Origin of the sequence: Mumia flava (assembly GCF_002797495.1) — a bacterium.
Lineage (GTDB): Bacteria > Actinomycetota > Actinomycetes > Propionibacteriales > Nocardioidaceae > Mumia > Mumia flava.
The window spans coordinates 112703-170373 of sequence record NZ_PGEZ01000001.1 but is presented as its reverse complement, the minus strand read 5'-3'; the positions used below and the strand labels follow the sequence as shown (position 1 = coordinate 170373).

General features: G+C 72.0%; 49 protein-coding genes (2 of these 49 running past the window's edge). 28 read left to right on the top strand and 21 right to left on the bottom strand.

Translation table 11 applies throughout. From position 1 onward, the window contains the following. The 3 genes from CLV56_RS00835 to CLV56_RS00825 all read right to left on the bottom strand — a co-directional run. On the bottom strand, nt 1-740 hold the 5' portion of the coding sequence (locus tag CLV56_RS00835) for an acyltransferase family protein (RefSeq protein WP_100414237.1). It extends 517 nt beyond the left edge of the window; 740 of the gene's 1257 nt are visible here — the first part of the coding sequence; its start codon is at nt 738-740; its stop codon lies off the left edge, out of view. After that, nucleotides 737-2575, bottom strand: a complete 1839-nt coding sequence (locus CLV56_RS00830) for a hypothetical protein (RefSeq protein ID WP_039340260.1) — start codon at nt 2573-2575, stop codon at nt 737-739. The genes CLV56_RS00835 and CLV56_RS00830 overlap by 4 nt, the downstream gene beginning before the upstream one ends. Before the next feature lie 69 nt (nt 2576-2644). Next, the gene (locus CLV56_RS00825) at nt 2645-4807 is read right to left on the bottom strand and encodes an aryl-sulfate sulfotransferase (protein ID WP_157805025.1); all 2163 of its coding nucleotides are present in this window, start codon (nt 4805-4807) and stop codon (nt 2645-2647) included. Between the two features lie 155 nt (nt 4808-4962). Between CLV56_RS00825 and pgfA the strand changes: the two genes are divergently transcribed. The 5 genes from pgfA (at nt 4963) to coaE (ending at nt 10593) form a co-directional block, all read left to right on the top strand. Next, on the top strand, nt 4963-6018 hold the full coding sequence (gene pgfA, locus CLV56_RS00820) for a cell envelope lipid trafficking protein PgfA (protein WP_039352524.1): 1056 nt from the start codon (nt 4963-4965) through the stop codon (nt 6016-6018). 93 nt (nt 6019-6111) lie between these two features. Beyond that, complete coding sequence (locus tag CLV56_RS00815) at nt 6112-7395, top strand: M18 family aminopeptidase (RefSeq protein ID WP_039352528.1); 1284 nt, start codon at nt 6112-6114, stop codon at nt 7393-7395. Nucleotides 7396-7668: 273 nt separating this feature from the next. Beyond that, nucleotides 7669-9150, top strand: coding sequence for a 30S ribosomal protein S1 (gene rpsA, locus CLV56_RS00810; RefSeq protein WP_039352531.1), 1482 nt, complete (start codon nt 7669-7671; stop codon nt 9148-9150). Nucleotides 9151-9238: 88 nt separating this feature from the next. Further along, a complete protein-coding gene (locus tag CLV56_RS00805; protein WP_039352534.1) occupies nt 9239-10012 on the top strand; it encodes a lipoate--protein ligase family protein in 774 nt (257 codons plus the stop codon). Continuing rightward, nucleotides 10009-10593, top strand: a complete 585-nt coding sequence (coaE, locus tag CLV56_RS00800; protein ID WP_039352537.1) for a dephospho-CoA kinase — start codon at nt 10009-10011, stop codon at nt 10591-10593. The genes CLV56_RS00805 and coaE overlap by 4 nt, the downstream gene beginning before the upstream one ends. 36 nt (nt 10594-10629) lie before the next feature. On the opposite strand, the gene CLV56_RS00795 is transcribed toward coaE, so the two are convergent. From CLV56_RS00795 to CLV56_RS00785, 3 genes are all read right to left on the bottom strand, one after another. Further along, entirely contained in the window at nt 10630-11526 is an 897-nt protein-coding gene (locus CLV56_RS00795) for a sigma-70 family RNA polymerase sigma factor (RefSeq protein ID WP_100414999.1), read from the bottom strand. 329 nt (nt 11527-11855) lie between these two features. Further along, entirely contained in the window at nt 11856-14003 is a 2148-nt protein-coding gene (locus tag CLV56_RS00790) for a S9 family peptidase (protein ID WP_039352543.1), read from the bottom strand. Then, nucleotides 14000-15343 (bottom strand): DNA polymerase IV, encoded by a 1344-nt coding sequence (locus tag CLV56_RS00785; RefSeq protein WP_039352546.1) that lies wholly within the window; start codon nt 15341-15343, stop codon nt 14000-14002. The genes CLV56_RS00790 and CLV56_RS00785 overlap by 4 nt, the downstream gene beginning before the upstream one ends. A gap of 116 nt (nt 15344-15459) precedes the next feature. Between CLV56_RS00785 and CLV56_RS00780 the strand changes: the two genes are divergently transcribed. Both CLV56_RS00780 and CLV56_RS00775 read left to right on the top strand, forming a co-directional pair. Continuing rightward, the gene (locus CLV56_RS00780; RefSeq protein WP_039352548.1) at nt 15460-16506 is read left to right on the top strand and encodes a DUF4192 domain-containing protein; all 1047 of its coding nucleotides are present in this window, start codon (nt 15460-15462) and stop codon (nt 16504-16506) included. 33 nt (nt 16507-16539) lie between these two features. Then, the gene (locus CLV56_RS00775) at nt 16540-18018 is read left to right on the top strand and encodes a glutamate-cysteine ligase family protein (protein ID WP_039352551.1); all 1479 of its coding nucleotides are present in this window, start codon (nt 16540-16542) and stop codon (nt 18016-18018) included. 16 nt (nt 18019-18034) lie between these two features. On the opposite strand, the gene CLV56_RS00770 is transcribed toward CLV56_RS00775, so the two are convergent. Beyond that, a complete protein-coding gene (locus tag CLV56_RS00770) occupies nt 18035-18496 on the bottom strand; it encodes a hypothetical protein (protein WP_039352555.1) in 462 nt (153 codons plus the stop codon). Nucleotides 18497-18594: 98 nt separating this feature from the next. Between CLV56_RS00770 and CLV56_RS00765 the strand changes: the two genes are divergently transcribed. From CLV56_RS00765 to CLV56_RS00750, 4 genes are all read left to right on the top strand, one after another. Continuing rightward, complete coding sequence (locus CLV56_RS00765; protein WP_039352558.1) at nt 18595-18999, top strand: universal stress protein; 405 nt, start codon at nt 18595-18597, stop codon at nt 18997-18999. A 203-nt stretch (nt 19000-19202) separates the two neighbouring features. Continuing rightward, entirely contained in the window at nt 19203-20489 is a 1287-nt protein-coding gene (locus tag CLV56_RS00760) for an RNA polymerase sigma factor (protein WP_211287949.1), read from the top strand. Between the two features lie 139 nt (nt 20490-20628). Next, nucleotides 20629-21234 (top strand): rhomboid family intramembrane serine protease, encoded by a 606-nt coding sequence (locus CLV56_RS00755; protein ID WP_039352560.1) that lies wholly within the window; start codon nt 20629-20631, stop codon nt 21232-21234. Between the two features lie 129 nt (nt 21235-21363). Next, complete coding sequence (locus CLV56_RS00750) at nt 21364-21729, top strand: hypothetical protein (protein WP_157805024.1); 366 nt, start codon at nt 21364-21366, stop codon at nt 21727-21729. A gap of 18 nt (nt 21730-21747) precedes the next feature. On the opposite strand, the gene CLV56_RS00745 is transcribed toward CLV56_RS00750, so the two are convergent. Further along, nucleotides 21748-22230 carry a DUF456 domain-containing protein gene (locus tag CLV56_RS00745; protein ID WP_039352565.1) on the bottom strand — a complete coding sequence of 161 codons (483 nt, stop codon included), beginning with the start codon at nt 22228-22230 and terminating at the stop codon, nt 21748-21750. Between the two features lie 145 nt (nt 22231-22375). Here CLV56_RS00745 and CLV56_RS00740 point away from each other — a divergent pair, with 145 nt between their 5' ends. The 4 genes from CLV56_RS00740 (at nt 22376) to CLV56_RS00725 (ending at nt 28178) form a co-directional block, all read left to right on the top strand. Then, nucleotides 22376-23545, top strand: a complete 1170-nt coding sequence (locus CLV56_RS00740) for a hypothetical protein (protein WP_157805023.1) — start codon at nt 22376-22378, stop codon at nt 23543-23545. Nucleotides 23546-23659: 114 nt separating this feature from the next. After that, entirely contained in the window at nt 23660-24745 is a 1086-nt protein-coding gene (locus tag CLV56_RS00735; RefSeq protein ID WP_100414233.1) for a hypothetical protein, read from the top strand. 158 nt (nt 24746-24903) lie between these two features. Continuing rightward, a complete protein-coding gene (locus CLV56_RS00730; protein ID WP_039352574.1) occupies nt 24904-26004 on the top strand; it encodes a hypothetical protein in 1101 nt (366 codons plus the stop codon). 110 nt (nt 26005-26114) lie between these two features. Further along, nucleotides 26115-28178 carry a hypothetical protein gene (locus CLV56_RS00725; protein WP_039352577.1) on the top strand — a complete coding sequence of 688 codons (2064 nt, stop codon included), beginning with the start codon at nt 26115-26117 and terminating at the stop codon, nt 28176-28178. 91 nt (nt 28179-28269) lie between these two features. On the opposite strand, the gene CLV56_RS00720 is transcribed toward CLV56_RS00725, so the two are convergent. Beyond that, nucleotides 28270-28500 (bottom strand): DUF7455 domain-containing protein, encoded by a 231-nt coding sequence (locus CLV56_RS00720; RefSeq protein WP_039352581.1) that lies wholly within the window; start codon nt 28498-28500, stop codon nt 28270-28272. Nucleotides 28501-28781: 281 nt separating this feature from the next. On the opposite strand from CLV56_RS00720, the gene CLV56_RS00715 reads away from it, so the two are divergent. Next, on the top strand, nt 28782-30872 hold the full coding sequence (locus tag CLV56_RS00715; protein ID WP_100414232.1) for a DNA gyrase/topoisomerase IV subunit B: 2091 nt from the start codon (nt 28782-28784) through the stop codon (nt 30870-30872). Between the two features lie 309 nt (nt 30873-31181). Here the strand turns inward: CLV56_RS00715 and CLV56_RS00710 are convergent, their stop codons facing one another. The 3 genes from CLV56_RS00710 to CLV56_RS00700 are packed head-to-tail and all read right to left on the bottom strand — an operon-like array spanning nt 31182 to nt 34194. Further along, a complete protein-coding gene (locus CLV56_RS00710) occupies nt 31182-31685 on the bottom strand; it encodes a beta-class carbonic anhydrase (protein ID WP_039357550.1) in 504 nt (167 codons plus the stop codon). 35 nt (nt 31686-31720) lie between these two features. After that, nucleotides 31721-33493, bottom strand: coding sequence for an MFS transporter (locus CLV56_RS00705; RefSeq protein WP_039357548.1), 1773 nt, complete (start codon nt 33491-33493; stop codon nt 31721-31723). Next, nucleotides 33493-34194, bottom strand: a complete 702-nt coding sequence (locus tag CLV56_RS00700; RefSeq protein ID WP_100414231.1) for an LppX_LprAFG lipoprotein — start codon at nt 34192-34194, stop codon at nt 33493-33495. Before CLV56_RS00700 ends, CLV56_RS00705 begins: the two co-directional genes overlap by 1 nt. 137 nt (nt 34195-34331) lie before the next feature. Here CLV56_RS00700 and CLV56_RS00695 point away from each other — a divergent pair, with 137 nt between their 5' ends. Then, nucleotides 34332-34748: a VOC family protein gene (locus CLV56_RS00695; RefSeq protein WP_039357545.1), complete on the top strand. Its 417-nt coding sequence runs from the start codon at nt 34332-34334 to the stop codon at nt 34746-34748. Between the two features lie 46 nt (nt 34749-34794). Here the strand turns inward: CLV56_RS00695 and CLV56_RS00690 are convergent, their stop codons facing one another. Then, nucleotides 34795-37254 carry a DNA gyrase/topoisomerase IV subunit A gene (locus CLV56_RS00690; RefSeq protein WP_039357543.1) on the bottom strand — a complete coding sequence of 820 codons (2460 nt, stop codon included), beginning with the start codon at nt 37252-37254 and terminating at the stop codon, nt 34795-34797. Between the two features lie 100 nt (nt 37255-37354). Here CLV56_RS00690 and CLV56_RS00685 point away from each other — a divergent pair, with 100 nt between their 5' ends. The 3 genes from CLV56_RS00685 (at nt 37355) to CLV56_RS00675 (ending at nt 41888) form a co-directional block, all read left to right on the top strand. After that, nucleotides 37355-40066 carry a bifunctional acetate--CoA ligase family protein/GNAT family N-acetyltransferase gene (locus tag CLV56_RS00685; RefSeq protein ID WP_039357540.1) on the top strand — a complete coding sequence of 904 codons (2712 nt, stop codon included), beginning with the start codon at nt 37355-37357 and terminating at the stop codon, nt 40064-40066. A gap of 65 nt (nt 40067-40131) precedes the next feature. After that, a complete protein-coding gene (locus CLV56_RS00680) occupies nt 40132-40764 on the top strand; it encodes a DUF5998 family protein (protein WP_039357538.1) in 633 nt (210 codons plus the stop codon). Beyond that, nucleotides 40761-41888 (top strand): alkaline phosphatase family protein, encoded by a 1128-nt coding sequence (locus CLV56_RS00675; protein WP_100414230.1) that lies wholly within the window; start codon nt 40761-40763, stop codon nt 41886-41888. The genes CLV56_RS00680 and CLV56_RS00675 overlap by 4 nt, the downstream gene beginning before the upstream one ends. A 150-nt stretch (nt 41889-42038) precedes the next feature. Here the strand turns inward: CLV56_RS00675 and CLV56_RS00670 are convergent, their stop codons facing one another. Next, on the bottom strand, nt 42039-42692 hold the full coding sequence (locus tag CLV56_RS00670) for a thymidine kinase (RefSeq protein ID WP_039357535.1): 654 nt from the start codon (nt 42690-42692) through the stop codon (nt 42039-42041). Nucleotides 42693-42716: 24 nt separating this feature from the next. Here CLV56_RS00670 and CLV56_RS00665 point away from each other — a divergent pair, with 24 nt between their 5' ends. Together CLV56_RS00665 and CLV56_RS00660 are read left to right on the top strand one after the other, a co-directional pair. Then, nucleotides 42717-43637: a sulfurtransferase gene (locus tag CLV56_RS00665; RefSeq protein ID WP_039357533.1), complete on the top strand. Its 921-nt coding sequence runs from the start codon at nt 42717-42719 to the stop codon at nt 43635-43637. Next, nucleotides 43634-44113 (top strand): nitroreductase family deazaflavin-dependent oxidoreductase, encoded by a 480-nt coding sequence (locus CLV56_RS00660; RefSeq protein ID WP_039357530.1) that lies wholly within the window; start codon nt 43634-43636, stop codon nt 44111-44113. The genes CLV56_RS00665 and CLV56_RS00660 overlap by 4 nt, the downstream gene beginning before the upstream one ends. Before the next feature lie 152 nt (nt 44114-44265). Here CLV56_RS00660 and CLV56_RS00655 read toward each other — a convergent pair whose 3' ends face one another. Together CLV56_RS00655 and CLV56_RS00650 are read right to left on the bottom strand one after the other, a co-directional pair. Beyond that, on the bottom strand, nt 44266-44682 hold the full coding sequence (locus tag CLV56_RS00655) for an MmcQ/YjbR family DNA-binding protein (RefSeq protein ID WP_100414229.1): 417 nt from the start codon (nt 44680-44682) through the stop codon (nt 44266-44268). A 50-nt stretch (nt 44683-44732) separates the two neighbouring features. Continuing rightward, nucleotides 44733-46271, bottom strand: a complete 1539-nt coding sequence (locus CLV56_RS00650; RefSeq protein WP_039357527.1) for an ATP-dependent DNA ligase — start codon at nt 46269-46271, stop codon at nt 44733-44735. Nucleotides 46272-46345: 74 nt separating this feature from the next. Between CLV56_RS00650 and CLV56_RS00645 the strand changes: the two genes are divergently transcribed. Together CLV56_RS00645 and CLV56_RS00640 are read left to right on the top strand one after the other, a co-directional pair. Beyond that, complete coding sequence (locus CLV56_RS00645) at nt 46346-47644, top strand: geranylgeranyl reductase family protein (protein ID WP_281254170.1); 1299 nt, start codon at nt 46346-46348, stop codon at nt 47642-47644. A 20-nt stretch (nt 47645-47664) separates the two neighbouring features. After that, nucleotides 47665-48447 carry a queuosine precursor transporter gene (locus CLV56_RS00640; protein ID WP_100414228.1) on the top strand — a complete coding sequence of 261 codons (783 nt, stop codon included), beginning with the start codon at nt 47665-47667 and terminating at the stop codon, nt 48445-48447. Here CLV56_RS00640 and tgt read toward each other — a convergent pair. Next, complete coding sequence (tgt, locus tag CLV56_RS00635) at nt 48429-49637, bottom strand: tRNA guanosine(34) transglycosylase Tgt (RefSeq protein WP_245857476.1); 1209 nt, start codon at nt 49635-49637, stop codon at nt 48429-48431. The genes CLV56_RS00640 and tgt overlap by 19 nt on opposite strands. Before the next feature lie 46 nt (nt 49638-49683). Continuing rightward, complete coding sequence (locus tag CLV56_RS00630) at nt 49684-50679, bottom strand: hypothetical protein (protein WP_157805022.1); 996 nt, start codon at nt 50677-50679, stop codon at nt 49684-49686. A gap of 137 nt (nt 50680-50816) precedes the next feature. Here CLV56_RS00630 and CLV56_RS00625 point away from each other — a divergent pair, with 137 nt between their 5' ends. The 4 genes from CLV56_RS00625 to CLV56_RS00610 all read left to right on the top strand — a co-directional run bounded on the left by CLV56_RS00625 (nt 50817) and on the right by CLV56_RS00610 (nt 53838). Continuing rightward, nucleotides 50817-51857 carry a nucleoside hydrolase gene (locus tag CLV56_RS00625; protein WP_100414226.1) on the top strand — a complete coding sequence of 347 codons (1041 nt, stop codon included), beginning with the start codon at nt 50817-50819 and terminating at the stop codon, nt 51855-51857. A gap of 26 nt (nt 51858-51883) precedes the next feature. After that, nucleotides 51884-52696 (top strand): PfkB family carbohydrate kinase, encoded by an 813-nt coding sequence (locus tag CLV56_RS00620; RefSeq protein ID WP_039357593.1) that lies wholly within the window; start codon nt 51884-51886, stop codon nt 52694-52696. 58 nt (nt 52697-52754) lie between these two features. Continuing rightward, nucleotides 52755-53216: an SRPBCC family protein gene (locus CLV56_RS00615; RefSeq protein ID WP_039357519.1), complete on the top strand. Its 462-nt coding sequence runs from the start codon at nt 52755-52757 to the stop codon at nt 53214-53216. 106 nt (nt 53217-53322) lie between these two features. Beyond that, the gene (locus tag CLV56_RS00610) at nt 53323-53838 is read left to right on the top strand and encodes a DUF6636 domain-containing protein (RefSeq protein ID WP_100414224.1); all 516 of its coding nucleotides are present in this window, start codon (nt 53323-53325) and stop codon (nt 53836-53838) included. A 117-nt stretch (nt 53839-53955) separates the two neighbouring features. Here CLV56_RS00610 and secD read toward each other — a convergent pair whose 3' ends face one another. The 3 genes from secD to CLV56_RS00595 form a co-directional block, all read right to left on the bottom strand. Then, nucleotides 53956-56265 carry a protein translocase subunit SecD gene (gene secD, locus CLV56_RS00605; protein ID WP_245857473.1) on the bottom strand — a complete coding sequence of 770 codons (2310 nt, stop codon included), beginning with the start codon at nt 56263-56265 and terminating at the stop codon, nt 53956-53958. A 65-nt stretch (nt 56266-56330) separates the two neighbouring features. Continuing rightward, the gene (locus tag CLV56_RS00600) at nt 56331-56723 is read right to left on the bottom strand and encodes a hypothetical protein (protein ID WP_039357516.1); all 393 of its coding nucleotides are present in this window, start codon (nt 56721-56723) and stop codon (nt 56331-56333) included. Nucleotides 56724-56773: 50 nt separating this feature from the next. Continuing rightward, nucleotides 56774-57671, bottom strand: the 3' portion of a protein-coding gene (locus CLV56_RS00595; RefSeq protein WP_039357515.1) for a dihydrolipoyl dehydrogenase family protein. It continues 464 nt past the right edge of the window; the window shows 898 of its 1362 coding nt (coding positions 465-1362); its start codon lies beyond the right edge, outside the window — the gene reads right to left on this strand; it ends in the stop codon at nt 56774-56776.

Sequence of the window (57671 nt, the reverse complement as noted above, 5' to 3'; positions counted from 1 at the left end):
GGCGCCGACACGCCTGCCCCGGTCGTCACGACGGCGAGGGACAGCCCGACCCCGAACCAGCCGAGGTACGCCGGCAGCCACTGCGGGGCCAGGAACAGGCTGTCCGGCGCGAGTCCGGCCAGGCCGAGGTCCCACGCGACGCTGATCAGGACCATCGCCGCTGCGACACCGTGGAGCGCGCGGGGATGCCATCCTCGACGGCAGACGACCTTGACGGCGAACCACCCCAGCAGCGGCAGGATCAGGTAGAACGTCACCTCGACGCCGAGGCTCCACATCTGCCCGAGCCCGAGCGGGAACGGCTCCTGCCCGTACAGCGTGGTCAGCGTCAGGTTGTGCCACCACGTCGAGGCCGTGAGCGGTTCGGGCTGCTCGACCAGGAGCAGTGCGGCGACGACGCTCACCCAGTAGACCGGCAGGATGCGGATCGCCCGCTTCCAGAGGTAGTGCCGCGTCGAGGGGAACCCTGACGGCGCCGCCGCCTCCTTCAGGTACGGCTGGCTCAGCAGGAATCCCGACAGCACGAAGAAGATCGCCACCCCGACCTCGAGGCGCGCCGTGAGCGTCCCCCACCCCTCGGTCGAGGAGTAGCCGCTGAGGAAGGCGACATGGGTCGCGACGACCGCGATCGCGGCCACGGCCCGCAACGAGTCGAGGACGGGGTAGACGCTCTGCGGGTCGGGTCGGCCGTCGCGCTCGGGCACGAGCGGGTCGGCGGCGGCATCAGCCGTGGTGCTCATGAGAAACCGGCCAGGAGGTCACCGACGACGACGCGGCTCACGCACATCCGCACGCCCTCGGGCGGCGTCAGGGTGATCGCGTCGAGGTTGCCGACGGTGTCGACGTACATCGTGTGGGCTCCCTTGCGCGCTGCGGCCTCGAACGACTCGCGTGGAGTCTCGACCGTCACGGTGCCGGGCCCGAAGGCGAGGTAGGAGATCGCGAGCCACTGCTCAGGGTAGTCGTAGGCCGTCGTCGGGAACGCGATCTCGGTCGGTCCCTCGACGAGCGTGCCGCACTCGGAGCCGGTGTCCGTGACCGCGTCGACGCCCTCGGGGACCCAGGCGGGCGCGAGCTCGCCGAGCTCGTTCAGCACCTGGAGGTCCTCACCGATGCGCGGGGTCGTGAAGAGGTCGTCGACGGGGGCGAGCAGGTGGGAGGGCGTGTTGTACGGGTAGGTGTTGGACCACATCACGTCGTCCGGCACGGAGACGTCGGCGAGTGCCGGGACGATCGGCTGGTCGGCGAGCTCCTCCACCGCCTGCTCGACGAAGGCCCGGGTCGGGTAGTCGCGGTGCCACGGCGCGACGTAGGTCACGGTCGAGACCGCGGCGCCGACGACGAGCGCGGCGCAGGCCGCGACCGGGACCCACCGCGGGGGAGTCCACGCGAGCAGCGGAGGCTCGCGCCGTCGGCTCGGCTCGATCGCACCGAGGACGGGCATGCACATCGCGGCGCCGGCCAGCACGACGACGGGGGCGAGGTCCGAGACGTAGCGCGGCTCGAGCCCGACGAGCGCGCCGAGCCCCTGCGCGCGGCTGGTCGCGAGCAGCGCGAAGCTGGCCGCGAGGGAGAGCACGCAGAGCAGGAGCGACCGTGCAGCGCGGGAGCGCGTGAGCAGGACGTACGCGAGCGCGAGGATCACGGCCACGGCGGCCGCCGCGGCCGCCCAGCCCTGCGGCGCCGCGACCTGGAGCGGGTCGTTGAACACCTGCCACCTCCAGGGTCCTCCGACCAGGCTGGGGACGACGGTCTCGCGGACCATCGCGTCCAGCAGGCCGTCGATCTCGGAGCGCCCGGGGAGCCGGTTGATCGACTCCACCACGGCGACGTACACGGCCGCGTACACGGCGGTCACCGCCCCGTAGAGCAGCCACGCCGGCCAGAACCGCCGCAGCGGGCCGAGGATGCGCCGGCGCGGCCCGCCCGAGGAGAACCACAGGACGGTCAGGAGGGCGAGCAGCAACGGCACGACGGCCGTCTTCGCGTAGGCGAGGTAGCCCACGACGAGGACGGCGGTGGTCGCGACCGCGTACCGCACGCGTCGGGTGCGCAGGTAGACGACGTGCGCCGAGACCGCCAGGAAGAGGACGATCTGCAGCGGCAGCTGGTTGAGCGCGACCGCCCACCACATGGTCGACGGGACGACGAGGGTCGACGTGAGGTACCAGCCGAGCGCCAGCAGGATGCCCGGGCGTGGGCCGAACAGCGTCCGCAGCATCACGAGGCAGGAGACCGACGCGGCCGCCTGGAGCGCCACGATCTCGACCGCGGCCCACTCCCACGCGAACCCGCCCGCGGAGCCGACCGCTGCAGCGAGCAGCAGGCCGAGCGGCATGACCTGGGCGTCGTGCGGGGCCAGCACGTGCTCGAGGGAGAACCCGTCGCGGGCGAGGTCGGACAGGAAGATGAAGTCGTCGGTGTAGAACCAGCCGCCGGCTGTCGCCCAGGCACGGAGCGCGACCTGGGCGAGGATCATCGCGACCGCGACGGCCGTGACCACCTGGCCGCGCGTGGTGCCTGCGGGGATCAGGCTCCGGATCGCGCGACTCGTGTCCGCAGCCAGGGTGCTCACCGCAGGGAGTGTAGTGCCGGGCGCTCCGGGCCCTGGGGCGCCGGTGCCTCAGCGACCCGCGGACCGTCGCTAACGGCGGCGGGCGACGACGCGGGCGCCCACCGTGTCACGGCGGGGACCGTGCGTCGACGTCGCTCGGAGGGTGAAGCGCCGCTCCGCTCCGGCGGGTGCCGAACGTGCCCGGCGGACCGCGACCTTGACCAGCGTCGACCTCCCCGGAGCGAGCCGTACGGTCCGGAACCGTCCCCGCACGACGGCGCGGGTCCGGTCCCGGCCTCCGACGCGGTACGTCACGGCGAACCTGCGGTTTCCCGCCTTCCCGCGCAGCCGGAACCGCTCGGGACGGTTGCCGGTGTTGCGGATCCGGACGACGAAGACCCGGCGGCCGCGGCGCTCGATCCCCGCCTTCACGGTCTGGCGGCCGGCCGCACCGACCACGCCGTCGCCACGGTAGGTGCGCCGGTCGGCTCGCCGTACGGACGCGTCCGGCCGGTAGCGGGGCGGCGGCGCCGCGGCGGCCACGCGGTAGGAGCGGGTCAGCACGGTCCGGTGGCCGGCGCCGTCGGTGGCGGAGACGCGCACCTGGGCCTGCCCGGGCGAGGAGGTGTCGAGCCGGCCGTTCCTCAGGCCGCTGACCCGGCACGTGCGCAGGCTCGAACCGCCGCGGTCGGTGCAGGCGTAGCGCGGCGTCACCCGTGCGCCCTCGGTGTACGTGCTTCCCGCAGGCAGCCCGGTCAGGCTCACCCGTGGCGCGACGGCGTCGGGGACCGGCGTGCGGAACGCCCGGTAGCTCGCACGCCGCTGGTTCAGGTCGCTGGGAGAGGCGGGGTCGACGAGCTCCCACACCGGGTCGCCCGCGGCATCCACCTCGGTGACGAGCGCCTTGCGCTCCGAGGCCCAGGACACGAGCGTGTTGCCGTTGTCGAGGCGCTCGGCCGAGCCGGCGAAGATCGCGTACCGGTCCGGGACCTCGTAGTTCCAGACCGGCGTCGCCGTCCCGGCGGCGGTGTCGAGGGCGTACTCGGTGACGCGGGTCGGGGTCCGGGCGACCACCGGCCCGGTCGGATCCGCCGGGTCGATGCAGAGCGGGCCCGGGGCCCATGCGCCGTTGTCGAAGAGCAGGATCCGGTCGTCGCCGACCACGGTCGCGGTGTGCTGGGCGCACGGTCCGCCGTCGCCGGGGATGGGAGCACCGAGCTCGTCGACGAAGGCGAAGGTGCTGTCGCGGCCCCCCAGCTTCCAGACGACCTCACCCTCGGCGTACCCGTCGTGGGCGGTCCGCGCGATCTTGAAGACGGAGCTGAGGTGGCGGAACGACGCGAGGACGTCGCCGTCGGGCATCAGGGCGATCGAGTTGATGTGCGCGTAGTCGCCGGCGGCGTCGATCACCGCCTCGGCATCGGGATCGACGTGATCGGCCGAGCTCCACTCCCACAGCACATCGCGTGATGCGGAGAGGTGCTGGATCACCGCGTCGGTCCGCCCGGTGGCGGGATCGGGCTCGTACGCGATGAGGTACAGGGTGCCGTCCGGGAGCACCAGGGAGTCATGGGGGTCGGTGTTGACGAGGCCGACCGTCTCGTACCGCGCGACCTCGTCCATGCGGTCGTCCAGCACGGCCATCGCGGACCCGGTCCGCCCCGCCGTCTCGGTCGCTCGAAAGACGGTGAGTCTGCCGTCGGGCTGCCGCTTGAAGTCCGTCGAGCTCGGGGTCCGACGGGCGTAGACCGGGACGCCGTTCGCGTCCACGGCGGCCTCGTACGTCCGTCCGTCGAAGAACGTGGTCAGCGTGAGCAACGTGTGGCCTGGCTGCATCCCGGCGCCGTCGCCGCCGACATCGACCCGCTCGAGGGTCGGGAACCCGGCCGGGGTGACGAACAGCGCGTGCACGGCCGTCCCGCCGCTGTCGGAGAAGATCACCGAGACCTCGTCGCCGGGCCTCAGGCCCGAGATCGTACGGGCGCCGGTGGCGGGACGGCCGTTGATCCGCACCGTGCCGTCCGGGTCGCTCGTCGTCGCCGTGATCGTCAGTGCGGTGATCTCGTCGGTCGCCGACGTCACCGCGTAGCGCTCGACGGCCGGGTCGAACGCGGGGAACATCCCGACTCCGGCTCCCGCGACGGCGAGCGTACGGGTGGGTGCGGCGTCGGCGTGCGCGTCGGGCGCGGACGGTGCGAGAGCGACCGTCGCGCCGACGAGCCCGAGCACCAGCGCGACGAGGATCGGACGCATGGAACCGCACGCTACCCGGTGCAGTCGACCCGTTCCTGACGACTTCGGGGGCACCGTGACCGAACTGAGACGTGCCGCTGCCCCCATCGACCGAGACCGCGGAGGCTACTCCTTGGTAGTGTGCCGCAGATCATCATCACCTGAAGGGAGTTTCGGTGGGGAAGAAGACAGGGTTCGTCGCCCTCCTCCTCGGCGTGTTCTTGCTGGGCATCGCGGTGCTGGCCAAGTTCTACGCCTACGACGAGCTTGCTGTCGTTCCGCTCGACCAGGACACGGAGACGGTCTCGAAGACCGCTCCGGGCGACGACGCCACGTACCTGAACGTCGGCGCGACCGGTGGGCCTGCTGTCGAGACGGGGCCGCTGGAGTCGCGGCGCACCGTCGTCGGGAAGGTCGAGCTGAGCGAAGAAGCCAGCGAGGACCTCGACGAGGACGTCGCCGTCTGGGACACGTTCTCCTACACCGCGCCCCCGGGGACGGCGGCCGAGGACGCGCTCAGTGCGACCCGTGACCTGGTGCCGTTCGACCGTCACACCGCGGAGACCGTCCGCTGGTCGGGTGCGATGACCGAGAGCGGCGGACAGACGATCCAGCCGTTCTCCTTCTCGGGCAACTACTTCAAGTTCCCGTTCAACACCCAGAAGGAGTCCGTCGAGTTCTGGGACGGCTCGGTGCGCAAGGCGGTCCCCGCCGAGTACGAGGCGACCGAGGAGATCGAGGGCCTGACGGTCTACCGGTTCGTGCAGACGATCGAGCCGGTCCAGATCGCCACCCAGGAGGTCCCGGGCAGCCTCGTCGGCGAGGACGTCGCCTCCTTGAACGCCGAGCGGATCTACTCCAACACCCGGACCCTGTGGGTCGAGCCCGAGACCGGCGTCATCATCAAGGGCCAGGAGGAGCAGTTCGCCACGCTGGAGGTCGACGGCTCTCCGCGCCTGACGATCACGGACGCGACTCTCGGGTACGACGAGGAGACCGTCAGCGCCACCGTCGACGAGTACGAGTCGAAGGCGATGCTGCTCGGTCTGGTCCGCACCGAGATCCCGGTGGTCGCCACCGTGCTCGGTGTCCTGCTGGTGCTGCTCGGCGGTTTCCTGCTGCTGCGCGCGAACCGGTCCGGGTCGACGCCGTCCGACGACGACACGCCCGCGGAGCCGGGCCCTGCCGACGGCGAGACCGCCGCCGGCGGCCGGCGCAAGGCCACGGCCTGACGCCACGGACGCTCGTCCGGCCGAGCCCGCCGCCGACCCCTCCCCGGGGTCGGCGGCGGGCTCGTTGTCGTCGGTGCGGCAGACTGGCTCCCGATGACTGAGTCCAGTGCTGCCGCTCACGACCTCTGTGCCTTCGTCGACGCCTCGCCGTCGCCGTTCCACGTCTGCGGGACCGTCGCCGCTCGCCTGCGGGCGGCCGGGTTCGCCGAGGTGGACGAGACCCTGGCCTGGCCGGCGGAGCCCGGCCGGCACTTCCTCGTCCGGGGCGGTTCGCTCGTCGCCTGGTCGACCGAGTCCGCGACCGGCCCCGCGAGCTCGTTCCGCGTCGTCGGCGGACACACCGACTCACCGAACCTGCGGGTCAAGCAGCACCACGACCGCACCAGCGCGGGCTGGGAGACGATCGCGCTCCAGCCGTACGGCGGGGCGTGGCTGAACTCCTGGCTGGATCGCGACCTGGGTCTGTCGGGCCGCGTCAGCGTCCGCGACGGCGATGCGGTCGCGACGCGGCTCGTGCTGCTGGACGAGCCGGTGCTGACCGTTCCGCAGCTGGCGATCCACCTGTCGGAGGAGCGCAAGGGCGTCCAGCTCGACCCGCAGCGTCACCTCGACGCCGTCTACGGCACGGGGGACGGCTCCGACCTGCTCTCCGACGTCGCGCGGCGGCTCGAGGTCGCGCGCGACGACGTCCTCGCCTTCGAGCTCATGACCCACGACCTGACCGCGAGCCGGCTCCTCGGCCCGCGCAGCGACCTGCTCGCCGCTCCGCGCCTGGACAACCAGGTGACCTGCTGGGCCGGCATGCAGGCGCTGCTCGCCGCGGTCGAGCAGCCCGCTGCCGGGGTCGTGCCGCTCCTGGTCCTCTTCGACCACGAGGAGGTCGGGTCGATGTCGGACCGCGGTGCGTTCTCGGACCTGCTGACCACGGTGATCGAGCGGGTCGTCGTGGCCGCCGGAGGAGGGCGCGACGAGTACCACCGTGCGATCGCCGGCTCGGTGTGCGCGTCGGGCGACATGGCGCACGCCACCCACCCGAACTACCCCGACCGTCACGAGCCCGGGCACCGGATCGTCGCGAACGGCGGCCCGGTGCTGAAGGTCCACCCGAATCTCCGCTACGCCACCGACGCGACCGGCACGGCGGCGTTCGCGCTGGCCTGCGAGGTCGCGGGGGTGCCGCTCCAGCGCTACGAGCACCGCGCGGACCTGCCGTGCGGCTCCACGGTGGGCCCGATCACCGCGTCACGGACCGGCATGCCGACCGTCGACGTGGGGGCTCCTCAGCTGGCGATGCACGCTGCGCGGGAGCTGATGGGGGCGCACGACCCGCACCAGTACGCCGCGGCGCTCACGGCGTTCCTGGCGCCGGCGGCCTGACCGGGTCCGCCCGAGCGGGTCCGCCTGGCCGGGACCGCGCGGCGCGTCGCCTGTCGTTCCGGGCGATCGGCGGACGCCCCGCGTTGACCCTCCTGGGCGCCACCCCGTACCCTGGATGGTGCGTTGTGGACTCGCATGACCTCAGACGGAGCGGGTTCATGCTCGCGCCACGTCGGGCGCACTGCTTCTCATGCAATCACTCGGCACGTCGCGACTCAGGGTCTGCCGCGCGCACGACGACGACTCTATCCATTCATCGGAGCCCATTCCTCTATGACGAGCAGCATCCAGACAGCCCCCGCAACTCCGCAGGTTGCGGTCAACGACATCGGATCCGAGGAAGACTTCCTCGCCGAGGTCGACAAGACCATCAAGTACTTCAACGACGGTGACATCGTCGACGGCACCATCGTCAAGGTCGATCGGGACGAGGTTCTCCTCGACATCGGCTACAAGACCGAAGGTGTCATTCCCTCGCGGGAGCTGTCCATCAAGCACGACGTGGATCCGAACGAGGTCGTCTCGGTCGGTGACGCCGTGGAGGCGCTCGTCCTTCAGAAGGAGGACAAGGAGGGCCGCCTGATCCTCTCGAAGAAGCGGGCGCAGTACGAGCGCGCCTGGGGCGACATCGAGAAGATCAAGGACGAGGACGGCGTCGTCGAGGGCACCGTCATCGAGGTCGTCAAGGGTGGCCTCATCCTGGACATCGGTCTGCGCGGCTTCCTGCCCGCCTCGCTCGTCGAGATGCGGCGTGTCCGCGACCTCGCCCCGTACGTCGGCCAGAAGCTCGAGGCGAAGATCATCGAGCTCGACAAGAACCGCAACAACGTGGTGCTGTCGCGTCGCGCGTGGCTGGAGCAGACCCAGTCGGAGGTTCGCCAGAACTTCCTCACCCAGCTGGCGAAGGGGCAGATCCGCAAGGGTGTCGTCTCCTCGATCGTCAACTTCGGTGCGTTCGTCGATCTCGGCGGCGTCGACGGCCTGGTCCACGTCTCCGAGCTGTCGTGGAAGCACATCGACCACCCGAGCGAGGTCGTCGCCGTGGGCGACGAGGTCACCGTCGAGGTGCTCGAGGTCGACATGGACCGCGAGCGCGTCTCGCTGTCGCTGAAGGCGACGCAGGAGGATCCGTGGCAGCACTTCGCCCGGACCCACCAGATCGGTCAGATCGTCCCGGGCAAGGTCACCAAGCTCGTCCCGTTCGGTGCGTTCGTGCGCGTCGAGGAGGGCATCGAGGGCCTGGTCCACATCTCGGAGCTGGCCGAGCGCCACGTCGAGATCCCGGAGCAGGTCGTCCAGGTCGGCGACGCGGTGATGGTCAAGATCATCGACATCGACCTCGAGCGTCGTCGGATCTCGCTCTCGCTGAAGCAGGCGAACGAGACCGAGGTCGCGCAGGACGCCGACGAGTTCGACCCCACGCTGTACGGCATGGCGTCGTCCTACGACGAGCAGGGCAACTACATCTACCCCGAGGGCTTCGACCCGGAGACCGGCGAGTGGCGCGAGGGGTACGACGAGCAGCGCGAGACCTGGGAGCGGCAGTACGCCGAGGCCCACGCGCGCTGGGAGGCCCACAAGAAGCAGGTCGCCGAGGCCGAGACGGCCGCGCGCGACGCCGGCCAGCCGAGCGGTGGCTCCTACTCGTCGGCGGCGCCGGCGCAGGAGTCGCAGCCCAGCAGCGGCGGCGGCGGCGGCTCGCTCGCCTCGGACGAGGCGCTGCAGGCGCTGCGCGACAAGCTGACCGGCGGCTGACCGGTTCGCTGAGCTGACGACGAAGCCCCCACCCGATCGGGTGGGGGCTTCGTCATGCCCGGCACTCGGCGGTCGGTAGCCTGTCCGCGTGCGCATTCTCCTCGACCCGGCTCCGGCCGATCCGGATCCGACCGTCGACATCGCGGTCGCGACGGCGTTGCTGCGCCAGGCCTCGGAGGGTGTGATCGGGCCGACCGTCCGGATCAGCTCGCCGCCGGGGCCGGTCGCTGCCTTCGGCAGGACCGATCTGCGCAGGCCGGGCTTCGGATCGGCCGCGGCCGCGTGCAGGGCCCTCGGGTTCGCGCCGGTCGTCCGCGGCGCCGGGGGGCGGCTCGCGATGTACACGGAGCAGACCCTGGTGATCGACCACGTCAGCCCGGACCCGGATCCGGGCTCGGGGATGCGGGACCGGTTCCGCGACTACGGCATGCTGCTGGGGGACGTCCTGGGGCGCCTGGGGATCGACGCGCGCGTCGGCCCGGTCCCCGGCGAGTACTGCCCGGGCGAGTACAGCCTGAACGCGCGCGGGACCACCAAGCTGGTCGGCACCGCGCAGCGGATCGTCCGCGGGGCGTGGTTGTTCTCCGCGATCGTGGTGGTCGGCGACGGCCCTGCGCTGCGTGCGGCGATGCCGGTCGCGCACCACCGCCTCGACGTCCCGATGCGCCGGCGCTCGATCGGCTCGGTCCTCGAGGAGGCGCCGTGGCTGGACCAGCGGCACGTCCTCGATGCGCTGCTCGAGGGGTACCGCTCGATGACCGACGTGGAGGTCGCGTCGCTGGACTCGTCGACGCTGAACCGCGCGTACGACCTGGCCGACGACCACCGGATCGGTCGGACGTCCGTGCGGCCGTCGGCATGAGGGTCGGGCTCACCGGTGGGATCGGCTCCGGCAAGAGCACGGTGAGCGCGCTCCTCGCTGAGCGCGGTGCGGTCGTGATCGACTCGGACCTGCTCTCGCGCGAGGTGGTCGAGCCCGGGACCGAGGGGCTGGCCGCGGTCGTCGCGCGCTTCGGCGACGGGGTCCTCGACGCGGACGGGCGCCTCGACCGGCCGGCGCTGGGTGCGATCGTGTTCGCTGACGACGCCGCGCGGCGGGACCTCGAGGCGATCGTGCACCCCCTCGTGCGTGCGCGGGCGGCCGAGCTGGAGCGCGCCGCCGGCGAGGACGCGGTCGTGGTCCACGACGTCCCGCTGCTGGTCGAGACGGGACAGACCGACGCGTACGACGTGGTGGTCGTCGTCGACGTCCCGACCGAGACGCAGGTCGAGCGTCTGGTGCAGCAGCGGGGGATGGCGGAGGTCGACGCGCGGGCGAGGATCACCGCCCAGGCCACCCGGGAACGACGAACCGGTGCTGCCGACCACGTGGTCGACAACACCGGTTCGCTGGAGGAGCTCACGCAGTCCGTCGACTCCCTGTGGGAGACGCTGACGTCGTGAGCCACGCCCCGCGCCGTTGCGGGACGTGGGTCTTCGTCAGGCCGCCAGGTCGGGGTCCGCGATCTTGCGGAGCCGCTGGATGGCCTCCCGCTCGAGCTGGCGCACCCGCTCCGCCGAGATGCCGTGCCGCTTGCCGATGTCGGCCAGCTTGTGCTGACGGCCGTCGAGGAGGCCGTAGCGGCACCGGATGATGTCCGCCTCGCGCTCGCCGAGGTGCTCGACGAGACCCGACAGCCGGTCGCGGGACTCGGTGTCGAGGACCGCGTGGTCCGGGCCGGGCTGGGTCTCGCGGGCGACCAGGTCGCCGAGCGAGGTGTCGCCGTCCTCGTCGACCGGCGAGTCGAGGCTCACGTGGTCACGGCCCCAGGAGATCAGGTCGAGGACGCGCTCGACGTCCATCCCCAGCTCCTCGGCGATCTCGGAGGCGTCCGGCTCGTAGCCGAGCTGGCGCTCCAGGTTGCGACGCGCGGCGCCGACCTGGTTCAGCTCCTCGACCACGTGGACCGGGAGGCGAACCACGCGACCCTGCTGCGCGATGCCGCGGGTGATCGCCTGGCGGACCCACCAGGTCGCGTAGGTGGAGAACTTGAAGCCCTTGCGGTAGTCGAACTTCTCGACCGCGCGGATCAGGCCGGTGTTGCCCTCCTGGACGAGGTCCAGCAGCGGCATCTGCGACCGGCCGTACTTGCGGGCGATCGAGACGACCAGGCGGAGGTTCGCGGTGATGAACTCGTCGATGGCGCGGTCACCCTCGGCGACCATCCACTCCAGCTCCTCCTGGGTGGCGGACTTCGGCGCACCGCCCTTGCGGCGGCCGATCCGGCCCTCCTCGAGCAGGTGCTTGGCCAGCAGACCCGCCTCGATGGCCTTGCTCAGCTCGACCTCCCGAGCGGCGTCGAGCAGCGGAGTGCGCGAGATCTCGTCGAGATACATCCCGACGCTGTCTCGTCCCTCGACGCGCTCGCGCACCTGAGTCGTTGCTGTCGTCACGCAGACCAGCTCCCTCGTTGTCGTCTGTGCTCACCGGGTCACAACACCCGATCTGGCCGTCTGATTCCGTCCGGCACTGGAAAAGACGTACGGGGCGTGCTAGGAGTGCCCGTCTCAGCCGTTTCTTAGGTCACAACCGCGGAATCCGGGACAACGTGCCGCCAGACCCTGCAATCACAGGCGATCACGTGGCCGGCCACCTGGTCGTACGGGTGGGATCCGGCTGCTTCCACGGGGGCTGGACGCCGAGATGGCTCAGAATGTGATGAGCATCACGTCGACGACGGGACGGGTTCGTACGGGGCGCCGGCGACGTCGATCACCCAGGCCAGCTCGTAGGCCCGCTCCTTCCACGACTCGTACCGACCGCTGACGCCGCCGTGGCCGGCCGACATCTCGGTCTTGAGCAGGACGTCGGCCCCCGCGACGTCGCGCAGCCGAGCGACCCACTTGGCCGGCTCGACGTACAGGACGCGTGTGTCGTGCAGACTCGTCACGGCGAGGATCCGCGGGTAGTCCTGCTCGCGGACGTTCTCGTACGGCGTGTAGGACTTCATGTAGGCGTAGACGTCCGGGTCGTGCAGGGGGTCGCCCCACTCGTCCCACTCGATCACGGTCAGGGGGAGCGAGGGGTCGAGGATCGACGTCAGCGCGTCGACGAACGGGACCACCGCGAGGATCCCGGCGAACGCGTCCGGTGCGTCGTTGGCGACCGCCCCCATCAGCAGCCCGCCGGCGCTGCCGCCCTCGGCGACGAGCCGGTCCGCCGAGGTCCACCCGGTCGTGGCGAGGTGACGGGCGCAGTCGACGAAGTCGGTGAAGGTGTTCTTCTTCGCCAGCATCTTGCCGTCGTCGTACCAGCCGCGTCCCATCTCGCCGCCGCCGCGCACGTGCGCGACCGCGAACACCATCCCGCGGTCGAGCAGCGACAGCCGGGAGACGCGGAACGACGGGTCCATGCTCGCCTCGTAGGCGCCGTACCCGTAGATCATGGCCGGCGCACTGCCGTCGCGGGGAACCCCGCGGCGCACGACCACCGACACGGGGACGTGCGTACCGTCGCGGGCGACGACCCACTCGCGGTGCTGCTCGTAGTCGGCCGGGTCGTAGCCGCCGAGGACCGGCTGACGGCGACGCAGCACGAGCTCGCCGGAGCCGACGAGGTAGTCGTAGACGGTCTCGGGTGTGACGAAGGAGGTGTAGCCGATCCTGACGAGCGGCTGGTCCCACTCCGGGTTCGAGCCGAGGCCGGAGGTGAACAGCGGCTCGTCGAAGGCGATCGGCTCGGCCTCGGGGAGCGGCGCGCCTGCGGCGAGACCGTCGAGCCGGATCAGTGCGACCTGGGCGAGGGCGTCCTTGCGCATGCTCACGGCGAGGAAGTCGGCGAACGCGTCGACGTCCTCGAGGCGGACCTGGTCGGAGTGGGCGATCTCCGTGCGCCAGTGCTGCGGCGAGGGGTCGTCGACGCCGACGCTGGCGAGCGTGAAGTTCACGGCCGCGTCGTTGTGCAGGACGAGGAAGCGGTCCTCGCCGCCGATCACGGCGTGCTCGACGGAGTACTCGATCCCGTCGCGGCGCCGCGCGACGACACGGAAGTCGCCGGTCGGGTCGGCGGCGTCGAGCACCCGGACCTCGCTCGTGACCTTCGAGGACGAGACGACCATGAGGTAGCGGTCGCTGCGGGTCGCGCCGACGCCGGTGAAGTAGCGCTCGTCGGTCTCGTGGAAGACCAGCGCATCCTCGGCCGCCGCGCTGCCCAGCGCGTGCCGCCAGACCTTGTCGGGTCGCCACGCGTCGTCCACGGTCGAGTAGAACAGGTGGGTCGCGTCGAGCGACCAGGTCGCGCCGTAGGACACCCCGGCGATCTCGTCCGGGTGCACCTCGCCGGTCCTCAGGTCCTTGACCCGCAGGGTGAAGCGTTCGTCGCCGGTCGTGTCCGTCGAGTACGCGAGCAGGTGGCCGTCGCGGCTCACGCTGAGGGCACCGAGCGAGAAGAAGTCGTGTCCCTCGGCCTCGGCGTTGGCGTCGAGCAGCACCTGCTCGCCCGGGATGTCGGCGACCGAGCCGTCCGCCACCTCCAGGGTCGGGGGAGTCCAGTCGGTGGGGTCGTCGACCGGACAGCGGCAGTGCACCGCGTACTCGCGGCCCTCGAAGGTCCGGGCGTAGTACCACCAGTCACCGCGCCGGACCGGCACCGACAGGTCGGTCTCCTGGATCCGCGAGCGGGTCTCCTCGAAGAGTCGGTCCCGCAGGTCCTCCAGGTGGGCGGTCCGCTCGGCCGCGTAGGCGTTCTCGGCCTCGAGGTACGCGAGGGTGTCGGCGTTCTCCGGGTCGCGCAGCCACTCGTAGTCGTCGACCACCTCGTCACCGTGATGGACCCGGACCTGCGGCTGCTTCTTGGCGACGGGAGGGGTGCTCATGCCTCGACCGTACCCGCTCGCAACGCGGGGTCGTCCGCGTCCAGGGTGCGTACGGGGCCGGGTCCGGACAGGCGGGTCTCGAAGCGGACCGTGACGCGCCCCAGACCCGATCCCCAGACCCATCCCGGACCGTGCTCGTCGTGCACGACGTCGGCGCCGGGCACCCAGCGGCGGCCGCCGGGTCCGCCGGGGCGGGCGCGGGCTCCTGCGGTCGTGACCGTCGGGTCGGGGTCGGGTGCGTCGACCGGCTCGTGCTTCTCGGGGGCACCGCTGAACAGGTCGTCCTGGACCCAGTCGGCCAGCCCGGACATCCCGACCCCGATCAGGCGGATCCCGCCGCTGGTGTCGACCTCGGACAGCAGCGACCGGGCCGTGCGGACGATCACCCGGGCGTCGTCGGTGGGACCGGCCAGCGTGGTCGAGCGGGTGTGCGTCTCGAAGTCGTGGTGACGGACCTTGAGGGTGACGGTCCGTCCGGAGAGCCCGGAGCGTGCGAGGCGCTCGGCGACGCGCCGGCCCATCCGCTCCGCGATGTCGCCGAGCACCCGCGGGTCGGTCAGGTCGATCTCGAAGGTGTCCTCGACGCTCACGGACTTGGCCTCGCGCTCGGCGACGACCGGGCGGGGGTCGATCCCGCGCGCGAGGGCGGCCAGCGCCGCGCCCGAGGAGCGGCCGAGCAGCGAGCGCAGATCGTCGTCGGCGACCGCGCGGACCTCGTCGACGGTGGTCACGCCGATCCGGCGCAGCCGCTCGGCGGTGGCGGGACCGACGCCGGGGATCGCTCGGGCCGACATCGGGCCGAGGACGTCCGCCTCGGTGCCGGGCGGGATCACGCGGACCCCGTCGGGCTTGGCGAGCTCGCTCGCGATCTTCGCCATCAGCTTGGAGGTGCCGATGCCGACCGAGGCGGTCAGCCCACCCGTCCGGGACGCGACGTCGGCACGGACCTGCTCGGCGATCGCGTGGAGTGCGTCGGGATCGAGGTCGCGCGCCTCGTCGGACGCGGCGAGGTCGACGAACGCCTCGTCGAGCGACATCGGCTCGACGAGCGCCGAGAGCTCGCGCAGGCGGTCCATCACGATCCGACTGGCGGCGCGGTAGGCGTCGAAGCGACCGCCGAGGTACGCGGCGTGGGGGCAGCGCGCGCGGGCCTCGGCGGTCCGCATCGCCGAGCGGACGCCGTAGACGCGCGCCTCGTACGACGCGGTGGACACGACGCCGCGCGGCCCCAGTCCGCCGACGACGACGGGCTTGCCGCGCAGCGACGGCTTGTCGCGCTGCTCGACGGCGGCGAAGAACGCATCGAGGTCGAGGTGGAGGACGGTGGCGTGGCGCCGCATGCCGTCATTGTCGCGGTCGGGAGTGACGGTCGTCCGGCGGTGGTCCCCAACGCCCCCGCATCCACAGCGGTGGTCTCCACACGGTCGGACGGCCCCGTACGCGCCACGGGGGACGCATGCCTGACGTCCTTCGCGCCCGCAGCCTCGCCGACCTCGTCGGCGTCGTGCCGATCCTGCTCGGATTCCACCCCCGCGACTCGCTGGTCGCGTTCTGCCTGCACGGGCCCGGCGGGCGGATCGGGTTCCGGCTGCGTGCCGACCTGCCGGAGCTCGGAGAGCTCACCGAGCTCACCGAGCTCCTCGCCGCCCACCTGGCCTCCCAGCAGCCCGACGCGGTGGTCGTGATCGCGTTCGCCGAGCACGCCGGCGTGGCGGACGAGGCCGTGGCCGCCCTGGAGGCCGCGTTGGCCCGACACGACGTCGACGTGTGCGAGGCCGCGCGCTTCGACGGTCGACGGGCGTACTCCCTGCTCTGCGACGACCCGGGCTGCTGCCCGCCCGAGGGTGTCCCGTGCGACGCCGCGACGTCGCCGATGCTGGCGGAGGCGGTCTTCCGCGGTGTCGAGGTGCTGCCCGACCGGGAGGCCCTCGAACGCCGGTTCGCACCGCAGAGCGGTCCGCTGGTCGACGAGGTCGCGGCCGCCGTGTCGAGGGAGCGCGCCCGGATGGTGCGGCTGCGTCGTGAGCTCAGGCGGGAGGGGCGTCGCACCCGGCGCTCGCTCGAGACCGAGCTGGCGCGGGCCGGGGCGCAGCGGGTGCGCGACGTCCTCGACCGCCTGGGGGCCCGCGGAGCGCCGGGCGCGGAGGAGATCGCGACCCTGGCGGTCTGGAGCTCGCTCGTGGGAGTCCGCGACGTGGCGTGGGCGCGGATCGACCGTGCGACGGCGCCCGACGCCCTCGGGCTGTGGCGCACGGTCGCGACCCGGGTCCCGCAGCGCTGGGTGGTCGCGCCGCTGTGCCTCGCGGCCTTCGCCGCCTGGCTCAGCGGGGACGGCGCGCAAGCCCAGTGCGCGCTCGACCGGGTGGAGGATCTCGACCCCGACTGCTCGATGGCCGCGCTCGTGCAGAAGGCCCTGACGCACTGCCTGGACCCACGCTCGTGGGAGATGCCCGGCGACGCGCTCGGTGCCGCAGGCGTGCGCGAATCGCCGCGGGTCTCCTAGTCTGGGAGCGCGACGGCGCGAGGGGAGTTGGCCATGGGTCAGGACGTCGACGACCAGGTGTTCAGCCGGGAGGACCGTACGGCCTTCCGCGAGAAGGTGCGCTCGTGCCTCGACGTGTTCTCACGGATGCTCCGTGACACCCGGTTCGACGCCGCCCGACCACTGACCGGGATCGAGATCGAGCTCAACCTGGTCGACGAGTCGGGGGAGCCGGCCCTGCGCAACGCCGAGGTGCTGGAGGAGATCGCCGACGAGGACTTCCAGACCGAGCTCGGCCAGTTCAACCTCGAGATCAACATCGACCCGCGGCCCCTCGACGCCGACGGTCTCGGGTCGTACGAGAAGACGATCCGCGACGACCTGAACCACGCCGAGCAGCGAGCCGCCGGGATCGGGGCCCACCTGCTGATGATCGGGATCATGCCCACGCTCGGGCCGGGTCACATCACGCCGACCACGATCTCGGCCAACCCCCGCTACGCCCTGCTGTCGGAGCAGATCCTGGCAGCGCGCGGCGAGGACATCGCGCTGGCGATCGACGGTGCGGAGCGGCTGCGCAGCACCGCGGACTCGATCATGCCGGAGGCGGCCTGCACGAGTGTCCAGCTGCACCTCCAGGTCGGTCCGGACGAGTTCGCCGACCACTGGAACGCCGCACAGGCGATCGCCGGGATCCAGCTGGCCGTCGGCGCGAACTCGCCGTTCGCGCTCGGCAAGCAGCTGTGGGCCGAGACCAGGATCCCCATGTTCGAGCAGGCGACCGACACGCGCAGCGAGGAGCTCAAGGCTCAGGGCGTCCGCCCGCGCGTGTGGTTCGGAGAGCGGTGGGTGACGTCGATCTTCGACCTGTTCGAAGAGAACGTCCGCTACTTCCCGGCGCTGCTGCCGGTGCTCGACGACGAGGACCCGGCGGCCGTCCTCGCGGCCGGTGACGTGCCACGGCTCGCCGAGCTGACCCTCCACAACGGCACGATCTACCGGTGGAACCGCCCGATCTACGCGGTCGTCGGAGACCAGCCCCACCTGCGCGTCGAGAACCGCGTCCTCCCCGCCGGCCCGACCGTCGTCGACACGGTCGCGAACGCCGCGTTCTTCTTCGGGCTCGTCCGGACCCTGAGCATGGCGGACCGGCCGCTGTGGACCCAGATGTCGTTCAGCGCCGCCGAAGAGAACTTCCACCACGGTGCTCGCGACGGGATCGAGGCCCAGGTCTACTGGCCGGGCGTCGGGACGGTCGGCGCGAGCGAGCTCGTGCTGCGGCGGTTGCTCCCGCTGGCGGCCGACGGGCTCGACACGTTCGGCGTCGACCCGGCCGAGCGGGACCGCTACCTGGGGATCATCGAGCAGCGCTGCCTCACCGGTCGCAACGGCACGACGTGGCAGGTCGCGACCTTCGACCGGCTGCGTGCCTCCGGGATCAGCGAGCGCGCCGAGGTGCTGCGGCAGCTCACCCACGAGTACCGCGAGCGGATGCACAGCAACGAGCCGGTGCACACCTGGGACGTCGGCTAGCGGCCGGCGCGCGGCGTCAGCTCCGCGGCCGCACCCGCGCCCACTGGCGCTGCGGGCCGTCCGGCCAGGCGCGCCAGCCGTACCGCGTCACGACCAGCAGGGCGCTCGGGGACGAGACGACCGTGCGGACCGCGGACCACCACGCCGCGTCGCTGGTCGTCGGCTGCAGGTCACCGTGGCGCTCCCACACTCCGATGTAGGCGCGCGGGTCGTCCCCGGAGCCCGACGTCAGCCGGAGCACGACCTGGCGGCGGAGCTCGTCGTCGACGGTGAGCGCGGCCGGCTCCGGCGCGTCCCACCACCCCACGTCGGCGATCCGGCCGCCCTCGCCGACCGCGAGCAGCCGGAACCGCGGATCGGCCTTGCCGTGCCCGCAGCGTGCCGAGCGCTCGCCCACGAGGTCGCGAGCGAGCGACGAGGCCGTGATCGGATCCAGGTCGGGGAGGTCGGGGACGGGACCCCGGGGAGCGGACACCACGTCCTGATCCTGACCCAGATCTGGGCGTTCGCGCTCCGGGTGTCCACAGCCGCGCGAGGGGCTAGGGTCGGGGTGAGCAACCCACAGAGGAGGAGCGGATGGGCACCATCGTCGTCGGTTACGTCCCGAAGCCCGAGGGGCACGCAGCTCTCGCGCGCGCGATCGAGGAGGCGAGGCTCCGAGAGGCCCACCTCGTGGTGGTGAACTCGCACCGGGGCGGCCGCGAGTTCGACGACGAGGACGCAGTCCAGACCGAGGCCCAGCTCGCCGAGGTCCGCGAGAAGCTCGCCGACACCGGCGTGAGCTCGGAGGTCCGCCAGCTCGTCCGCGGGATGGACCCGGCCGACGACCTGGTCAAGGTCGCGACCGAGACCGACGCGGACTTCATCGTGATCGGGCTGCGCCGCCGCTCGCCGGTCGGCAAGCTGATCCTCGGGAGCAACGCGCAGCGGGTGCTGCTCGACTCCAAGTGCCCGGTGATGGCGGTCAAGGCCGACAGCTGAGTCGCCCTCGGCTCGAGGTGTCGAGCCGCTCGACCGCGGCCGCGGAAGGTCACGGTCTGATTTCGACCGCCAGGGTGTTCGTGGTTCCGTGAGAGCGCGTGGCACACTGGGACGAGCGCCGCGGTTGACGGGAGGCCGGTGGACCGCGCCCTTGAACGCCTGCAGCGACCTTTGGTCCGAACACCCCCCAAGGGAGTCACCTCGTGGTTTCAGCGTCCGACAGCCGAGCACGCAAGACCGTCGCCGCGCAGGCCAGTAGCGCGCGCACCAGCGTGAAGTCCTCGACCGGATCGAGTCCGACAACCGCGAAGAAGGCGGCCGCCAAGAAGGCCCCCGCGAAGAAGGCGCCTGCGAAGAAGGCGCCCGCGAAGAGCGCCGGCAAGAAGGCGTCCGCCGCGGCGACCGTCGCCACCGTGGTCGTCGACGAGAACGGCAAGAAGGTTCTCCCGGACATCCCGGACGCCGAGTTCGAGAAGGATCTGAAGACCGATCCGACCCTCAAGGAGGACGAGGCGTCGGGCTTCACCATCTCGGCTGCCGACGACACCGACGAGCCGGAGCAGCAGGTCACCGTCGCCGGCGCGACGGCCGACCCGGTCAAGGACTACCTGAAGCAGATCGGCAAGGTCTCCCTGCTGAACGCCGGCCAGGAGGTCGAGCTCGCCAAGCGGATCGAGGCCGGCCTCTTCGCCGAGGAGAAGCTCGCCACGGGCAAGCGGCTGTCGGAGTCGATGACCGAGGAGCTCGAGTGGATCGTCGAGGACGGTCGCCGCGCGAAGAACCACCTCCTCGAGGCCAACCTCCGCCTCGTCGTCTCCCTGGCCAAGCGCTACACGGGCCGCGGCATGCTGTTCCTGGACCTGATCCAGGAGGGCAACCTCGGTCTGATCCGCGCGGTCGAGAAGTTCGACTACACCAAGGGCTTCAAGTTCTCGACGTACGCGACCTGGTGGATCCGCCAGGCGATCACCCGGGCGATGGCCGACCAGGCCCGTACGATCCGCATCCCGGTCCACATGGTCGAGGTGATCAACAAGCTCGCCCGTGTCCAGCGGCAGATGCTGCAGGACCTGGGCCGCGAGCCCACGCCGGAGGAGCTCGCCACCGAGCTCGACATGACGCCGGAGAAGGTCGTCGAGGTCCAGAAGTACGGCCGCGAGCCGATCAGCCTGCACACGCCGCTCGGCGAGGACGGCGACTCCGAGTTCGGCGATCTGATCGAGGACTCCGAGGCGATCGTCCCGGCCGACGCGGTGTCGTTCACGCTGCTGCAGGAGCAGCTGCACGCGGTGCTCGACACGCTCTCCGAGCGCGAGGCCGGCGTGGTCTCGATGCGCTTCGGCCTGACCGACGGTCAGCCGAAGACGCTCGACGAGATCGGCAAGGTCTACGGCGTGACCCGCGAGCGGATCCGCCAGATCGAGTCGAAGACGATGAGCAAGCTGCGTCACCCGTCGCGCTCGCAGGTCCTGCGCGACTACCTCGACTGATTCGTCCGACGCGGTCTCGGCAGGCTCAACCGGCGGCTGGTGCTCGTCGGGTGAGCTGATGCCCCTCTGCCGAGCTCGTCGCTTCGCCGGTCGAGCTCGTCGAGACCGCTCCCTGGCCCGCGCCGATAGCCTGGATCGCATGACGACACCGACCACCCCGACGCGACGCAACGCGCTCGGTCCGATCGTGCCGGTGCTCGTCCTGCTCGGCGCGATGTGGCTGCTCGAGCTGGTCGACACGCTCCCGAGCGTCTACCTCGACCAGCACGGCATCGTGCCGCGTGCGACCGACGGGCTGTACGGCATCCTCGCGGCACCGTTCCTGCACGCCGGGTTCGACCACCTGATCGCGAACACGACGGCGTTCCTGGTGCTCGGCAGCCTGCTGGCGTACACGGCCCGCGGGCGGTTCTGGCCGGCGACGCTCGGCATCGTGCTGCTCGGCGGGCTCGGGACCTGGCTCATCGGTGCGCCGTACTCGATCCACGTCGGTGCGAGCGGTCTGATCTACGGGTACGCCGCGTTCCTCGTGGTGTGGGGGATCGTGACGCGGCGGATCGTCGCGGTGCTGGTCGCGATCGTGGTCGTCGTGCTGTACGGCGGGATCGTCGGGGGTGTCCTTCCGGGCCAGCCGGGGATCTCGTGGGAGGGGCACCTCTGCGGGGCGCTGGCCGGGATCGGCATGGCGTGGTGGCTCGGTCGTCGCGACAACTCCGAGCGCCCCCGTCGCGGCATCCCGTGGTGATCTGCCGGCCGTCCCTCCTGACGAACGATGATGCATCCGGGCCACTGACGGGTCCGGATGCATCGTCGTTCGTGGAACCTGAGTACGGGAGCGCTGTCGTACGGCGCCACGGGCGGGGAGGCTGGCAGCATGCGCCGGATCCTGGTCTTGCTGGTCGTGCTCGCGAGCGTGCTCGTGCTCGGCGGGTGCGGTCACTCGTGGGCCTGGCGGCAGGCGGACCTGGACCGCAACCGCTTCGACCTCGGACTGTTCCGCGGGGCGCGTGACGCGAGCACGCTGTCGACGTGGACCCGGTACGGCACCGTCGTGTCGGCGACCGGCGCGGCCGAGCACGGTGACGACGCGCCTGACCTGGCGATCGTCGTGCGGTACGAGCGGACGACCACCGACTGGGCGTTCAACGAGAAGGACGAGGTCGCCTGCTACCGGTTCGAGGTGACCGCCGCCGACCTCGACGGCGTGGCGTTCGCCGGGGAAGACTGCCCCGGCGACTGACCGGCGGGGGGCGTCGGCTCAGGTCAGAACCACGCCGGCAACCCAGAGGCTGGTCGAGATCATCGCGCCGGCGAGCTCGATGAGGATCGACAGCCCGGCCGCCTTCATCGCGTGCACCGTCGCGGTCCATGCGCCCTCGTGCGTGCGGTGCCGCGCGAGCTCGTGCAGGTAGACGCCCAGCACGAATCCGACGAACAGTCCCAGCACAGGGATCACGAAGAACCCGATGACTCCGAGCACGAACCCGAGCAGCATCGCGCGGCCCGGGACGCCGGCGCGCTGCAGTCGCCGCCCCGGGATCGCGTACTGCACGACCAGCGTCGCGCCGTACACCACCGTGGCGGCGACCAGCACGGCCCAGGCCGCCGGCTCGGCGACGACGACCGCCCAGACCACGATCGCGATCCAGACCAGCAGCGACCCGGGGAGGATCGGGACGATGATCCCGGCGATCCCGACGAGGATCGCGAGGCCGACGAGCACGGTGCCGAGGGTGTCCATTCGGACAAGGGTGCCAAACCCGGTCGGGGGAGCGGCGATCGATACCGGATCGTTGCCGGGCGCAACCCGATCGGCGCACGATCCCCGTTAGCGTGCACGGTCGGACCGCGTCGCGTGGGCACGGCCGCCGACGGAAGGAACGGGCATGCGCCGCCGACGGATGACGGCACGAAGGAACGGGCCGTCGGGCCGTGAGAATCGCCGTGGTCGGCTGACGTCGGTGCTGAAGGCCGGAATGGCTGTCGTCTTGGTCGCTTCGGGCCTCTCGCTCGTGCCGACGGCGAGCGCGGAGGCCGAGGACGATCCCAGAATCGTGTTCACCCGAGCGCCGGGGCGGATCATCGGACAGAGATATCCCTCGCCCACGCTCGCGTTCGAACTGCGCGGCGCGAACGGCCATGATGTCGCGTTCCGGTGTCGTTCTCACAGCCAGCCCGTCGTGACCTGCTCAAGTCCCTACACTCCGGAGCATCCGATGAATCGGGTGTCCCAGGGCCACGTGCGTGTCGAAGCCATCGACCGGGAGACGGAAGAGCTGATCGCGGTCGCCGAGCGTCGGTGGACTCTCGACGAGGAGGAGCCGTTCGCCTCCGCCGTCCAACGAGGCGAGTACTACTCGTTCCGCATCATCGCTGAGCCGACGGCGACCTTTCGGTGGCGGATCACGGACCGGGGCGTCGCACGCTCTGGTTTCGCTTCAATGGACGTGCGCGTCTCACGAACGTCGCTACGATCCGAGCGGTCGCGGCCCTGGACCTACCCGCGCCGGCTGCGCGGAATCACCACCCGGTCGGTGCGGGTGCACGTGAAGCCGGGTCAGGTGGTGTGCGTGCAGCCGCGCCTGCGCGACCGCGTCGGGAATCAGACCATCTGGGCGGCCTCCGGACGCGTGTGCGCCAGCCGCGTGTTCCGTCCCCGCGATCACCGTCGGCGCGGACCCGTGAAGATCGTCAGGGGCAAGCGTTTTCCAGGTGGTCGTTCGATGCGCCTCCCTCCCTCGTCCGTCAAGGCGAGGATCTCGGTGCGCGTCCCCCGTCGGGCGACCCCGTTCGTCGTCTTCAGCAAGCGCAAGGGCGACGAGTTCCTCGTTGCGCGCGGGCCGAAGGCCGGCTGCTTCCCGAGAAGGGACTGGATCGACATCCGGGACCGCCGGAACCGGCACGGTCTGGTCGAGGAGATCCGCCTGCCGATGCGACGCAGCGGACGTGTCTCGATCCGAGCGGGGGATTGGGACCGACGCCAGTTCGTGCAGGGCATCGGCTTCGCCCCGCGGTGGGTCTACCCGCACGACTGGATCTGCTACTCAGACCTGTGATGAGGGAAGCGCTCGACCCGCTGGTTCGAAGGAAGGACTGACATGGCTCGCCGGATCACGGGACAGCCTCATGACGTCTCGCGAGAGCACGGTTCGCGACCGAGGTGGCTGGCGGTGCTGGCAAGCCTGCTCGTCGTGACGGGGCTCGTCGTCGCGCCGACGTCGGCCGCGGAGGCGGAGGACGACCTGAGGTTCGTGTTCACCCAGGCTCCCTGGCGGTTCACGAGCGACTACGAGCCGTTGATCGAGTTCGAGCTGCGGGGCAGCACCGACCCCGAGCGCGAGCACCAGATCTCGTTCAGGTGTGAGTCGGACAACCTGCCGTTCGAAGGGTGCGACAGCCCCTACGCACCCGTCGGGACGGGGAGGGACCAACGGGTCTTCGTCCGGGTCGAAGCCCACGACACACGTACGGGCGAGGTGCTCGCCGTCGCCGAGCGTCACTGGCTCTGGGACAACATCCCGCCCGGCGGGTCACCGATCTACGCGGGGACCGACTCGAGGTTCCACGTCACGACGCGGCCTCGGACCACGTTCCGATGGGAGACGGTCGATGAGCCGTACGGGTCGGGATTCGCTGAGATGGACGTCCGGATCACCCGGTCGTCAGCGCGCGCGAAGCGTCGACCGCCGTGGACCTACCCCCGCAGGCTGCAGGGCGTGGCGACCCGGTCGGTGACGCTGCGGGTCAGGCCCGGCGAGGTCGTCTGTGCCGATGTGCGCTTTCGCGACCGCGCGGGCAACCAGTCTCGCTGGCGCGAGCGAGCCACCCTGCGGCAGTGCGTCAGCCGGGTGTTCCGTCTCCGGGATCATCGGTTGCTCGGCCAGTACTCGATCGTCAAGGGCAAGCGCTTCGCGAACGGGCGTGCGGTTCGACTCCCGCCCAAACCGACGAAGTCGAGAATCTCGCTGCGGGTCCCACGTGGGTCCAGGCCGGTGATCGTCTACACCGCGCGCAAGGGCGGGGAGCGCTTCCGCGCGAAGGGACCGAGGACCCGGTGCTCTACCAGATGGACCGTGGTCTACCGGAACCGCGTCCGCCGCAAGCGTCACAGGGTGATCGACTGGATCTCCGTGCCCACCGACCGCACGGGACGCGTCTCCGTCCGATCGGGGGACCCGGAGCGAGGCGCTCTTCTCGAGGGCATCGGCTTCGCGCCGCGGTGGGTCGAACGGAACGTCTGGCCGCCCCGGTGCTGATCGGTCGACGCAGCAAGATAGGCGCTGGCGCTCAAGGCGTCACAGCGTCGTAACGATCCGAGCCCGGCGCTGGAACCCACCGTGCAACCTGCGTTTTCGTAGAGACCCTCGGCGCCGGACCGATGTCGGTGCACCGCTGACCCACAGGAGACCGCACGTTGACCCCCGCACGGCGCCGCTCGACCGATCCGCTCTCGTTCTCACTCACGATCGCGCTGCTCGGAGCGCTGCTGGCGCTGGTGCCGACCGGTGCCCCGGCCGCGGTCGCGGCTGAGAGCCAGCAGCCGGAGGCGCGTCTGGAGGTCCTGCGGAAGCCGGGTCTTTCCAAGGGGTGGCCTGACGAGGTCGAGATCGCGTTCCGGGTCGTCGGTGCCGACGACAACGACAACCTCGACGTCGACTGCTACTTCGGTGGTCCGCGCGTCACGTACGTCCGCTGCACCCACCTGGGTCGGGGTGTCTTCGAGTACGTGGGTCCCGCCCCGTCCAGCTGGTTCTTCGTGGACGCGACGCAGCGTTCCCCGGACGGGTCGACGCTGTTGTTCGCGTGGCGGAAGATCGCGTGGACGGTCGACCTCGACCGACCCGACGTCGGGGACGTGCCCGATCGGCTCCGCCAACGGTCGGTGGCGAAGCGACGCGTCGCCTTCCGGTGGAAGGCGGTCGACGACACGCGTGTGACGTCGGTCGACGTCCGCGTCCGACGGGGTGCCTCGCACGCGCGTCGTCCGACCTGGACGCGCCACGGGACGCTGCGCGGACCGGATCTCCGTTCCACCGTGGTGCGCCTGCGGCGGGGCGAGAGCGTGTGCGTCCAGGTGCGGCCCCACGACCAGGTCGGCCGGGTGGGCTCGTGGCACGACGTCGGGTGCGCAACCCGTGCGTACGGACTGACGCGGACCCGGTTCAGCGACGACGTCCGCCGGATCAGGGGTCGGCGTTTCTCCGGCGGCTGGGCCGCGATCCTGCGTGACCACGGTGACGTGGCGCGCGTCCGGGCTCGTGCGGGCTCGCGGGTCGCGCTCGTGGTCACCCGCTCGCGCCGGACCGGGATCGCCGTGGCGTCGCTGCCAGGGCGTCGGTCCCGCACGATCGGATTCGTGACGCACCGGCGCGGCAGTGCCCGCCACGGCCGGGTCACCGAGCTCCACTGGTTGAGGGCGCGACGGTCCGGCCATGTCCGGGTGCGCGGCGACCTCACGCGCCGAGTCGTGGTCCTGGAGGGCGTGGTCGTGGTCCCACGGTGGGCACGCCGCTGACGATCGATATCGGATCGTTGCCGAGACCATCCAGTCCGGCGGGCTTCGACTCGTAGGCTGCCGGGGCGAGTCGCGACCCGGGTGCGCGTCCGCCCGACGAGGAGGAGCGCATGCGCCACCAGCGCAGGACGTCCGAACGACGGCTGCCGGCGGTGGTGCTGGCCGTGATGCTCGCGGTGGTCGGCGGGCTGGTCGTTGCGCTGCCCGTCGAGCCGGCGGTCGCGGCAGTCGGGACCTGGAGCCTGCCCGCTGGGTCCGTGTGGTCCGCTCAGGAGCGGAGTGTCGGTCAGTCGTTCGAGCGTCTGCGCGCCGACGGAGATCGCGTGGTCGGCGTCCGTGCGGAGGACGCCGGCTACGCCATCAACCTCTCGACCGACGGCGGGCGGACCATGCGAGCTCCCGTCCACCGAACCGGGGCAGCCTGGGTCGACCTGGTCGTCGCCGGCAACCGTGCGTACGTGCTGGCGAATCCCGGCGACAGCACGATGGAGCTCGACGTGTGGGACACGGCGACGCGTGAGCGGGTGGCGACGTACCCGGTCATCGGGGTCCCGGGCCAGGACGGCGGACAGCTCGCCGTGGACGGTGACACCGTCGTCGTGGCCGCTCGCTCGCAGCCGCAGACGGCCCGCAACGACGCGATCATGGTCAGCGTCGACGGCGGACAGGACTGGGAAGTGGTCCTCCCGGGCATCGACGCCGACGGGGTCGCGGTCGCCGGCGACGACGTCGCGGTCATGTACGAGGACCTCGGGGACCTCCGCGCGGTCGTCTCGCACGACCGGGCCGTGACCTGGCCCGACGACCTCGAGCTCGCGTCCGGGCCACGGGACACGGAGCTCATGGCGGGGCCGGCCGGATTCGTGGTCGCGTACACGGGCTCCGACGGGCTGATGACTCGCCGGTCGGCGGACGGCACCGTGTGGAGCAAGCCGACGACCGTTTCCGATTCCCGCCCGTCAGAGCTCACCGTGAGCAGCTCGGGGGACGGCTACGTGATCGGTGTCCCCCGGAGCTTCACCCCCGACACGATGTTTCTGCGCAGCGTGGACGGTCGGACGTGGAAGAGGGTGGACCTGACACCCCGAACGGGGGGAAACTACCTGGCGTTCAGGGACCGGTACGGGCAGATGCTGACGATCACGCCGACGCGGCGGGGGTTGGCCCTGGTGACGGTCGAGTACGGTCGCCGCTACCTGGTCAGGAGCGTGCCGGCACGGTTCGCGCCTCGGGTGAGGATCACCCATGCCCCGAGCCGGTACACCGACACCAAGCTGCCCGTGATCGGCTTCGAGCCGGCGAACCCGTCGGAGACCTGGCTGTGGGAGTGCGCCTCGGACCTCGACTTCTTCAAGACGTGCGCGAGCCCGTACCAGGCGGAGATTCTCCAGTACGAGGACGACCACCGTGTGCGCGTGCGGGCGATGGCTGCCGCGGACCCCTCGACCTACGCCTCGACGCGCTGGGCGTTGGACCTGCGTCCGCCGGTTGGAGAGGTCCGGGGCCGCGTTCCGAAGGTCACCCTCAAGCCCGTGGCGCGATTCCGGTGGAAGCGACCGTGGGACGCATCGGGGATCGCTCACTACGACCTCCGGGTCACGACGACCTCGCAGCGTGCCGGCCGGATGTCTCAACGGTGGCGGCGGCTCAAGGCGACACAGAAGACCGAGCGGCGGATCCGGATCCAGCCCGGCACGATCGTGTGCCTGCAGGTCAGGCCGAACGACCGCTTCGGTCGTGTCGGCCGGTGGCGATGGATCGGGTGCTCGGCGCGCATGTTCACCGACGACGAGGTCCGGATCCGCCGCAAGGCACGCGTGGTGCGCGGCAAGCGGTACGTCGACCGCAAGGCGATCCTGGTCGAGTCGAGCACCGGTCGCTCTGTCGCCCGGCCGAGCGTGGTGCTGCCGCGGATCAAGCGCGGCTCCAAGGTCTACGTGCTCCAGTACGTGACCTCGACCTCCCGGGGATTCTGGGTCAAGCTCGCCGGGAAGAAGCCGACCCACCTCCGTCCGAAGGCGAAGTACAAAGCCCGGAAGAAGCACCTCCTGGCAGCGGTCGGCCGGAGCGAAGCGAACGGTGCGGTCCGTCTGAACGCGGCTGAGCATCGCGCTCATCTGGACGGATTGGCGGTCCGTCCTCGCTGGGTGCGGGGTTCGAGCGCATCGTGGTAGCCACCGGCGGGCCGCCACGCTGACCGCACGCACGAGGGGCCCCGTACCGGATCGGTACGGGGCCCCTCGGACGTGCGGTGAGAGGTGTCGCTCAGCGCTCCTCGTCGACGGCGGTCGCCGGGGTCTCGTGGAGCTTGTCGGACTCGTCGTGGATCGTCGACGCGACCTCGCGCAGCTTCTCGTCGTGCCGGCGCGCGTGGTGCGCGCAGAAGAGCAACTCGAACCCGTTCGACATCTCGACACGGACGTAGGCCTGGGCGCCGCAGCGGTCGCAGCGGTCGGCGGCGCTGAGGGCAGCGTCGGGGGCAACGGCAGTCGTCACGTCTGACCTCTTCCTCTCGTGGTAGCCCTTGATCGTCTACCCGGATCAACATCCAATCACGGGCTGGTGTTCCCGGACACCGTTCTCGCGATGCGGCGTCACGTTCGACCGTACCGGCTCGTGGCAACCGATCGTGACGACGCGCGGCGCGGTGTGGCGAGGGACACGTACGGCGTGGCCCCGGCGGCGAGGGGCACGACCCCGCCCGTACGGCGCGACGTGGCGACACGCCGGGACGCCGGGGCGGCCGGGGACGCAGGAGCGTCGGCGGCGCTCGGTAGATTGGGCTCGTCCCCTCGACCAAGGAGCGCGTCATCGACACCGAGTACAACGCCCGCAACCTTCTCGTGCTGGAGGGCCTCGAGGCCGTCCGCAAGCGCCCGGGGATGTACATCGGATCCACCGACACCCGCGGGCTGATGCACTGCCTGTGGGAGATCATCGACAACGCGGTGGACGAGGCGCTCGGCGGGCACTGCGACGCGATCGAGGTGATCCTGCACGCCGACGGGTCGGTCGAGGTGCGCGACAACGGTCGCGGCATCCCGGTCGACACCGAGACCAAGACCGGCCTGTCGGGCGTCGAGGTCGTCTTCACCAAGCTTCACGCGGGCGGGAAGTTCGGCGGCGGCTCGTACGTCGCGACCGGCGGCCTTCACGGCGTGGGGGCGTCGGTGGTCAACGCACTGTCGGCCCGGCTCGACGTCGCGGTCGACAAGGGCGGCGCGACGTGGGAGATGTCGTTCCGGCGCGGCGAGCCGGGGCAGTTCGGCGGCGAGGGTCCGACGGCACCGTTCACCGCAGCGAGCGGGCTCAACAAGGCGGGCCGGGTCAAGAAGGCGCTGACCGGCACGCGGGTGCGCTACTGGGCGGACCCGCAGATCTTCATCAAGGGAGCCCAGTTCAGCTACGACGAGCTGGTCGGGCGGGCGCGGCAGACGTCGTTCCTGGTGCCGGGCCTCGAGATCGTGATCCGCGACGAGCGGGGCGCCGAGCCCGCGGAGGAGCGCTTCAAGCACGACGGCGGCATCGCGGAGTTCTGCGACTACCTCGCGTCCGACGGGCCGGTCACCGACGTGCTGCGCCTGGAGGGCAGCGGCCACTTCACCGAGACGGTGCCGATCCTGGACGACAAGGGTCACATGACGCCGGGCGACGTCGAGCGCGACCTCGGGGTCGACGTGGCCCTGCGGTGGGGGACCGGCTACGAGACGACGCTGCGGTCGTTCGTCAACATCATCGCGACGCCGAAGGGCGGGACGCACGTCGCCGGGTTCGAGCGCGCTCTCACCAAGACGTTCAACGAGGTGCTGCGTTCGACCCGCCTGCTGAAGAACGGCGACAAGGACGTGATCAAGGACGACGTGCTGGAGGGGATGACCGCGGTCGTCACCGTCCGGCTCGCCGAGCCGCAGTTCGAGGGCCAGACCAAGGAGGTGCTGGGCACTCCGCCGGTCTCGCGGATCGTCGCGAAGGTGGTCTCCGACGAGCTCAAGACGTTCCTCACCTCGACGAAGACCGCGCAGAAGCCGAAGGCCCGCGCCCTGATGGAGAAGGTCGTCGCCGCGGCACGGACCCGGGAGATGGCCCGCCAGCAGCGCGAGACGCAGCGCCGCAAGAACGCCCTGGAGTCGAGCACGCTCCCGGCGAAGCTCGCGGACTGCCGCAGCAACGACGGCGACCGTACGGAGCTGTTCATCGTCGAGGGAGACTCCGCGCTCGGCACGGCGAAGTCGGCGCGCTCCTCTGAGTACCAGGCGCTGCTGCCGATCCGCGGCAAGATCCTCAACGTCCAGAAGTCGTCGGTCGCCGACATGCTGAAGAACGCCGAGTGCTCCTCGATCATCCAGGTCGTCGGGGCCGGGTCGGGCCGCACGTTCGATCTCGAGCAGGCACGGTACGGCCGGGTGATCTTCATGGCCGACGCGGATGCGGACGGCGCCCACATCCGGTGTCTGCTCGCGACGCTGTTCTTCCGCTACATGCGCCCGATGGTGGAGGAGGGTCGGGTGTTCTCGGCGGTCCCGCCGCTGCACCGGATCGAGCTGACGAACCCCAAGAAGGGGATGGACAAGTACGTCTACACCTACTCCGACCACGAGCTCCAGCGGAAGCTCGCCGAGCTGACGAAGAAGAACCTCCGCTGGAAGGACCCGATCCAGCGCTACAAGGGTCTCGGTGAGATGGACGCCGATCAGCTCGCGGAGACCACGATGGATCCGCGGCACCGGACGCTTCGTCGCCTCACCGTCGACGACGCCGAGGAAGCGAGCAGTGTCTTCGAGCTCCTGATGGGCAACGAGGTCGCGCCGCGCAAGGAGTTCATCGTCCAGGGCGCGTACGAGCTCGACATGGACCGCATCGACGCCTGACGTCCGGCCGGCGCCGTACCGGCTCGTGATCGGCGTAATGCGGCCGGCGTCGTCCGCCGCAATGGGCTGGTGTCGTCGACCGCAGCGGCCCGCGTACGGCGCAGGATGCCGTCCGCGGCACCGTGACGGTCTCCGTAGCCAACTGGGCAGACCCGCACCTGACGCTGATGGTTTCCCGTGCCCAGTGACAGCCTTCCGAGTTGGCTACGCAGACTGCGTTGGCTACGCAGACTGCGCAGCCAGCCACTGCCGCCCGGATGGTCTCCGTAGCCGGCTACGGAGACCACCACGGCGCGCGGTGGCGGGGCATCAGACCACGTGCTCGAGCAGGCCGGTGTCGACGTCGTAGAGGAAACCGCCGGCCTTGACCGTGTCCGGGATCAGCGGGTGCGACGCGATCTTGTGCACCGACTCGGCGAGCTCCGCGCGCTGGTCGGTGATCGCACCGAGCGACATCCAGGTCGCGTCTGTGCCGCTCGAGGCCCCGATGCGGCCCTGCAGCTCCTGCTCCGAGGCGCTCGCCATCGCACAGCGGGTGTGCTCGATGACCAGGACGCGGTCGACGTTCAGCAGATGCGTGCCCAGGACGAGGGCGACCAGCACCTGGTCGGTCACGCGCCCCCCGGGGTTGCGCAGGATCTTCGCGTCGCCGGCGCTCAGGCCGACCATGCGGAGCGGGTCGATCCGCGAGTCCATGCAGGTCACGATCGCCACACCGGCGCGAGCGACACCGTCGAAACCACCCAGCGCGAAGTCCTGGGCGTACGCGCGGTTGGCATCGAGCAGGTCGGCGAAGTCGGAGTTCTCAGCCATGGGCCGAAACTATCGGTTCGGCGACGGGACCCGACTCACAGGTCGGCTGACGAGACCGTGCGGCCGGACCGCAGCAGCGATGCCGCAGCCACGGCGGCCAGAGCGGCGCAGACCGCCGCGCCGGTGAAGACGGCGCTGAGCTGGGCGACACCGGCGTCGATCAGCGCGTCGTTGTACGCGTCGCAGACCTTCGCGCCCTCGCCGCACAGGGCGTCGACGGACGGGATCTTCGCGGCGGCGTCGTAGTACGCCCGGAGTCCGAGCGTCGTGAGCACCGAGATCCCGACGAGCATGCCCACCATCCGCGCGACCACGACCAGCGCGGAGGCGACGCCGTGCACCTCGGTCGGGGTCGCGTCGAGCAGCGCGGCGTTGACCGGCGCCAGCGCCAGTCCGAAGCCCAGCCCCGCGACCACCAGCACCACGGTCGCGCCCAGACGGTCCAACGCGCCGGCCTCCCAGGACGCCATCACGAAGAACGAGGCCGAGGCCGCAGCCATCCCGACCGCGGTCACCAGCGCAGGACCCCGGAACCGGAGCGCCCACCCGCCGACGACCGCACCGACCGGCACCGCCACCAGGAAGCGCAGCAGCACCAGCGCCGCCTCGAGCTGCGACGAGCCGGGGTCGGTGAGCCGCGCGAAGAACGGGATGTCGACCAGCGCGGCGATCAGCGCCGCCCCGACCAGGAACGACGTCAGCAGTGCGCCCCACGCCGGCCGCGGGCCCACGGCCGACCCCGGCACGAGCGGTCGGCGCGCCCGGCGCTGCCGCCACACGAACCCCACCAGCAGCACGCCTGCCGCCGGCAGCAGGACGACCGCGGCCTCGGAGACCGCAGCCTGCTCCGGGTCGGCCGACGCGAACGACACGATCACGCAGCCCAGCGCGGCCCCGAGCAGCAGCGCACCCCCGAGGTCGACGTCTCGTGCCGTCGCCGGCCAGGTCCGAAGCGCGACCAGCGGACGGCGCGCCGTCAGCTCGCGCACGACGAACGCCAGCGCGAGCCCGTACACGACCAGCGCGGCCGGCGACGTCCAGCGCGACTCCCCGACGACCGGGAGGAAGATCCGCCCCATCTCGACGTCGTTCGCGATCGCCGCGGGCTCCGCCAGCACCAGCGCCAGGCTTGCGGTCGTGAGCACCGCGAGCAGCCCTCCGACCACGTCGGGGAGACCCGTACGGGCGGGCCCGTCCGACGAGTCGTCCGCTCCGTCCCGGGAGCCGCCGCGGATCGCCAGCAGCGCGGCCGCGAGCACGAGCCCGACGGCGCAGTTCAGCCAGAAGATCGCCCGCCAGTCTCCGACCGCGAGCACCACCGCCCCGTACAGCGGCCCGACCACGGCCCCGATCTCCTGGACGGCACCGACCACTCCGAGCGGGACGCCGCGCCGGTGCGGCGGCCACAGGTCGGCCACCAGAGCCAAGGTCGCCGGCACCAGGCCACCGCCGCCCAGCCCCTGGAGGAACCGCCCGGCCACCATCCAGCCCAGGTCGTACGACGCTGCCGTCACGACCGAGCCGAACGCGAAGATCACCAGCGACCCGAGCAGCACCGGGGTCCGCCCCCGCAGGTCCGCGATCCGCCCGATCAGCGGCAGCACCGCCACGTACCCGAGCAGGAAGCCGGACACGATCGGCGCCGCACGCTGCAGTTCGTCGAGCCCGATGCCCGCTGAGGTCATCATGTCGGGCAGCGCCAGGACCACGACGTACGTGTCGGCCGCGGCGAACGCGACCGCGACCGCGGCGAGCGTGAGCAACGTCCGGGCCGCCCGGTCGGGACGTGCGGGAGCCTCCACGGTCATCAGGGGGCGGTGATGTCGACCGACTCGTCGGAGGCGGTGACCTCGATCGTGTAGGTGACCTTCTCGATCGGGGCGTAGAAGTAGCCCTCGAGCGTCGCGTCGTGGAGCACGTCGTCGTCGGTCAGGCGGTACGTCACGTCGAAGAAGGTGTCGCGCTGTGCGCTCGGGATCAGCTTCCAGACGTCCTCGCCGGGAACCCAGCCGGTGATCGTGGTGAGCACCTCGGTGCCGTCACGGCTCTCGTCGCCGACCTCGACCTTCTCGGTCTTCGTGAGCAGGGACGCGAGCCCGTCGTCCGCCCGCATGAAGTCGGCCGGGTCGGGTGCGCCGATCGACTTCGGGTCGAGCGGTGCGAACGAGGGGGAGACCCCCGTCTTCGCGTAGACGGTGTCGTCGACGCTGACCACCTCGGCGTTCAGGGGGACGCCGCTGACCGACACCTTGACGTCACCGGAGAAAGCAGGGGCGTGGGTGCCGACGCCGTCAGCCTCCAGCAGCCCCGAGACACCGGACGGGATGCTCTCGGTCGACACCTTCACGTGCAGGCTCGTCGCGTCGTCCAGGACCGCCTGCGCCGCGGCCAGGCGATCGGCCGGATCCGCGGCCGCTGCGTCGTCGTCCGCACCACCATCACCGGAGCACGCGGCGGTCGTGAGGACGAGGGCAGCGGCGGTCGCCGCGAGCGTGAGGCGCTGAAGCATGGGCACAGCATAGGGCCCGCACGAGGTCGGGCTTCCAGCGATTAAAGGACCTGGAGCGATGAGTCCGTGCAGACCAGCGGGTCTACGCTCGTGCCGACCGCGTGGTGGTCACGCCGGCCGAGGGCCCGGAGGTTGCGATGGACTGGAAGCTGGAGCTGGTGACGTTGCCCGTCACCGACGTCGACCGGGCCAAGGAGTTCTACATCGAGCGACTCGGGTTCCGGCTCGACGTCGACCACGACGTCAGCGACGACTTCCGGATCGTGCAGCTGACCCCGCCCGGGTCGTCGTGCTCGATCACGTTCGGGGTCGGCGTCGGAGCCGGCACCGGCGCCGTACGGTCGCTCCGGCTCGTCGTCTCCGACATCGAGGCGGCCTACGAGGAGCTGCAGGCCCGCGGGCTCGAGTCAGGCGGCATCGTGCACTTCGTCCGCGGCGACCCCGAGCCGAAGCCGGGGCCGGACCCGGAACGCGGTGACTTCATGTCGTACGTGTTCTTCGACGACCCCGACGGCAACGGGTGGGGCGTCCAGGAGGCCGGCCACCGATCGTGAGTCGCCGCGCGACCGGCGCTCAGCCGATCTGGCGCGCGACCGGCGCTCAGCCGATCTGGCGCGCCACCGGCGCCGCGACCCGCAGGATCGGCTGCGACGCCGGCGCACCGGACCCGTCGCGGCGCGTGTCCGGCTCCGGCAGCTCCACGGGGATCCCGGCCGAACCCTGCGCGAGCGCCGGCCCGCGTCCGGCGTACGCCAGCACGAGCGCGTCCTCGCCGCGCAGCAGCCGCTGGCACCGGACGCCGCCGGTGGCGCGGCCCTTCGACGGGTAGACGTCGAACGACGTGACCTTGACCGACCCCGCCTCCGTGCCGGGCAGCGCGTCGGAGGACCCGGCCACCGTGACCACCACGGCATCCTCGGCCGGCTCGAACGCGCCGAAGAACAGCACCGACGCGCCCGCGCCCAGCTTGATCCCCGCGACGCCACCGCCGCCACGGCCCTGCGGCCGCACGAGCGACGCGTTGAAGCGCAGCAGCTGCGCGTCGGAGGTCACGAAGCACAGCTCCTCGTCGCCGGTCCGCAGCGCGGCGGCTCCGACGACCTCGTCGCCGTCGTCGAGCGCGATCACGTCCCACGCGTCCTTGCTCGCCAGGAACTCGGGCTTGACCCGCTTCACGGTGCCGCCGCGCGTCGCGAGCGCCAGTCCCGGAGCGTCGGCGTCGAAGGACGTGAGCGCGAGCACCCGCTCGTCGGCCGCGAGCGCCGGGATCTCGGCCAGCGGGATCCCGCCCTGCAGCGACGGCGGTGCGGCGGTCGGGGGGAGCGACGGCAGATCGAGCACGGACAGCCGTACGAGGCGTCCCGCCGACGTGACCGCTCCGACCTCGCCGCGAGCCGTGGCCGGCGCCGCCGCGACGATCGCGTCGTGCGGGTGGCGGGAGCCGTCGACCTCGGGGATCGAGTCGCCGGCGGTCCGCGCCATCAGGCCCGTGCCGGACAGCAGGACGAAGCACGGGTCGTCGGCCACCTCGAGCGGCACCGCGGTCGTCGAGACCGTCTGCCCGGCGCTCTCGAGCAGGACGGTACGGCGACCGGTCCCGAACTTCTTCGCGACCTCGGCCAGCTCGTCGGAGACCAGCCCGGCCAGGACCGTGCGGTCGGCGAGGATGCCCTCGAGCTCGGTGATCGTGGCGCGCAGCTCGTCCGCCTCGCGCTCCAGCTCGATCTGGCTGAACCGCGTCAGGCGCCCGAGCTGCAGGTCGAGAATGTACTCGGCCTGCTTCTCCGACAGGTCGAAGACCTCCATCAGGCGTCCGTGCGCGTGGCGCCGGTCGTCGCTCGAGCGGATCAGTGCGATCACCTCGTCGATGTCGACGATCGCGATCAGCAGGCCCTCGACGAGGTGCAGCCGGTCGCGTGCCTTGCCGAGCCGGAACTCCGTGCGCCGCCGGACGACGTCGAAGCGGTGCTCGAGGTAGACCTCGAGCAGCTCCTTGAGCCCGAGCGTGCGGGGCTGCCCGTCGACCAGGGCGACGTTGTTGATCCCGAAGGAGTCCTCGAGCGGCGTCTGCTTGTACAGAGCCGCGAGGACCGCCTCGGGGTTGAAGCCGTTCTTGATCTCGATCACGAGGTGGAGACCGTCGGCGTCGGTGAGGTTCTTCAGGTCGGAGATGCCCTGGAGCTTCTTCGACTGGACCAGGGTCTTGATCCGCTCGATCACCTTCTCCGGACCGACGTTGTAGGGGAGCTCGGTGACGACGATGCCCTTGCGGCGCGGCGTGACCGACTCGATCCGGGCGGTCGCGCGCATCTTGAACGAGCCCCGTCCCGTGGCGTAGGCGTCGCGGACGCCCTCCAGCCCGATGATCTTGCCGCCGGTCGGCAGGTCCGGACCGGGGACGAAGCGCATCAGGTCGTCCAAGGACGCGTCGGGTCGCTTGATCAGGTGCCGCAGCGCGGAGACGACCTCGACGAGGTTGTGGGGCGCCATGTTGGTCGCCATGCCGACCGCGATCCCGGAGGCGCCGTTGACCAGGAGGTTCGGGATCGCCGCGGGGAGCACCACCGGCTCGGTCTCGCGGCCGTCGTAGTTCGCGCGGAAGTCGACCGTGTCCTCGTCGATCGACCCGGTCATCGCCATCGCGGCGGAGTCCATCCGGCACTCGGTGTAGCGCATCGCGGCCGGGCCGTCGTCCGGGGACCCGAAGTTGCCGTGGCCGTCGACGAACGGCAGGCGCAGGGACCACGGCTGCACCAGCCGGACGAGCGCGTCGTAGATCGCGGAGTCGCCGTGCGGGTGCAGGCGACCCATCACTTCGCCGACGACGCGCGCGCTCTTGACGTGACCACGGTCGGGCCGCAGGTTCATGTCGTCCATCGTGAAGAGGATCCGGCGCTGCACGGGCTTCAGACCGTCGCGGGCGTCGGGGAGCGCGCGCGAGTAGATCACCGAGTACGCGTACTCGAGGAAGCTCGACCGCATCTCCTCGCGGACGTCGATGTCGACGATGTGCTCCTCGACGTCGTCCGGGGGCGGTGCGCTCGTGCTCCTGCGGGCCATCGGTGTCCTTCCAAGCCTGGGGTGACGGGGGCGTTCGCCCTGTCACGACCCTAGCCTCCGGGGCGGACGGGACTGGGGAGCAGACGGTAGATTTCTCGGTGTGACCGAGCAGACCGTCGTCTCCGCACAGGAGCGCTACCCCGAGCACTGGGAAGCCGACGTCGTCCTGCGCGACGGGGGAGCCGCGCACCTGCGGCCGATCACGCCGGACGACGCCGACGAGCTCGTCCGGTTCTACGCGCGGGTGTCCGAGCAGTCGAAGTACTACCGGTTCTTCGCCCCGTACCCGACGCTGTCCGCGCGCGATGTGAAGCGTTTCACCGAGATCGACTACCACGAGCGGGTCGCGTTCGTCGTGACGATCGGCGCCGACATCATCGCCGTCGGCCGCTACGACGCCGTCGGCGACCACCAGGCCGAGGTCGCGTTCCTGGTCGAGGACGACCAGCAGGGCCGCGGGCTCGGCCAGCTCCTGCTGGAGCACCTCGCCCAGGCGGGCCGCGAGATGGGGATCCGGCGGTTCGTCGCCGACGTCCTCCCCGAGAACGTCCGGATGATCCAGGTCTTCCGCGACCAGGGCTACTCCGTGGAGCGCAGCGTCGAGGACGGCGTGATGCGGCTGGTCTTCCCGATCGACCCGACCGAGACCGCGATCGGCGTGATGCAGGCGCGCGAGCACCGTGCCGAGGCGGCGTCGATCGAGCGGTTCTTCAACGCCCGCTCCGTCGCGATCGTGGGCGCCAGCCGCCGCCAGGACACGATCGGCCAGACGATGATCCGCAACCTCGTGCTCGGCGACTTCGCCGGTGCGGTCTACGCCGTCAACGCCCAGGCGGAGGCGGTGTCCGGCCTCCCTGCGTACAAGACGGTGCAGGACATCCCGAACGACGTCGACCTCGCGATCATCGCGGTCCCCGCCGAGTCCGTGCCCGAGGTCGTGCTCGACTGCGCGGCCAAGGGTGTGCACGGCCTCGTCGTGATCTCCTCGGGGTTCGCCGAGATCGGCGAGGAGGGGCGCCGCCGCCAGCGTCGCCTCGTCGGGCTCGCCCGCTCGTACGGCCTGCGCCTGGTCGGCCCGAACTGTCTGGGTGTGATCAACACCTCCTCCGCGGTCCGCCTCAACGCGTCGCTGTCGACGATCACCCCGCCGCGGGGCCGCGTCGGGTTCTTCTGCCAGTCCGGCGCGCTGGGGCTCGCGATCCTGGAGAACGTCGACCGGCGGGGTCTAGGCCTGTCGACCTTCGTATCCGCCGGGAACCGCGCCGACGTCTCCGGCAACGACCTCCTCCAGTACTGGGAGGAGGACGACGCCACCGAGGTCGTCCTGCTGTACCTCGAGTCCATCGGCAACCCGCGCAAGTTCTCCCGGATCGCGCGCCGGGTCGGCCGCAAGAAGCCGATCGTCGCGGTGAAGTCGGGTCGCTCGACCCAGGGCGTCCCGGTCGGGCACGCCGTCCGGGCCACGACCGCGCCGCAGGCCGCCGTCGACGCGATGTTCCGCCAGGCCGGCGTCATCCAGGTCGACACCCTGGACGAGATGTTCGACGTGGCGCAGCTGCTGGCGCACCAGCCGCTTCCGCGCGGCCCCCGCGTCTCGGTGGTCGGCAACTCCGACGCCCTCGCGCTCCTGGTCGCCGACGCCGCCACGTCGTTCGGGCTCAAGGTCGCCGACCCGATCGCGCTGGGCGCGGACGCCGGCGCCGACGACTTCGAGCACGCGCTGGACGAGGCGATCGACAACCCGGAGGTGGACGCGATCGTCGCGGTCTACATCCCGCCCGTCAACACCAGCGGCGAGGAGGTCGCCAACGTCCTGGCCGCCGTCGGTGAGCAGTCGGACAAGCCGATCGTCTCGACGTTCCTCGGCACCGAGGGCGTCCCCGAGCTGCTCCGTGTCCCCGACGTCGAAGGCGCTGCCGGGCGAGGCTCCGTCCCGTCGTACTCCGGTCCGGAGTCGGCCGTACGGGCGCTCGCGCGCGTCGTCACGTACGCCGCGTGGTCCGGCCAGGAGCAGGGCGAGATCGCCCACTACGAGGACATCGACCGCGACGGGGCCCACGCCCTGGTCTCCGGCGCGATGCAGCCCGGCCCGGACGGCGGCTGGCTGAGCGACGACCAGGTGCAGGAGCTCCTCGCGCTGTACGGGATCGACCTGTGGGCGTCGCTGCCCGCCCCCACGCTCGAGGCGGCGGTCGCGGCGGGGGAGGAGCTCGGCTGGAACGTCGTGCTGAAGGCGACCGCGGACTCCTTGCGCGCCCGGCCGGACCTCGCGCACGTGTGGCGCAACATCTTCGACGCGGACGACATGGCCGAGGCCTGGGAGGCGCTGACCAGCCTCATCGGTCCGCCGGAGCGCTCGGCGTTCGTGGTCCAGAAGGTCGCGCCGCCCGGGGTCCCGGTCTCGATCCGCGCCGCCGAGGATCCGCTGTTCGGTCCGCTGCTGTCGTTCTCGCTCGCCGGCGCTGCCAGCGATCTGCTGGAGGACCGCAGCTACCGGATCCCCCCGCTGTCCGACGTCGACGCCGCCGCCATGATCCGTGAGCTGAAGTCCGCGCCGCTGCTGTTCGGCTATCGCGGCGGCCCGCTGGCGGACCTCGCGGCCCTGGAGGACCTGCTCCAGCGGCTCGCGGCGCTCAAGGACGACCTCCCGGAGGTCGCCGAGCTCCACATGGAGCCCGTCCTGGCGGGCGAGGACGGCTGTCGCGTGCTGAAGGCCCGGCTCCGCGTGGCGCCGCCGGCGGACAACCGACGGGACTGGTACGTACGCCGGCTGAGCAGTCCGGTCGGCCTCGGCGACACGTTGCGCGGATGACCGGGCCGAAGCGAGGCTGGGGAGTACGGCGACGCCGCCAGGGCGGAGGTGCGAGACTGGAACTCATGGCCAACCGACACCCGTCCACCGCCCGGCTCGAGTCGGGGGACACCGTCCCCGACCGCACGGCCGAGCTCGCCGCCGACGTCGAGACCACCGGGTTCTACCCGCAGGTGGTCGCCGCCGGCATCGCCGATGCGCTCGCGTCCGAGCCGGTCACGGCGTACGTGCTCCACCACGAGCCGACGTTCGACCGGGACGAGGTGCGCCGCCACATGACGGTCCTGCTGCTGACCCCGTCGCGGCTGCTGCTCACCCACACCGACGAGCACCCGGCCGACGACGTGCTCCCCGAGCCCTACACCTCGACCACCACGGAGGCGGTCGCGCTGCGGTCGGTCGAGTCCGTAGTCGTGACGCGGACGGTCCCGACGTCCGCTGCGCTCGACGCGCGGGCGGACGTCGACCCGGCCGAGGTCGTGCTCACCATCGGCTGGGGCGCCGTGCACCGACTCGACCTGGAGCCGGCCGCGTGCTCGGACCCCAGCTGCGAGGCGGACCACGGCTACACCGGGACGTCCTCGGCCGACGACTTCTCGCTGCGCGTCAGCGCTGCCGCCGAGGGCGGTGCCGCGGTCTCGCGCCTGCTCGGTTTCGCCCGCGCGCTCTCGGCCGTCACCTCACGACCCCTCCGGTGAGCGCCGACCCTGTGCCGGGCGGGGCGATCGCCGACTCCGTCCGGATCGACGCGGTCCTGCCGAGCGTCGCGGCCGCGCTGGGGGTTCCGAGCTGGACGGACCGGATCGGGCTGCCGAGCGCCGCACGGTACGTCGTGGTGCTGGTCGACGGACTCGGGGCCGATCTTCTCGCGGAGCACCGCGACCTCGCCCCGTACCTCTCCTCGCTCCTCGACGGCGGGCACACCCTGCGTTCCGGGCTGCCGTCGACGACGGCGACGTCGATCACGTCGCTGGGGACAGGCCTGCCGGCCGGACAGCACGGACTCGTCGGCTACACCTGCCGGATCCCCGGGACCGACCGGGTGATCAACTCGCTGCGCTGGGACGACGCGGTCGATCCGCGGACCTGGCAACCGCACCCGACGATGCTCGAGCGGATCGATGCGGCCGGAGTCCCGACGTCGGCGGTCAACAAGGCGGAGTTCGAGGGATCCGGCCTGACCGTCTGCAGCCAGGGCGGCGTGCCGTTCCACCCGTACGCCTCGATCTACGAGCGCGCCGACGTGGTCGCGGAGGTCTCGGAGGCGACACCGCGCTCGCTGGTCTACACCTACGAGTCGACGCTCGACCACACCGGGCACCAGCACGGCTGCGCGTCGCAGCAGTGGCGCGACCGGCTGCGCGGCATCGACGCCGATCTGCAGGACCTGCGCGACGCGCTGGCACCTGGGACCGCCCTGCTGATCACCGCCGACCACGGGATGGTCGATCTGCCGGCCGGCGGGCGGTTCGACGTCGAGAGCGAGCCGTCGCTGCTCGACGACGTCCAGCTGTTCGCCGGCGAGGCGCGCTTCCGGCACCTCTACACGCGCACCGGCGCGGAGCAGGAGGTCGCGCAGCGCTGGCGGGCACGGTTCGGCGACGCGGCGCTGGTCGTGACACGCGACGAGGCGGAGGACGCGGGGTGGTTCGGGACGATCGACGACCGTGTCCGTCCGCGGATCGGCGACGTGCTGGTGCTCGGGCTCGGTGACTTCGCGGTCTTCTCCACGCGCCACTTCGCGATCGAGATGTCGATGGTCGGGTTCCACGGGTCGATCTCGGAGGCCGAGACCCGGATTCCGGTGCTCGTCGACCTCTGAGTGCGGGTCGCGCGGCCGACCCGCCAGATCGGTGCGGTGTGACGGATGGCAGTGCCATGCATCCGTCACAGGTCACCGCCCAGGACCCTCGCTGCAGATCGGTGAGCCACGGCGGACCGTACGGGCGGGGCCGCCGTCGTCAGCAGTCGGTCAGGAGAACGGCAGGGGGTCCGGCACCGTCGTGACCGCCCGAGCGCGCGCCGTGGTCATGCGGCGCCGGTGGTGCTGACGGCACAGCACCTCGTACCCGACCGTCGGCGCCGGCTGCGCAGGGTCCTCCACGTCGCCGACGACGATCTGGTCGCCCTCGGTGACCATGACGCCGTTCTCGGTCCGTGCGTTGTGCGTGGCGCGCTTGCCGCACCAGCACAGCGCCTCGACCTGCAGCGGCTGGATCCGGTCGGCGAGCTCGACCAGTCGCGCGGAGCCTTCGAACAGCCGCGTCCGGAAGTCGGTGAGGATCCCGAACGCGAACACGTCGATCTGCAGCTCGTCGGAGATCCGCGCCAGCTCCTCGACCTGCACGGCCGTGTAGAACTGCGCCTCGTCGCAGATCAGGTAGTCGATCCGCTCGCCCTGCGTCAGCGCACCCACCACGTACGACCAGAAGCCGAAGTCGGGATCGACCTCGATCGCCTCGGTCGACAGACCGAGCCGGCTCGACAGCCGCCCGTCGCCGGCGCGGTCCTGGCTGGTGAAGATCCGCCCGACCCGGCCGCGTGCGGCGTGGTTGTGGTTGGTCTGCAGCGCCAGCGTCGACTTGCCGCTGTCCATCGTCCCGGTGAAGAAGAGCAGGCTCGCCACGGGGCACGAGGCTACCGTGTGCCCATGGTTCGACGTGGGCAGGCCGACGTGTCCGATCCGGTGATCAGCGCGGCGCAGGCTGCTGACCTGCTGAACCGGCCCGATCCCGGGGAACACCCGACGGTTCTCGACGTCCGCTGGTCGCTCACGGGGCCACCGGGGCTGGCGGCGTACGAGGCCGGGCACATGCCGGGCGCGGTGTTCGTGGACCTCGACGCCGCGCTCGCCGATCCGCCCGACGACGGGCGCGGCCGGCACCCGTTGCCGGACCCGGACCGGTTCGTCGCCGCGATGCGGGCGGCCGGTGTGTCGGCGGACCGGCCGGTGATCGTCTACGACGGCGGTGAGGGGTCGGCGGCGGCGCGGGCGTGGTGGTTGCTGACCGACTACGGGCACGCGACGGTGACGGTGCTGGACGGCGGGTACGACGCGTGGCGCGCGGCCGGGCTGCCGGTGAGCGCAGAGGCGCCGGTGGTGGCGCCGGGTGACTTCGCGGGGACGCCGGGCGCGCTGCCGGTCGTCGACGCCGCAGGTGCCGCGCAGGTGGCGGCGGGCGGGATCCTGCTGGACGCGCGGACCGGTGAGCGGTTCCGCGGCGAGGCCGAGCCGATCGACCCGGTCGCCGGCCACGTTCCCGGTGCCGTGTCGGCGCCGGCGGGCGGCGACGCGGAGGCCGACGGACGGTGGCGGTCGGTCGCAGCGCTCCGCGCGCGGTACGCAGGGCTGGGGATCGGCGAGAGCGGAGCGGGGTCCGGCACGCGGGAGGTCGCGGCGTACTGCGGCTCCGGCGTCACGGCCGCGCGTACGGTCCTGGCCCTGCGGCGGATCGGCATCGACGCGGCCCTGTACGCCGGGTCGTGGAGCGAGTGGATCGCCGACCCCAGCCGCCCCGTGGCGACCGGCGACGAACCCGCGGACGAACGAGACGACGAGGAGGACCGATGAGGCAGATCCCGCGCTGGCTGGCGCGTTCCCCGATCGGGTTGTTCAAGGTCGGGCTCGGCCGCGTCTTCGCCGGGCGGCTGGCGATGGTGGAGCACATCGGGCGCACGTCGGGCGAGCGGCGGTACGTGGTGCTCGAGGTCGTCCTCGACGAGGGCGACGGGATCGTCGTCGCGTCCGGCTACGGCGCCGCGTCGCAGTGGTACCGCAACGTCCAGGCCGACCCCCACGTACGGCTGTGGTGGGGCAAGCACACCGCCGCTCCCGCGACGGCGATCCTTCTGGCCGCGCAGCAGTCGGTCGACCTGCTGGAGGAGTACCGCCAGGTGCATCCCGGGCAGGCCGCGACCGTCTCGAAGGGCCTGGGCGTCCCCGAGCTCACCAGCGATGCGCCGATCCCCCTGGAGGTGGGGGAGCGGATCCTGCTCGTGCGGTTCCGCCTGGCGACGGCGGGTGCCGCGGGCGCCGCCGGCGGCTGAGCCCGTCGGCATCCCGCAGACCGGGGACCGAGCGCACCTCGCCCACTCCGAGCGCACCCCGCAGCGCGCGCTCGGAGCCGGTAGAGCGCGCTCGGACGGGGAGCAGGTCCGATTTGCGGTGATTCAGTGGTCGTCCGGTCAGGTGACCGGGCTCAGCCGTCCCGGCGCTCGGCCTCCCAGCGCCCTACGACGGTCGGAGCTGCCTGCGAGCGCCAGGCGTCGACGATGACCTCGGCGAGCTCGTCGCGGCTGAGCCGGCCGAGGTGCGCGAGCCGGAGCAGGACGGAGGCGTGGCCGTCGAAGTGGGGTGTCGTGAAGAACGGCCCGTCCCCCTGGACGAGCGCCAGCTTGTCGCCCTCGTCGGGGACCCGGAACACCACGACGTCGGTGAGCCGCTCGCCGGACTCGGCGTCCACGGCGTCGGGGCGAGGCGTGCGGTAGCCGACGAAGAACCGGCCGCTGACCCGGTAGGAAGGCAGCCCACCCCAGCCCGCGACCATCACCGCCCGGGGCAGGGCGAGCGCGACCTCCTCGATGTCGGACTCACGTGCTTTCCGTGGTCGCCCCATGCGCTGCACCCCCGGAACTCACGCTACCGGCAGGACGACCCCGCTCCGCGTCAGAGCAGCGCCCGGACCGCGTCGATCGTGTCGGCCTCTGCCGCGGGCTTGTCGTCGCGGTAGCGCAGCACGCGGGCGAAGCGCAGCGCCACGCCTCCGGGGTAGCGAGGCGACCGCTGGACTCCGTCGAAGGCGATCTCGACGACCTGCTCGGGGCGGACGGTCACGACCCAGTCGTCGGTCCCGTCCGTGGCGAGCTCGGTGAACCGCTCGGTCTGCCACGCCAGGATCTCGTCGGTCATCCCCTTGAACGTCTTGCCGAGCATCACGAAGCCGCCGCCGTCGGGGTCGCGGGCGCCCAGGTGGATGTTCGACAGCCAGCCCTTGCGCCGACCGGACCCCCACTCGACCGCCAGCACGACGAGGTCCAGGGTGTGCCGCGGCTTCACCTTGACCCAGGCCGCACCGCGCCGACCCGCCTCGTACGGGGCGTCGAGCGCCTTGACCACGACGCCTTCGTACCCCCGGTCGACGACATCGTCGAAGAAGGTGGTCGCCTCGGCGCCGTCGGCGGTCCGCAACCGCGGCACGGTCAGCCCCGGCGCGAGGCGGTCCAGCACCTCGAGGCGCTCGGACAGCGGACGGTCGATCAGGTCCTCGCCGTCGACGTGCAGGACGTCGAAGAACACCGGCGACAGAACCCGTACGTCGTCCGACGACAGGTCGGGGGCCTCCGGACGCACCCGGGTGGCGCCGAGCGAGGCGATGTCCTGGAACGGTGCCGGCCGCCCGTCCTGCTCGATCACCACCGCCTCTCCGTCCAGCACCAGCGTGTCCGCCGACAGACCCCGGACGGCCTCCACGATCGACCCGACCCGCTCGGTGATGTCGTCGAGGCTGCGGGTGTAGACCCGGACGTCGTCGCCGACCCGGTGGACCTGGATCCGGATACCGTCGAGCTTCGTGTCGACCGACGTCGGCGATCCGGCGCCGATCTTCTCCAGCGCCGCCGCGACGTCGGGTGCGCTCGAGGCGAGCATGGGCCGGACCGCGCGCCCCGCCTCGAGCCGGAACCCCGCCACCGCCTCCGCCCCGCCGGACAGCGCCGCCGACGCGACGGGCGCGAGCGCGCCGCGCAGCATCACGGCACGCCGTACGTCCGCCGCGGGCAGCCCCGCGGCCTCCGCCACGGCATCCGCGACCACCGAGTCCAGCGCGCCCTGGCGCACGTCCCCGGAGACCAGGCCGCGCAGGTAGGCCTGCTCGTCGGCGGTCGCGGCCCCGAACAGCGCTGCGGCGGCGTCCGTACGGGCGCCCGCGGAGCCGGGACCGGACATCGCCGCCATGGTCTCGAACGCCGCGTCGACGTCCACGACGTCCAGCGACGGCTCCGCCGCCGGGTCCGGCAGGTCCCGCATCGACGCCCACCCGAGGCCCGTCCGGCGCTGGCGCAGCTCGCCCGCCAGGTAGGTCACCACGACCTCGAGCGCGTCCGGCGGCGTCGCGGCGAGCAGCTCGGCGATCGCCGCGCGCTTCGCCAGACGGGAGCGGGTCGCGGCGACGGCACGGGAGGTGGCGACCACGTCGGCGAGGAGCATGCCCCCATCCTGACGCGCCCCACCGACAGCCGCCGCCCGCCGAGCCGTCAGGGGTGGGATGGGAGAATCGACCCGTGACTGCCCCGTCCTTCCCCGAGCGCACAGGCCTCGCCGAGAGCAATGACGTCCTCGAGGCCGGAGGCCTGCCCGAGCGCACCGACGTCCTCGTCGTCGGCGCCGGCCCCGCAGGCTCCGCCGCCGCCGCGTGGGCGGCCCGGCACGGCCTCGACGTCGTGCTCGCGGACGCCGCGCGCTTCCCGCGCGACAAGACCTGTGGCGACGGTCTGACCCCGCGGGCGATCAAGGAGCTCGACGGCCTCGGGCTCGGCGACTGGGTCCGCCGCCACGGCACCAACCGCGGTCTGCGCGCCGCGGGCTTCGGCCAGGAGTGGCTGCTGCCGTGGCCCGGCGGGGCGCTGCCCGACATCGGCTCGGCGGTCCCGCGCACGGAGCTCGACGCTCACCTGCGTCAGCTCGCGCTCGACGCCGGGGCGCGGGCGCTCGACGGCGCCCGGGCGGTCGACGTCGACCGCACCGGCGACCGCATCACCGCCGTGGTCTTCCGCACCGCAGAGGGCGAGCACCGCGTCGCCTGCGAGCGCGTCGTGGTCGCCGACGGCGTGCGCAGCCCGTTGGGTCGCGTGCTGGGCCGTGAGTGGCACCGCGAGACGGTGTACGGGGTGGCCGGCCGGTCGTACGTGAAGTCCGGCCGCAGCGACGACCCGTGGATCTCGTCGCACCTCGAGCTGCGCGGTGAGGACGACGAGCTGCTCAGCGGGTACGGCTGGATCTTCCCGCTGTCCGACGGCGAGGTGAATCTCGGCGTCGGCACGCTCGCGACCGCCAAGCGGCCCGCGAAGGTGCAGCTCCGCCCGCTGATGGAGTACTACGCGCGGCTGCGGCGCGACGAGTGGGACCTCGGCGACGAGCTGCGGGCCCCGACGTCGGCGCTGCTGCCGATGGGCGGCGCGGTCTCCGGCGTCGCCGGCCCGAACTGGGCGTTGATCGGCGACGCCGCCGCCTGCGTGAACCCGCTCAACGGCGAGGGCATCGACTACGGCCTGGAGACCGGTCGCCTGGTCGCGGAGCACCTCGCGGCAGGGGACGACCTCGCCACCGGCTGGCCCGCGACCCTGCGCGGCGCGTACGGCGAGTCGTTCTCGCTCGCGCGGCGGCTCGGTGGCCTGCTGACCCAGCCGTGGCTGCTGCCGACCTTCGGCCCGCCGGGGATGCGCTGGGAGTGGCTGATGCACGTCGTGCTGCGGCTGATGGGCAACCTCGTGACGGACTCCGATCGCGACCTCGTCGCCCGGACCTGGCGGGCGGGTGGCCGCCTGTCGGTCCGGCTGGACGCCCGTCCGCCGTTCTCCTGACCTCTGCTTGGATAGGACGCATGGCCGTCACCTCCGAGTCCCGGCGCCGCGACGTCGTCCACTTCGCCGCGCGCGGCTCGACGCACTTCGACGTGATCCTCGCGGCGTTCTGCGTGATCCTCGTGGTCTCCAACATCGTGGCGACCAAGGGGATCGAGTTCGGCTCCGGCGACGTCACGCTCGGTCCGATCCAGATCTGGCCGATCATCACCGACGGGGGAGCGTTCCTGTTCCCGTTCGCGTACGTGCTCGGTGACGTGATCTCCGAGGTGTACGGGATGCGCGCGGCGCGGCGCGCGATCATCACCGGGTTCGCGCTCGCGGTGCTCACGGCGCTCACGTTCGTCGTCGTCCAGCACGCGCCGGGCGCGTCGTTCTACGAGAACCAGGCGGCGTACGAGGCCGTGCTCGGGTTCGTCCCGCAGATCGTGCTCGCGAGCCTCGCGGGCTACCTCACCGGCCAGTTCCTTAACGCGTTCGTGCTGGTCCGGATGAAGCAGCGCACCGCCGAGCGGGGCCTGTTCGCCCGGCTCGCGAGCTCCACCGGCATCGGGGAGGCGGCCGACACGCTGATCTTCTGCGCGATCGCCGCGTCCGCGATCGGGATCACCACCATGGGCCAGTTCTGGAACTACGCCGTGGTCGGCTTCGTCTACAAGGTCGCCGTCGAGCTGATCGTGATGCCGCTGACGATCATGGTGATCGGCTGGCTGAAGTCGCGCGAGCCCACGTACTGGTCCTCCGGCGAGCCGGTCGCCGCCGGCACGGGCGAGCCGCCGGCCGGTCAGGACCGCGACGCGTAGTACCGCCCGAGGAACTCACTCTTCAGCGCGTCGTACGACCCGTCGCCGACCGCGTCGCGGATCCGGTCGACGAGCCGCACGATGAACCGCTCGTTGTGGATCGTGACGAGAGTCGCCGCGAGGTACTCCTTCGCCTTGAAAAGGTGGTGGAGGTACGCGACGGTGTAGTGCCCGCAGGTGTAGCAGTCGCATGCGTCGTCGATCGGCTCGAACCGCCGCTTCGACGCAGCCACGAGGAGGTTGCGCTGCCCGTCGACGGTGTAGACGCGGCTCGTGCGTGCCACCCGGGACGGGCTCACGCAGTCGAACGTGTCGGCGCCGTTCTCGATCCCGGCGAACAGGTCGTCCGGCTCGCCGATCCCGAGCAGGTGCCGCGGCCGGTCCTCGGGCAGCTCGTCGCACACCCACGAGACGATCGTGCCGAGCTGGTCCTTCTCGAGCGCGCCGCCGATCCCGTACCCGTCGAAGCCCAGCTCGACCAGCCCGCGCGCCGACTGCCGCCGCAGGTCCTCGAACTGCGCGCCCTGCACGACCCCGAACAAGGCCTGGTACGGCTTGTCGGCCCGCTCCTCGGTCAGCCGGCGGTGCTCCGCGACGCACCGTACGGCCCACGCCTGGGTCCGCTCGACCGAGCGCTCCTGGTAGTCGCGGGTGTTCATCAGCGTGGTGCACTCGTCGAAGGCGAAGATGATGTCCGCGCCGAGCCTGTGCTGGATCTGCATGGAGGTCTCGGGCGTGAACCGGTGCTTCGACCCGTCCAGGTGACTCTTGAACGTCACCCCGTCGTCGTCGATGTGGGCGAGCCGCTCCTTGCCCTCGGCGATCACGTCGTCGGCGGCGCGCCCGGCGGTGTCCATCGCGAGCACCTTGCGGAAGCCCGCGCCGAGCGACAGCACCTGGAACCCACCCGAGTCGGTGAACGTCGGGCCGTCCCAGTTCATGAAGGCGCCGAGGCCCCCGGCCTCGTCCACGATGTCGGACCCGGGCTGGAGGTAGAGGTGGTAGGCGTTCGCGAGCAGCGCCTGCGACCCGATCTCGCGCATCGTCTCCGGCAGCACCGCCTTGACGGTGGCCTTCGTGCCGACGGGCACGAAGGCAGGCGTACGGATCTCGCCGTGCGGGGTGCTGATCGTGCCGGTCCTGCCGTGACGGCCGTCGAGGCGGTCGCCGACCGTGAAGGTGAAGCTCACCGGTCCATCCAACCAGGCCCGGCTGCTCGCGCGCCCGACGACCGGCTCAGCCGACGACGGGCTCGGACGTCTTGGCATCCGACGGCCCGGGAGTGCCCTGGCCCTCGGTGACGTCGCCCTCGTTGCCCTCGGCAGGGGCGGGCGTCGTCGGCGCCTCGGTCGTCGGCTCCTCGGTCGGCGCCTCGGTCGTCGGCTCCTCCGTCGGCGCCTCGGTGCTCGGCGCCTCCTCGTCGGAGCTGTCGCCACCGCTGCTGCCGCTGCCGCCCTCGGAGTCGGAGTCCGAGTCGCCGTTCTGCCCGCCCTGCGAGGGCGAGTCGGAGTCCTGGTTCTTCTGGTTCTTGCCGTCGGCGTTCGACCGGCCGATGTTGCTGAAGGTCGTGCCGGAGCCGCCGCTGTTGGAGATCGGGTGGCCGACGATCGTCTCGTACGCCCAGATGCCGCCGAGGGCGAGCGCGAGGCTGACGCCGATCGCCGCGATGATGGTCTTGGGCCCGATCAGGCCCTTGCGCTCGGTCGTCCCGACCGCCTCGGCGTCCGCATCGCCCGGGGCAGCGTCCTCGTCGAAACCAGCGTCGTCGAAGGACGCGTCGAACCCGGCCGCGTCGAGCGGCGCGGTGGCGTCGTCCGCCGGCCCGGTGCCGGGATCCACCTCGGCCCCGTCGTACGGCGTCGTCCCGCCCTGGGCCTTCTGCGCCTGGTTCAGGGCCACCCGCGTGCTCGCGCCGGCCGCCGCTGCGATCTTCGCGCCCTGGCGGCGCAGCGAGTTGGTGTAGAACGCGCCGCCGACGGTGATGACGATGGAGCCGATCGCGGCACCGATCAGCGTCCCGGCGACACCGAGGCCGGATGCCGCGAACGCCGAGGTGACGGCCGCGAGCGCGCTGCCGACGACCTGCGCGGGCGAGACGCCGCTCAGCAGGCCGTGCTTCTCCTCGTTCTCGTCGTCGGGCATGTGGTCCTTCGGCTCTCGGGCGGTACCGTCCGGGTGGCTGCGGTCGGCAGCGGCCGTACGGGCGGGGTGGAAGATGGGTTCCGTCTGCACCGATCGAGCGCACGACGTCAACCTTCGACGGTAGCCACCCGGACGGGCGCCGCCAAGTGAGGTCGGGCACAGCGTGGCCCCGCCGTCGCCCGCACCGTCGCCCGCGACGCTCCGCTCGACAGCAGTACGGTGTCGCCATGCCCTCGGACTCCCTCACCCGGCCGCGCCCGCTCGTGCTCGACGTCGACACCGGCATCGACGACGCCCTGGCGATCATGTTCGCGGTCCGGCACCCCGGCCTGGACCTGCGGGCGATCAGCTGCGTCGCCGGGAACGCCGGCGTCGACCGGGTCGTCGCCAACACCCTGGCCGTCCTCGACACCCTCGGAGCCGGCGAGGTCCCGGTCGCGCGCGGGGCCCAGCGGCCCCTGCTCCAGCCGGCCCGGGACGCCCGCCACGTCCACGGCGCCGACGGGCTCGGAGGCCAGAACCTGCCCGCCTCGCAGCGGACGCCGTACGACACCGACGCCGTCACGATGCTGCGGCGCGCGATCCTCGACTCGGCCGATCCCGTGACCCTGGTCCCGCTCGCGCCGATGACCAACGTCGCGCTGCTGCTGCGCACCTATCCCGAGGTCGTCGACAACATCGCCGAGATCGTCTTCATGGGCGGTGCGATCAGCGGTGGGAACGCGTCGGCGGTCGCGGAGTTCAACGTCTGGCACGACCCGGAGGCAGCCGCGATCGTCCTGGACTCCGGGCTCGACGTCGTGATGTACGGGCTCGACGTCTTCTACCAGGTGGCCGTCGACCCGTCGACGTACGGCGCGCTGGCGGAGGACCCCGACCCGGCCGTGGCGCTGGCGGGCCGGCTGCTGGCCCACTCGCACCACGTCGTCCGGTCCGACCCGCGGGCGGCCGGGGGCGGCCTGATCGGCGACGCCGGCGCGGTGTGCGCGGTCGCGGCGCCCGACCTCGTCACGCTGCGGACCTGGCCGGTCCACGTCGAGCTGGCCGGCCGTTCGCGGGGTCAGACGGTCGTGGACCGGCGCTCCATCCAGGGCGAGGACGCGGTCCACGGTGTCGAGGAGACGGGACCGCCGATCCGGGTCGCGGCCGACGTCGACGCCCGCGCGACGCGCGATCTCTTCCTCGCGACGCTCGGCGCCACGACGCAGTCCTCGGCCGCCGCGGCCGAGTCGCGTGCCATCCGCAGCGACGACCAGGCACGCCGGTGAGCGAGGGGCCGGTGGGCGGGAGGTCGGTGAGCGACCGCCGCGGTCGGGTGGTCGTGGTCGGGTCGCTGAACGTCGATCTCGTCACTTCCGTAGCCCGCCACCCCGGGCCGGGCGAGACGATCCTCGGCAGCGATCTGACCCGCTCCCACGGGGGCAAGGGTGCGAACCAGGCGCTCGCCGCGGCCCGTGCCGGTGCGCAGGTCGCGTTCGTCGGGCGGCTGGGCGACGACAGCGACGGCGCGCAGTACCGTACGGCCCTGCGCGCTGCCGGGATCGACGACCAGCACCTGCGGACCACCGCCGGGGTACCGACCGGCACGGCGCTGATCGTGGTGGACGGAGCGGGGGAGAACACGATCGTGGTCGCCCCCGGCGCGAACGCCCGGCTGTCGGCCGAGGACGTGCGGGCCGCGGCCGACGTGCTCGCCGACGCCGACGTCGTGCTCGTGCAGCTCGAGGTCGGTGACGAAGCGGTGTCCGCGGCGTTCGCGCTCGCCGCCGAGCACGGGGTGAGGGTCGTCCTGAACCCGTCGCCCGTGCGCACCGTCCCGCGCGCGTGGCTCGAGGCCGCCGACCCGACCGTGGTGAACGAGCACGAGCAGCGTGCGTACGACCTGGCGGAGGCGTGCGTGACGCTCGGCGGCCGCGGCGCCACGTGGCACGGGACGACCGTCGCGCCGCCGGCGACGGAGGTGGTCGACACGACCGGTGCCGGCGACGCGTTCGCCGGTGCCCTGGCGGCGGCGCTGGCGCGGGGGGACGACGACGCGACCGCGCTGCGCGCGGCTGTCGCGGCGGGTGCCGAGGCGACCACCTGGGTCGGCGCCCAGCCGGACTGACCCGCTCCCGGTCCGTGCAGACCTGCGCAGGCGTGGTCCGGCCTGAGAGGCTGGCCGGGTGACTGGGCAGCACTACTCGTTCCGCGCGCGCTGGACGCTGCCCGTGGGCCGATCGCGGGCCCTCGACGTGCTGGCCGATCTCGAGCGGTACGGCCACTGGTGGCCCGAGGTGCGCAGCGTCGTCGGGATCGACGAGGACACGGCCCGCGTGACGATCCGCGCCGCCCTCCCGTACACCCTCCGACTGACGCTGCACCGCCGCCGGGTCGATCACGACGTCGGCCACCTGGAGGCGGAGATCGCCGGCGACCTCGAGGGGTGGGCGAGCTGGCGGGTCAGGGACGACGACGGCCGTCGTACCCGCCTCGACTACCGGCAGGAGGTCGTCACGACGTCGGCGTGGATGAACGTGTCCGCTCCGTTCCTGCAGCCGCTGTTCCGCGCCAACCACGCCGTGATGATGCGGCGCGGCCAGGCCGGCGTCACCCGGATGCTGCGGCAGGCGTCGACCGCGTCCTGACCGGCGCCGTCACCGCTCGGCCGGGTTCGGTCACTCGGCTCCGTCGCCTAGAGTGGCCGGGACCGAGCGCGTGGCCCCCGGAACGCCGCGCAAGGAGGGATGCGGCGTGCGTGTCCGCGAGCTGGTGATCGTCGTGGCCGGCCTGGTCGTCCTGGCCGGCTGCGGATCCGCGACCGACCTCGCGACGGCGGATCCGGGCGGCAGCCCGTCGAAGGAGCCCACCGCGGTCCCGACGGTGCCGAAGCCGGTCGACGGCTCCTCCACGGAGCTTCCCCGCATCGGCAAGGAGATGCCCGCCTTCAGCAGCCCGTCCGGCAACATCGTGTGCCGCCTCGGCACGACCGGGGCCCGGTGCGACATCGACGAGCACTCCTTCAAGCCGCCGAAGCGCCCGGCCGGGTGCGAGGGTCGATGGGGCCGCACGGTCGCCGTCGACGCCCGCGGTGCCGGCTTCGTCTGCGGGACCAAGGCGCCCAGCGGGGACGCGCCGGTCCTGAAGTACGGCCGGTCGACCGTGATCGGCGACTTCGGCTGCACCAGCGCACGTACGGGCGTCACCTGCGTCGACACCCAGAGCTGGCGAGGCTTCACGGTCTCGCGCGCGGTGACCGGCACGTTCTGAGGCCGCGTCCCCGATGTGACGGGTTCCCCACCTTTTCCGGCAGGCAGTTCGGTGCGGAACGCGTCGAATCGCGGGCGAGGCAGGTGGGCGCGGCCGTACGACCGCGCCCACCGTCCGTCAGAGCGTGCCGGTCTCCCGGCCACCTGCGGGCACGTCGGCGTACGGGTCGGCGGCCGCGAGGACGTCCTTGCCCTCGCGTGGGCGGAACCGCTCCTCGAGCATGACCGCGATCGGCGACGCCACGAGCGTGGTCGCGTAGACACCGATGATCATGCCGAGCAGCAGCGCGATCGCGAACGGCTTGAGCGTGTCGCCACCGAGCACGGCCAGGGCCGCGAGCACGAAGATCGTGCTGAGGCTGGTGTTGATCGTGCGGGGGAACGTCTGGAGGATCGCGTCGTTGAAGGTCGTTCTCACCGACCCGGTCCCGTCGCGGTTGCGTAGCTCCTCACGGATCCGGTCGAAGACGACGATCGTGTCGTTGATCGCCAGACCGATGATCGACAGGATCGCCGCCAGGAACACGCTGTCGACCGGGAGACCGGTCCAGGCGAAGAACCCGACGACCATGAGCACGACGAACGCCAGCGACAGCACGGCGCCGGTCGCGAACGTCCACCGGAACCGGAACGCCAGATAGATCATCTGCGCCGCGATCGCGATCACGAACGCCGTGATCGCCTTGTTGCGCAGCTCGTCGCCGAGGCTCGGCCCGACCAGCTCGTCGCGCTCCTTCGTCGCGCCGCCGGCGGCGTCGGCGAGCGCCTGCTCGATCTGGACCGCCTCGTCGTCGGAGATCTGCCCGACCCGGACCGTGATGTCGTGCTCGTTGCCGGTGTCGCTGCTCGACTCCTGGACGACCGCCTGCGGGAAGCCGGCGTCCGCGACCACGTCGCGCGCGTCGTCCGCGCTGATCGTCTGCGTCGTGGAGTACTCGAGCAGCCGTCCGCCGGTGAAGTCGATGCCGAGGTCGAGACCGCGGATCACGAGGCCGCCGACCGCCACCACGAGCGCGATCACCGCGACCGTGACCCAGGTGCCGGCGCGACGCATCAGGTCCGGGCCGTTCGTCGCGAGCCACCGTCGGAACGACCCGTCGCCCGCGATCCCGGACACCGCCGGACGGTTCTTGACGAACGAGCGGCGGACCAGCCAGTCGGTCAGGACGCGCGCGATCACGAGCGCCGACATCATCGACGCGATCGTGCCGATCGACAGCGTGACGCCGAAGCCCCGCACCGAGCCGGAGGCGAAGAAGAACAGGAGCGCCGCGGCGATCAGCGTGGTGACGTTGGAGTCGATGATCGCCGACCACGCCTTGTTGTAGCCGGTGTCGAGAGCGCGGCCGAGCCCTTCGCCGCGTCGTCGGATGTACTCCTCGCGCGCTCGCTCGAAGACCAGCACGTTCGCGTCGATCGCCAGACCGATCGCCAGCACGAACCCGGCCAGACCCGGGAGGGTGAGCGTCGCCCCCAGCCAGACGAGCATGCCGTACGCCAGCAGGGTGTACGCGGCGAGCGCCAGGGTCGCCATCATGCCGACGAGGCGGTAGACGAAGAGGATGTAGATCGCGGTCAGCGCGAGGCCGATCAGACCGGCCTCGAAGGACGCGGCGATCGCCGCGTCGCCGAGGGTGGCGCCGATCGTGCGCTGCTCGATCACCTCGACCGGCACCGGGAGCGCGCCGCCCTTGATGAGGACGGACAGGTCCTCGGCCTCGGCCTGGCTGAAGTCACCGGTGATCTGCGTGCTCGACCCGGGGTTGCTGCACAGGCCGGGCTGGACCTGCGGCGAGCTGATCACGTCGCCGTCGAGCATGATCGCGATCCGGGACCCGCCGGCCTCGTTGGCGCACGCCTGGCTGACGAGCTCCTGCCAGCCGGGGGTGCCCTCGTCGTTGAAGTCGACGTCGACGACCCACTGGCCGATCGAGTCCTGCGGCTGCCCGAAGGACGCGTCGTCGATGCCGTTGCCGTCGAGCAGCGGCGGTCCGACCAGGATCGGGTTGCCGTCCTCGTCGTCGACGACCTGCTGGTTGTCGCCCGGCTCGGCGTTCTCGCCGGCCGGGCCGACGACGTTGTGGAACTCGAGCTGGGCGGTCTGACCGATCACCTCGGCGGCCTTGCGCGGGTCCTGGACCCCGGGCAGCTCCACGATGATGCGGTTCTCGCCGGAGCGCGACAGCGTGGGCTCGGCGACACCGAGGGCGTCCACGCGCCCCCGCAGCACCTCGAGGGCGCGGTCGGTCGCCTCGGAGTCGGCCTGGACCCGGTCGGTCGACTGGGTCTCCAGGACGATCTGGGTGCCGCCCTCGAGGTCGAGGCCGAGGTTGACGGGGTTGTTGAGGGCCGCGACTCCGGCGGCGATGAGCACGATGAGCGAGGCGACGGCGCGCCACAGCGGGGCGCGTGAGTCGGGACTGGACACGGGAGGACTCTCCGGGTGGTGTCGAGGGGGCCGCCGACGGCGGGAGGACGGGAGCGGACGCGTCGTCAGACCGGGGGTGCCCGGCTCGTCGCCGGGGGAGCGTCGACCCCGTCGAGGGCGCCGGGATCAGTGGTGGTGGCGCCGCGGGCGCCCGTCGGGGCCGTCGGGACGTCCCCGCCCGGCTCGGTCGCCGGGCCGGGGGTCAGACCCTCGTCGGCGCGGTCGGGGGTGCTCGCCGCGGCCGCGCGCGCACGCGGCCCGTGCTCGTCGGCGGACGCACCGAGGCCCTGCGCGGGGCCGGAGGTCCCGGACGCCAGCCGCTCGCCGCTCGCCCCGCCGGCGCTGCCGACGGCCCGGACGAACGCGCTCGCGCTCGTCACCCCCGTCGCGACCAGGAAGACTCCCGACAGCGCGACGGCGAGCAGCACGACGCGCAGACGTGGGAGCAGGGCGGGCATTGCCGCAGTGTAACCGTCGCGTGCCCCGCGTCGGGGCGGGTCCACGCCGCTCAGCCCAGGTCGGGGAGCGCCGAGGTGATCGCCCGGTGGAACGTCGGGTACGCCAGCATCGTGTGGCGCAGGTCGTCGACGGTCACCCGGGCCCGCACCGCCACGGTCAGCGCGCCGAGGATCTCACCGCCGGCCGGGCCCACCGCCGTACCGCCGACGACCTCGCCCGACCCCGCGTCGGCGATGATCTTGATCAGGCCCGCCGCGCCCGGCCCGTAGGTTGCTCCGCGCGACGACGCGCTCAGGTCGGTGGTGGCGACGCGGACGTCGATGCCGCGGTCGCGGGCCTGCGACTCGGTCAGCCCGACGGCGCCGAGCTCGGGGTCGGTGAAGGTGACACGCGGCAGGGCGCGGTACGAGGCGCCGGGACCGGAGCGGCCCAGGATGCTCGCGACCGCGATGTCGGACTGGTACATCGACACGTGCGTGAACCCGCCCTTGCCGGTGACGTCGCCGATCGCCCACAGGCCGTTCCCGGCGCGCTGGTGCTCGTCGGTCTCGACGTATCCGGCGTCGGTCAGCCGGACCGAGACGTGCTCGAGGCCCAGCTCCGCGGTGTTCGGGCGGCGCCCGGCGGCGACCAGCAGCCGCTCCGCGCGGAGCTCCCCGTCGGCGAGCCGCACGGTGAACCGGTCCTCGTCGAAGGCGACCGAGCTGATCGTCGCGTCGGCGCACACCCGGACGCCGTCGGCCTCGAGCGCGTCGGTGACCACGCGGGAGGCCTCCGGCTCCTCGACGGCCACGAGGCGCGGGCCGACCTCGACGACGCTCACCTCGCACCCGAACCGGGCGTAGGCCTGCGCGATCTCGACGCCGATCGGCCCACCACCGATCACGATCATCGACCCGGGCAGGTCCGGGTTGCGCAGGACGTCGGCGTTGGACCAGTACGGCACG

What these genes read in the sequence shown, in the direction of transcription:
- CLV56_RS00825 (WP_157805025.1), bottom strand. Translation starts at nt 4,807, where the DNA reads ATGCGTCCGATCCTCGTCGCGCTGGTGCTCGGGCTCGTCGGCGCGACG.
- CLV56_RS00815 (WP_039352528.1), top strand. Translation starts at nt 6,112, where the DNA reads ATGACTGAGTCCAGTGCTGCCGCTCACGACCTCTGTGCCTTCGTCGAC.
- rpsA (WP_039352531.1), top strand. Translation starts at nt 7,669, where the DNA reads ATGACGAGCAGCATCCAGACAGCCCCCGCAACTCCGCAGGTTGCGGTC.
- coaE (WP_039352537.1), top strand. Translation starts at nt 10,009, where the DNA reads ATGAGGGTCGGGCTCACCGGTGGGATCGGCTCCGGCAAGAGCACGGTG.
- CLV56_RS00795 (WP_100414999.1), bottom strand. Translation starts at nt 11,526, where the DNA reads ATGTATCTCGACGAGATCTCGCGCACTCCGCTGCTCGACGCCGCTCGG.
- CLV56_RS00790 (WP_039352543.1), bottom strand. Translation starts at nt 14,003, where the DNA reads ATGAGCACCCCTCCCGTCGCCAAGAAGCAGCCGCAGGTCCGGGTCCAT.
- CLV56_RS00785 (WP_039352546.1), bottom strand. Translation starts at nt 15,343, where the DNA reads ATGCGGCGCCACGCCACCGTCCTCCACCTCGACCTCGATGCGTTCTTC.
- CLV56_RS00780 (WP_039352548.1), top strand. Translation starts at nt 15,460, where the DNA reads ATGCCTGACGTCCTTCGCGCCCGCAGCCTCGCCGACCTCGTCGGCGTC.
- CLV56_RS00775 (WP_039352551.1), top strand. Translation starts at nt 16,540, where the DNA reads ATGGGTCAGGACGTCGACGACCAGGTGTTCAGCCGGGAGGACCGTACG.
- CLV56_RS00765 (WP_039352558.1), top strand. Translation starts at nt 18,595, where the DNA reads ATGGGCACCATCGTCGTCGGTTACGTCCCGAAGCCCGAGGGGCACGCA.
- CLV56_RS00755 (WP_039352560.1), top strand. Translation starts at nt 20,629, where the DNA reads ATGACGACACCGACCACCCCGACGCGACGCAACGCGCTCGGTCCGATC.
- CLV56_RS00750 (WP_157805024.1), top strand. Translation starts at nt 21,364, where the DNA reads ATGCGCCGGATCCTGGTCTTGCTGGTCGTGCTCGCGAGCGTGCTCGTG.
- CLV56_RS00745 (WP_039352565.1), bottom strand. Translation starts at nt 22,230, where the DNA reads ATGGACACCCTCGGCACCGTGCTCGTCGGCCTCGCGATCCTCGTCGGG.
- CLV56_RS00740 (WP_157805023.1), top strand. Translation starts at nt 22,376, where the DNA reads ATGCGCCGCCGACGGATGACGGCACGAAGGAACGGGCCGTCGGGCCGT.
- CLV56_RS00725 (WP_039352577.1), top strand. Translation starts at nt 26,115, where the DNA reads ATGCGCCACCAGCGCAGGACGTCCGAACGACGGCTGCCGGCGGTGGTG.
- CLV56_RS00710 (WP_039357550.1), bottom strand. Translation starts at nt 31,685, where the DNA reads ATGGCTGAGAACTCCGACTTCGCCGACCTGCTCGATGCCAACCGCGCG.
- CLV56_RS00705 (WP_039357548.1), bottom strand. Translation starts at nt 33,493, where the DNA reads ATGACCGTGGAGGCTCCCGCACGTCCCGACCGGGCGGCCCGGACGTTG.
- CLV56_RS00700 (WP_100414231.1), bottom strand. Translation starts at nt 34,194, where the DNA reads ATGCTTCAGCGCCTCACGCTCGCGGCGACCGCCGCTGCCCTCGTCCTC.
- CLV56_RS00695 (WP_039357545.1), top strand. Translation starts at nt 34,332, where the DNA reads ATGGACTGGAAGCTGGAGCTGGTGACGTTGCCCGTCACCGACGTCGAC.
- CLV56_RS00690 (WP_039357543.1), bottom strand. Translation starts at nt 37,254, where the DNA reads ATGGCCCGCAGGAGCACGAGCGCACCGCCCCCGGACGACGTCGAGGAG.
- CLV56_RS00680 (WP_039357538.1), top strand. Translation starts at nt 40,132, where the DNA reads ATGGCCAACCGACACCCGTCCACCGCCCGGCTCGAGTCGGGGGACACC.
- CLV56_RS00665 (WP_039357533.1), top strand. Translation starts at nt 42,717, where the DNA reads ATGGTTCGACGTGGGCAGGCCGACGTGTCCGATCCGGTGATCAGCGCG.
- CLV56_RS00660 (WP_039357530.1), top strand. Translation starts at nt 43,634, where the DNA reads ATGAGGCAGATCCCGCGCTGGCTGGCGCGTTCCCCGATCGGGTTGTTC.
- CLV56_RS00655 (WP_100414229.1), bottom strand. Translation starts at nt 44,682, where the DNA reads ATGGGGCGACCACGGAAAGCACGTGAGTCCGACATCGAGGAGGTCGCG.
- CLV56_RS00650 (WP_039357527.1), bottom strand. Translation starts at nt 46,271, where the DNA reads ATGCTCCTCGCCGACGTGGTCGCCACCTCCCGTGCCGTCGCCGCGACC.
- CLV56_RS00640 (WP_100414228.1), top strand. Translation starts at nt 47,665, where the DNA reads ATGGCCGTCACCTCCGAGTCCCGGCGCCGCGACGTCGTCCACTTCGCC.
- CLV56_RS00625 (WP_100414226.1), top strand. Translation starts at nt 50,817, where the DNA reads ATGCCCTCGGACTCCCTCACCCGGCCGCGCCCGCTCGTGCTCGACGTC.
- CLV56_RS00600 (WP_039357516.1), bottom strand. Translation starts at nt 56,723, where the DNA reads ATGCCCGCCCTGCTCCCACGTCTGCGCGTCGTGCTGCTCGCCGTCGCG.